Source organism: Pseudomonas sp. LBUM1678, assembly GCF_059695575.1.
The window spans coordinates 2,688,159-2,743,744 of sequence record NZ_CP166775.1 but is presented as its reverse complement, the minus strand read 5'-3'; the positions used below and the strand labels follow the sequence as shown (position 1 = coordinate 2,743,744).

The window sequence follows — 55,586 nt, the reverse complement described above, 5'->3', positions numbered from 1 at the left end:
TCGACATCGGTTTCGGGCGGATTCTCATCGACGACCCGGCGATCATCCAGACGGTATTGACCGAAGACCGGCTGGTCGCCGCCCTGCCCGCCGGCCATCCGTTGCTGGCCGGGCCGATCAGCCTTCGCCAACTGGCCAAGGAACCTTTTGTGCTGTACCCCGGAAATCCGCGCCCCAGCTACGCCGATCATGTGATTGCACTGTTCGAATCCTACGGTGTGAGCATCCACGTGGCGCAATGGACCAACGAACTGCAAACAGCAATCGGACTGGTGGGGGCCGGGATCGGGGTCACGCTGGTGCCCGCTTCGGTGCAGTTGCTGCACCGCGACGACATTGGATTCACCCCGCTGCTGGAAGACAACGCGACTTCACCGATCATTCTCAGCCGACGCGTGGGCGACGTGACGCCGGGGTTGAATCATTGTTTGAAGATGATTGATGAACTGTTGCCTCCGGGCTAAAACCGTGATGCTTTATGTAGGAGCTGTCGAGTGAAACGAGGCTGCGATCTTTTGACTTTGATTCTTAAAAAACAAGATCAAAAGATCGCAGCCTCGTTTCACTCGACAGCTCCTACAGTGTCTGGCGGTTGTTCAATGCGAATCCCCATCCCACAGCCAGTTCCAGATCCCCGGTAACTTCTCTGCCTCTGAACCGCTGCTGACGGTGCGCGCCAGAGCCGCCCGTTGCAGCGCTGCGGTGTCGTCATAAAACGGTTTCTGCGCCAAGGACATGCCGGTGGCACGGGCGCTGTCGAGGAGTATTTGCAGGTATTCGCGGGCATGCCGGGCGGTGTAGCGGTTCAGGTCGTGGAAGGTCACCACCACCGGAACCACACCGTCCACCGTCGGCAACTCGCCCAGCGCAATGCGTTCACGCACTTCGGACAATTGCCGCAGCATGTTGGCCCGCCGACGCGGGCTGGCATTGAAGCCCCAGATCTTGCCGTCGTTGGCGCTCAGGTCGGTCAGCAACAGGTGCAACCCGTGCCGCTGGTAGGCAGCAAACACACGCTTGTCGTAATTCCAGAACGGCGGGCGCACCAGGGAGGGTGGCGCGCCGGTGATCGCGGCGATGTCGGCACTGCCTTTGCTCAGCGACTGCTCCAGCTCTTGCGGGCTCAGCGAGCGGTGATTGGTGTGTGTATGAGTCGCCGTGTGGAAACCCAGCACATGCCCTTCAGCCTGTTCCCGGTGCATGACCCCGCGCCCGATGTCGCTGTCGCCGGCCCGTGGTGCGCCGGTCTGAACGAAGAACACCGCTTTGATCCCAGGTTGCACCGGGTTCTGCGCGAGGCTGTCGAGCACCGTCATGCTCGGGTTCCAGAAACTCGACGCGCTGGGACCGTCGTCGAAGGTCAGCAGGAAGCGGATCGGTGGCTGCTCGCGCAGGCGCTGCTCGGTCTGTGGGGTCAGTTCGATCGGTGAGGCGATGCAGCCAACCAGCCCGGCAGCGAGGACGAGCGCAGAGAGAACCTTGAGCAGCTGTTTCATGGTTTGCCTTGGGCCAGACCGTTACGGTCATCACGTTAACGGCAAAAACCCTTCGCCCATTCATCCATTGTCGGCCCGCAGGTGGCTGCAGGCCGAAGTTGGATCAGGGTACACAGTGTTTGGTTCCAGCGCTCATCCTCATGGATTACTGCGCCAGCGACTGCTGGAACGAGCTGTCGATAATCGGTGCGGTCGCCAATGCCGCCGGCAGCGCCTTGACCTTGAACAGGAAGTCCGCAGTGCTTTGCAGATCCTCTGCCGCCTGCGCATCCACCGGGCCGACGGTCATGTGAGCCTGACGCAGCCAATGGCGCGACACGTTCTGGTCGAGGTTGGCCTTCTTCGCCCAAAGGTCGGCGTACTCGTCAGTGTGGTTGTCGACCCAGGCCCGGGCTTTTTTCAGGCGCACCAGGAAGTCGGCAATGGCTTCGCGCTTGCTCTCGATCGACGGTGTCGACGCGGCAATGGCGCTCAGGCCGGGCATGAGGTTTTTCGCCGTGAGAATCGGCCGGGCGCCGGAGAACAGAATCTGTTGGGAAATGTACGGTTCCCACACTGGGAACGCGTCAATGCTGCCTTGCGGCAACGCGGCGGCCGCGTCGATCGGCATCAGTTTGATGAAGTCGACGTAGTCTTCCGGCAGATCGGCTTTTTCCAAGGCGCGCAGGGTCAGTTGCTGGCTCCAGGCACCGGGCCAGTAAGCGACTTTCTTGCCCTTCAGATCGGCAATGGTTTTGACCGGTGAATCCTTGGGTACCAACAGGGCAATGGTGTCGGGGTTCTGCCGCGACACACCGATCAACTTCACCGGCGCCTGTTTGGCCGCCAGGAACAGGAAGCCGGAATCACCGAGAAAGCCCACGTCCAGCGCGCCGGTGTTCAGCGCTTCGGCCAGCGGAGCGGCAGCCTGGAAATGCTTCCAGTCGACGGTATAGGGCGCCCCTTCCAGCACTCCCGACGCCTCCACCGAGGCGCGAACGTTGTAGTAGTTCTGATCCCCGACGTGCAACACGACGGGTTCTGCGGCATGGCTCAATGGTGCGGCAAACATTGCACTGATCAATAGACCGCGCACAAATCGGGACAGGTTCATCGAAGGCTCCAGGAACGAGATTCGTATAGACCCTAACGCTCTTACTGCCACGTTTATAAATTCGATTTATGCATAAGCTCATGACCAGGAAAAGTTACTGTTCGCCCAGCAACAGCGACTCAACAGACTGTCTTCACCGGTGCAGCCCATTCCCTCCTCCTCGCCGCAAAAGCCCCGAAAACCTGCCACTGCGAGACATGGCACAGAGCCTGCACTATTCCTTTTATGCAGGAAGCATTCGTAAAAAATAATTATTTGGACATAAGAATCTCGCCGCCTTGCCCGGAGCCGTTCCATGAAACCAACCTTCCGCTTTCCTAACCTCAGGTTCCTGCTGAGCGCCTGCACCCTGGCTTTGACCCTGCAACCCGTGGCGCAGGCAGCCGACACCGAACCGGCCGAAGTGCATCTGGATTACGCCTATTACTCGCCGGTGAGCCTGGTGCTCAAGCACTTCGGTTTCCTCGAAAAAGCATTGCCACAGACCAAGGTCAGTTGGGTGTTGAGCCAGGGCAGCAACCGTTCGCTGGAATACCTCAACAGTGGCGGCGTCGACTTCGCTTCGTCTGCCAGCCTGGCCGCCGTGCTCAGTCGCGCCAACGGCAGCCCGATCAAATCGGTTTACGTGTACAGCCGCGCCGAATGGACCGCGCTGGTGGTGCGCAAGGATTCACCGTACAAAACCGTGGCTGATCTGAAGGGCAAGAAAATCGCCGCCACCAAAGGCACCGACCCGTACCTGTTCACCTTGCGCAGCCTGCAACAGGCCGGCCTGAGCAAGGAAGATGTCGAGCTGGTGCACTTGCAGCATCCGGACGGTCGCACCGCGCTGGAAAAAGGTGACGTCGACGCCTGGGCCGGCCTTGATCCGCACATGGCGGCCAGCGAAGTTCAGGCCGGTTCGCGCCTGCTGTATCGCAACACCCACTTCAACAGCTACGGCGTTGTCAGCGTCACCGACACCTACGCCAAGGAACATCCGCAGACCATCGAAACCGTCCTGAGCGCCTATGAAAAGGCCCGTGACTGGGCAGTGAAAAACCCTGACGAACTGGCGAAGTTGCTCGCGACCGAATCCGGCCTGCCGCTAGAAGTGGCCAAGCTGCAGCTGTCGCGCACCGACCTGAGCAGCCCGCAATTGACCGCCAAGGATGTGATCGCCTCCAAGGCCGCCGCCCCGATCCTGGTCTCTGAAGAACTGGTTCGCCGTGGGGTAAACGTCGACCAGGTGATCGATCAGTTGATCGATACCGGTTTCAAGGAAACCGTGGCCCGTCAGTAACAATAAAAGCTCGCAGCCTCGCTTCACTCGACAACTGCTACACGGAAATAGGCGTTCCTTGTAGCAGCTGTCGAGTGAAACGAGGCTGCGATCTCTTGATTTTGCCCGCGCCTGGCGCGGATTCGTCGTGACTGGAGAAACCCATGACAAGCAAAAGCAAAGAACTGCCCGCCTGCCTGACACTGCCTGCACCCCGTCGCCTGAGCAATGCCTGGCAGTTGCGCCTCAAGGGCCTGGCGCTGCCCGTGCTGATCATTCTGGTGCTGGAATTCGTCGTGCGCATCGGCTGGCTGCCGTCCTATCAAATGCCGGCCCCGAGCGAGGTCGCGTTGACCCTCAGTGACCTGGCCGAGGGTGCGCTGTGGAAACACATCAGCGCCAGTCTGCTGCGGGTGCTGCTGGGTTTCGCCATTGGCGCCAGCCTGGCCCTGGTGTTCGCCGCGTGGGTCGGTTTGAGCCGCGAAGCCGAAGCGTATCTGGAACCGACGTTCGCCGGTTTGCGCTCGATTCCGAGCCTGGCCTGGGTGCCGCTGTTGCTGCTGTGGCTGGGCATCGACGAGACCTCGAAAATCGTCCTGATCGCCATCGGCGCATTCTTTCCGGTGTACCTCAACGGCGTCGCGGCCATCCGCGACATCGATCGCAAACTGGTGGAAGTCGGGCAAATGTACGGCTTCAGTCGGCGGCGCCTGGTGCGGCGGATTCTGTTGCCCGCCGCCCTGCCCGGCCTGTTCACCGGATTGCGCAGCGGCATGAGCCTGGCCTGGATGTTTCTGGTGGCCGCCGAACTGATCGCTGCCACCAAAGGACTGGGTTATCTGCTTAGTGACGGGCGCGAAACCTCACGCCCGGACATCGTCCTGGCCGCCATCATCGTATTGGCGCTGCTGGGCAAACTCAGCGACGGCATTCTCGCCGGCCTGGAGAAACGCTTCCTGGCCTGGCGCGACACCTTCAACGGCCAAAGCGCCGAGGATTGAGCCATGACCGAACACCTGCTGGACATTCGCGTCGAGCGCAAAACCTTCGCCGCCGTTACGGTCCTCAAGAACATTCATTTGCAACTGCAACCGAGGGAAACCGTCAGCCTTCTGGGCCCCAGCGGCTGCGGCAAAAGCACCTTGCTGCGGATCGTCGCCGGCCTGGAAAAGGACTTCCAGGGGGAGCTGCGCAACAACGCCGGGGAGGTCGCGTTCGTTTTTCAGGAACCCCGGCTGATGCCCTGGCTGACGGTTGAGCAAAACATTGGTTTCAGCGCCGACAGCCATTACGACAAGGCCTGGGTCGCACAATTGATCGAAGAAGTCGGCCTCGGCGGCTTCGCTCAGGCGCTGCCAAAAGCCTTGTCCGGCGGCATGGCGCAACGGGTGGCGATCGCCCGCGGCCTCTACTCGCGACCGCAGGTTTTACTGCTCGACGAACCATTCAGCGCAGTCGACGCTTTCACGCGGATGAAACTCCAGGACTTGCTGCTGCAACTGGCCGAGCGTCACGCCATCGCCCTGCTGCTGGTGACGCACGATGTCGATGAAGCGCTGTACCTCAGCGATCGCGTGTTGGTGATGGACAATCGCCCGAGCAGTATTCGTCAGGAATTGGCCGTGGAGCTGCCCCATCCTCGCGACCGGCGGGACCCGTTGCTCGCGCAATTGAAGGCGTTGTCGTTGACCGAGTTGCAGCGTGCGCATGTGATTTGATGGGTGTCCGTGAAATCCCCTTCGCCGGCAAGCCGTGCTCCTACACTGAAAGCTCCAGCCGGAGGATTAGCCGATGTGCGGACGACTGTCGCAGTACCGTGGCATTCACGACTTTGTCGCGGTGCTGAGCATTCCCGACGCGCTGATCAACCATGTCGGTGATGAACCGCTGGCCCGCTACAACGCCGCGCCCACCACCCAGCTCGCGCTGCTGCACCTTGAGCCCGATGGGTTGCACGCCGATTCGGTGCGCTGGGGATGGCGCCCGCATTGGGCAAAGGATCGCGCGGCACCAATCAACGCCCGCGTCGAGAAAGTCGCTCACGGCCCGTTCTTCCGGGCGATCTGGCCACACCGTGCGATTGTGCCGATCGACAATTGGTTCGAATGGGTCGATGCCGGCGATTCGACGAGGCAGCCGTGGCTCATTCGTCGACGGGATCGGGCGCCGATCTGCTGCGCGGCCATCGGTCAGTTTCCCCATGTTGGCAGCGAGCCGCGTAGCGACGACGGTTTTGTCATCATCACGGCGGACAGCGTGGGTGGCATGCTCGACATTCATGACCGGCGACCGGTTGTGTTGTCGGCGGAACTGGCGCGCGAATGGCTGGACCCGGCCACGCCCAAGGAACGCGCCGAGCAGATGGTGCTTGCACAAGGTGAAGTCAGCGAAATGTTCGAGTGGTACAGGGTCGATAAAGCCGTGGGAAATGTCAGGAACCAGGGTGCGATGTTGATTGATAAGCTTATTTAAAGTGGATCCATTCCTTGGCCTGAATAACCACACGACATAAACGTTACACAGACTGTCTCATATCAGAAACACTTGTCGATGTGCGACCAAACGACGCATTAACCGCTTGTCCGACAATCGAATCATCGTACATACATTTAGTAACGCTACAGCTAGCATGCGCGCCGCATTTCCGTCGGCAGTATCCAGTTGACCAAAGAGTCAATAACTAAGGAAATCCCTAAATCTAACAAGCCTTGCAGAGAACTAAGTTGCGCGACGATCTTGTAATTAATCAAGTCAGCGGTCTGGAGTGCGTGTACCTGTCGCTGACAGAACGCTATCAACTTGACTGTTTTATCGGGCAATACATAAAGACCCGAAACCTGCATTCCATACCCAATATCAACGACATCCTGCGCTCAACCCTCGCAGCCTACTCCGGCAAACCGCCGGTCATGGTCAACGAGCTGAATGCCTGGATCGACAAGACGTTGGGCTATCGAGCCTCCCACCCTGATTTTCCGCCACTGGAAGATCTTTGAGGTGATGCGAAGAGGCCCATCAAGGCCTCTTTTTTCAGCTCTGATTATTTGCACAAGGATTGCACCGCAGACTTTCCGAATGCCCTGTTCGACGACTTATACAAAGCCCTTGCGGACTTTCTATTCACTTTAACCGCGGTGCTTCAGGCACACCCTGACTTTGTGGCGAGGGAGCTTGCTCCCGCTGGGCTGCGTAGCGGCCCCAAAAAATGTGACAACAATGCCAATTTTTGTGAGCGCTTCGCACTCAAGCGGGAGCAAGCTCCCTCGCCACAGTTTTGTCACTGATTGAAAATAAGTGAACAGCATTTCGCATGACTGCGAGGATGCAAATCGATCAAGGCTTCAGCGGACGCTCTTGATCTCGGTCTGACAGCTCCCGACCGTCGTCATGCTTCCAGGTCTGCGTTGAACGCCTCTGCCGCTCAAGCTCTTCCTTGGTGGGTTCATCCTCTTCTTCATCCAGGTCCGTACGTTTAGGATCGTTGGCCATACTTACCTCGCTTCCTGATGGAATCCTCTTTAAGCGTAGAACAAGTTCCCGAGCGCGACTCAAAGCCACCAACGCAGCAAAAAGAAAAACCCCATGCTCAACAACATGCTGAGCAAGGTATTACGGGTGTACAGCACCAATCCCACCGCCACCAGCGAACTGATCAGGTACGGATTGTCCCACTGCAAATTCAGCTGTTTTTCCGGCATGAACACGATAGGCCCGCAGATCGCAGTCAACATCCCCGGCACGGCAAAACCGAGGAACTGCCGGGCGTTGCTGCTCAAGCGTAGCGGCAGCCTGGGTTCGAGGAATACGTAGCGGTTGAGGAAGACGAGCACGCCCATCCCGATAATCACAGCCCAGACCATCATGTGCGGCCCCCATAGAATTTGTTGCAGATAAAGCCTGCGGTCATGCCCAGCAACCCCGACAACACCAGCGCCGAACCCCATTGCCAGTAGCTGAACAACACCGAACAAAACAGCGACACCGCGACGCAGACCACCGTCGGAACGTTGCGCACCACCGGGGTGATCAGGGCAATAAAGGTCGCCGCGATGGAGAAGTCCAGTCCCAGGTGTTCGAGGCCGGGAATGCTGCTGCCCAGGACGATGCCGGCCAGTGTGAACAGGTTCCAGGCGATGTAAAACGTCAGGCCGACGCCCAAGGCGTACCAGCGATTGAACTGCTGTTTGTCATGCTGGCTGGTCAGGGCGAACAACTCGTCAGTGAGCAGAAACCCCAGCCCCACACGCCAGCGGCCCGGCAGCGGTGAAATCACCGAACGCAGGCTCATCCCGTACAGCAAATGCTGGGAGGTCAGCAGCAGCGTGGTCAGCAGAATCGAAAAAATCCCGGCGCCACCCTTGAGCATGCCGATGGCAACCAGTTGCGCGGCACCGGCAAACACAATGCTCGACAACCCCTGCCCCTGCAGCGGCGTGAGGTTGGCCTCGATGGCCATGGACCCGGCCAACAGCCCCCAGGGCGCAGTTGCCAGGGACAACGGCATGATCGCCACGGCGCCGCGAAGAAAGGCACTGCGCGGCATAAGTGAGTTCGACATAACGCTCTACAGCCAAGGAAAGTCACCAGACTGTGCCAGCAGTTGCGTTCGCTGGCTTGAACAATCTTGCGCACTTGCGCGCAACGTTCGCCGAATGGCTCTGAAGCGCTGTAAATGAAGAGAACCGAGTACCATGGAGCCATTCGCATAACGCGTCAGGGAGTCGACATGCTTTACCGAATTGCCGCCGATGGGCTGGTGCTGTTTCACCTGATGTTCATTCTGTTCGTGCTGTTCGGCGGGCTGCTGGTGCTCAAATGGCGCCCCCTGATCTGGTGGCACCTGCCCGCTGCTGGCTGGGGCGTTACCGTGGAGGTCTTCCACCTGACGTGCCCGCTGACGCAATGGGAAAACCTCATGCGCGAGGCCGCCGGGCAAACCGGCTACGGCGGTGGTTTCATCGAACATTATATTTGGCCGGTCATCTACCCGGCCGGGCTGACACCGGCGATTCAACTGGCGCTGGGCAGCGTGGTGCTGGCAATCAACGTTGTGGTCTATCTTCGACTGATCAGGCTGTGGAAGTTACGCCGGGCAGCCTGAAACACCCGCCGAGGATAGAAAATGCTGTCGATTGAAGACCTGATGTTGCTCGAAGCCATCCGCGAAACTGGCAGCCTGTCCCGGGCCGCCGCTCACTTGGGCAAAGCGCCGTCAACGGTGTCCTACGCGGCGCGGCAACTGGAAGAACGCTTCGACGCCTTGTTGTTCGACCGACGTCGCTATCGCTTGCAGCTGACCCCGGCGGGTGAGTTGCTGGTGAACGAGGCGGCGCGACTGATGCAAGACGTCTCGCGCCTGACCCAACGGGTGCAACAGGTAGCCAATGGCTGGGAGAGCCGGTTGTGGATCGTCACCGACGAACTGCTCGAGTTCGAAGCCTTGATCCCGGTGATTCACGAGTTCGATGCGTTGGAGTCCGGCGTACCGCTGCGCATCACTCACGAAGTGCTCAAAGGCGTGTGGGAAGCCCTGCGCGAAGGCCGCGCGGACTTGATCATCGGCGCCACCAATGAGCCGCCGGCGATCCCCAGCCTGCGCTGGATGCAGTTGGGGGAAATGGAGTGGGTATTCGCGGTCTCGCCCAAACACCCGCTGGCCAAGGCCAGGGAACCGATTTCACGGGCGATGGTTGCGCAGCACCGGGCGATTGTCGTGGCCGATTCGTCCAGGGTTTCCGAGGGCAGCACGTATGGCGTCTCCGGCGGCCAACCGGTACTCGCCGTGCCGACCATGCGCGCAAAGATTCTCGCCCAGTGCGATGGCCTCGGTGTGGGCTGGTTGCCCAGGCATCGGGTCGGCGCGTTACTGAGAAATGGAACGCTGGTGGAAAAACAGATGGCTGATCCGCGCGAGCCGAACATTCTGTACGCCGGCTGGCGCGGCGATCATGACGGTCGTGCACTGGGCTGGTGGCTGGAAAAACTCAAGCAATCTTACCTGTCCACAAAACTGGTCCAGGGCAGCGACCGCTTCGTTTGAACTCAGTTTGCAATGACACTCATATTCCGCCCACTGGCCTTGGCCACATACAAGGCCTTGTCCGCCGCGCTGACCAAATCGTTGGGCTGATCCTGTGAAGCCGGGTCATAGGCGCAACCCCCCACACTGACGGTCACCGTACCCTCCGGGCACTCGCTGTGTTCAATCCCCGCCTGCTGTACCGCGCGGCGGATTTTTTCCGCGACCAGAAACGCCCCCACATAGTCAGTGCCGGGCAACACCACCGTAAACTCCTCGCCGCCATAGCGGGCGGCCAGGTCGCCGGGGCGTTTGATGTTGTCCTTGATGATTGCGCTGATTTTGCGCAAACACTCATCGCCTGCCACATGCCCGTAACGATCGTTGAAGCTCTTGAAGTGATCGACATCGATCATCAGCATGGCGAGGTGGGTCAGGGTACGCCGGGCGCGGCCCATTTCCGCGAGGATGAACAGATCGAACTGACGCCGGTTGGAAAGCCCGGTCAGTGCGTCTTCGAGCGCCAGCAATTCCAGGCTGCGGTTGACCTCGATGAGCTTTTCCTGAGCATCGAGCAGCACACTCTGAATGTGATTCTGCTGTTTCATGAAGCGAATGAGGCGATAACCGAGCCCTCCCAGAAACACCAGCAGCAACAGCACGATGACAGCGCTGAGGATTGACTCCTCGCGCCAGCCGGCCAGCACGTCATCCTTGTCGAGAGCGGCGAAGACGATCAGCGGATAACCATCGACCCGTCGAAACCCCACCACTCGCTCGACACCGTCCACATATGACTTGACGGTGGCCGTGCCGGAATTGCCCTTGGGCAACAATTGCGTAAACAGCGGTCCCTTGGCGACGCTGGTGCCGACTTCGGCTTCGTTGAATGGCCGGCGAACGACGATCGAGGCGTCGTCGGCGATCAGGTTGATCACGCCGTTTTTGCCCATGTCGATGCTGTCGTAGAGCCCGAGAAAATGGCTGAGATAGATCGTTGCCAGCGCCACACCGGCGAAACTGCCATCCGGGTGATTGATCCGGCGTGACACGGTCATGATCCATTCGCTGGTCGAACGGCTCTTGATCGAGGGACCGATATGCGGGCCACGGTCTGGATGATCACGATGGTAGATAAAATACTCGCGGTCGGAATTGTTCGCACCGGGCATATCCGCACCGTTGGAATTGGCGATCCAGCCCCCTCGTTCATCGAATACGAACAAGCCATGGAGCTGACTCAGCTCACTGCGTTGGGTGCTAAGCAAACGTCGCAACCTGGGTAGCTGCGCCGCCGACACACCCTCGTTTTCGAGGCGGTCCACCAGGGTAAACAGCAGCGTATCGGCCTGCTTGATCGAGGATTGCGCTTGCGATGCCAACGTCTGAGCAAGGTTGGACATTGCCACTTCTTTGTCATGCAAATGGTACTGGCGCGAGTTCCAGGCTTCCCAGATCACAATGGCCGTCATGGAAAGGCACACCGCCACGAGCAGGACAACCGCGTAGCGGACCCTGAGCCTGGACTCGATCGGCTCGGGCTCCCAAGGCGCGGTGGGCCGGGTGTGTTCAATTCGGTCGTTGATGGACGGATGCCCCATGACGCTCCCTGAATCGTTATGACATGGCGACTTTTCCCGTTCGCCCTTTTTGCACCATCCAGTCGTGGATTGCGGTACCCCATCAGAAACAAGATAGGCGATCTGCTAGCGTTGTGACGGGTTTGTGTGGGTTGACGATGCCACACCACGGTTTTTAATTCGGCGTCTGCTTCACCGCTTCAAGCCAGGCGGGATTCAATTGCGTCTGCTCGGTGTCGAGGCCCAGCGCTTCCATTCGCGCCCTGTGTTGCTCCATTTCGCGGCTCAATTGGCTATGGTCGCTGGAGTTGCCGTCCAGTTCGTGCATCTGGCTCAAACCCAAATGGTAAAACCGCAGCAACTTCATGGCCGTCGGGTCACCCGCCTCCACCGCCGCCGTTACCTGATGCATCACATTGGTGATGCTCATCAGGCTGCGTTTGAGCTGCCAGCCGTACACCGCTGGCGCCATCCAGGCCTGAGACCAGAACGTGCCGCGCATCAGCGCCGCCATCAGCAGCAACGCGACAAACACGCCGCCGACATTAAACCGCAGATTGTCGCCCCCGGGCTCACCAAACAACGCCACCGCTGCGGTGGACAGCACCATTGCCAGGGCGAGGAATATCAGCGCAATAATTACCGTGCTACGCCGTGTCTGCTGTCGAAAGAGTTCGGCGTTCATCGGCTGGATTTCGAACATCGTGACGGGGTTCCTTGCTTCGATGGTAAAAGGCTCGGTGAGCGAAAAGACTGCGGGGCATTATCGCCCCTGCGCAGGATTTAGCTATGCTGGGCGTCTCTTCATCTTTTCATCATCAATCGGGGAACATGGCGATACAGCGCAGTTCGTGCCATCTTCTTTCATGGATACACACTATTCGGATGCCATTTGCCTGTATGAATGACATCGTTTTAAGGATCATTGAATGACCCAACGACATGTAATCAACGCCTCCGTCAGCCCTAAAGGCAGCCTGGAAACCCTTTCTCAACGTGAAGTACAGCAACTGAGCGAAGCCGGATCCGGCAGCACCTACACCTTATTCCGCCAGTGCGCCCTGGCCATCCTCAATACCGGCGCCCATGTTGATAACGCCAAGACCATTCTCGAAGCCTACAAAGACTTCGAAATCCGCATTCACCAGCAGGACCGCGGCGTACGCCTGGAACTGCTGAACGCCCCGGCCGACGCCTTCGTCGACGGCGAAATGATCGCCAGCACCCGGGAAATGCTGTTCAGCGCCCTGCGTGACATCGTCTACACCGAAAACGAACTCGACGCCCAGCGCATCGACCTGAGCACGTCCCAGGGCATCAGCGACTACGTGTTCCACCTGCTGCGCAACGCCCGCACCCTGCGCCCCGGCGTCGAGCCGAAGATCGTGGTGTGCTGGGGCGGCCACTCGATCAACACCGAAGAATACAAATACACCAAGAAAGTCGGCCACGAACTGGGCCTGCGCAGCCTCGACATCTGCACCGGTTGCGGCCCCGGCGTGATGAAAGGCCCGATGAAAGGCGCGACCATCGCCCACGCCAAACAGCGCATCCACGGCGGCCGTTACCTGGGCCTGACCGAGCCCGGCATCATCGCCGCCGAAGCGCCGAACCCGATCGTCAACGAACTGGTGATCCTGCCGGACATCGAGAAACGCCTGGAAGCTTTCGTGCGCGTAGGCCACGGCATCATCATCTTCCCGGGCGGCGCCGGCACGGCTGAAGAGTTCCTGTACCTGCTCGGCATCCTGATGCACCCGGACAACGCCGGCCTGCCCTTCCCGGTCATCCTCACCGGGCCGAAACATGCCGCACCGTATCTGGAGCAACTGGACGCCTTCGTCGGCGCGACGCTGGGTGACGCCGCGAAACAGCACTACGAAATCATCATCGACGACCCGGCTGAAGTCGCGCGCCAGATGACTCAAGGCCTCAAAGCGGTCAAACAGTTCCGCCGCGAGCGCAACGACGCGTTCCATTTCAACTGGCTGCTGAAAATCGACGAAGGCTTCCAGCGCCCGTTCGACCCGACCCACGAAAACATGGCCAACCTGAAACTCAGCCGCGACTTGCCCGCCCACGAACTGGCGGCCAACCTGCGCCGCGCGTTCTCCGGCATCGTCGCCGGCAACGTCAAGGACAAGGGCATCCGCCTGATCGAAGAACACGGGCCTTACCAGATCCGTGGCGATGCTGCGGTCATGCATCCACTGGATCAACTGCTCAAGGCCTTCGTTGCCCAGCACCGGATGAAACTGCCGGGTGGCGCGGCTTATGTTCCTTGTTATCAGGTGGTTTCGTAAGAAAGGGTGCCTGACAAATAGCCAACCCACTATAGGAGCGAGCCTGCTCGCGATGACGGAGTGACAGCCAACATCAATGCTGAATGGCACACCGCATTCGCGAGCAGGCTCGCTCCCACAGTAAAGCGGTGTCGAACGCCGGTTTTGTGCCCGACTCTTTCCCCTGTGGGAGCGTGGCTTGCCCGCGATGGCGGTGTGTCAGCCAACATTGATGTTGATTGACAGGACCTAATCGCGAGCAGGCTCGCTCCCACAGGGGAATGGGTGCATCCGCCAACACCAGGTCGGCTGTCAGGCCGCCATCGCGAGCAGGCTCACTCCCACAATTAGATCGGCGTACACCTTCCGCCCCTCACCACTCAACAGGCCGAGCGTTAGCTCGCCTGCAGCTCTTGATTTTGATCTACCCGCCCCGTCGGGAGGCCGAGTGGAGGCGTTCATCTGGGGGGTAGGCGCGAAGCGCCGTGCGGCGAAGCCGCACACATCGAGAGGAGGTCGAAGCGAAGCCGACCGGAGGCGATGCCCCCAGATGAATGCTGGAGCGAGGGTACGCCGAGCCTAGGCGAGGGGCTGGACGTTGGGGCGAAGCCTTTTGGTTACTTTTTGGCGTTTGAAAAAGTGACACGCCGTAAGGGCGGAACCATAAGCCGCCGTTACCGCAGGAATGGATATGTACACCTGAAAGAAATCGGTCGGCTGTCAGGCCGCCTTCGCGGGCAAGCCTCGCTCCTACAGGGACTGAGTGCATCCGGGGGGAACCTGGTCGGCCCGAAGGCCGCCAAGGTCAACCGCCCTGATTCCCACACGCCGCAAACTTGCTGTAATCAAGCACCTTCTGCACACCGCTGGAATCCAGATACGTCATCCTCGCATTCACAATCCCGCAATTCGCCCCGCCGTCTTCTACAGTAGAAATCACCTTCTTGATATCCAGGTGGGTACCGTGCGCCTGAACATCCGCATGGGCCGAAAACGCCGCAACGTTCAAGACAGCAAAGAAGCCAGCGGCAACCAGTTTGTTCCAGTTCATGATCATGTCCTCTAAGTCGATGGGCAGTGGAGCAAGGCAAGTCGCCCTGTCTCGATGGAACCCATTTAACCGGCCGGAGGTATCTGCCATGTGTCGTAAAACCGGGACTATTAAGGCGTAAGGTGTCACACAGAGCACCCGATACAGTTCGATACACACGCACCTGAAAAAACCCGTCTTGTATGCCCATGTATCAAAGTCACCACCAGATACAGTGAGATACAAAGGCCAGCAGGCAGGTGCGGTACGGCTCCCTAGAATGCGCGACGTGCGAATAACAAGAGGGTTGAGCAATGGAACACGTGAACCACATTTTGATCGTCGACGACGATCGCGAGATCCGCGAACTGGTCGGTAATTACCTGAAGAAGAACGGCCTGCGCACCACCGTGGTTGCCGATGGCCGGCAGATGCGCAGCTTTCTCGACGCCAACACCGTGGACCTGATCGTGCTCGACATCATGATGCCCGGCGATGACGGCCTGCTGCTGTGCCGCGAATTGCGCTCGGGCAAGCACAAAGCCACGCCGATCCTGATGCTCACCGCCCGCAACGACGAAACCGACCGCATCCTCGGCCTGGAAATGGGCGCCGACGACTACCTGACCAAGCCGTTCGCCGCCCGCGAATTGCTGGCGCGGATCAACGCCGTGCTGCGCCGCACCCGAATGCTGCCGCCCAACCTGCTCATCACCGAAAGCGGCCGGTTGCTGGGTTTCGGCCGCTGGCGCCTGGACACCACCGCCCGCCACTTGCTGGACGAAGACAACACGATGGTTGCACTCAGTGGCGCCGAATATCGCTTGCTCAGGGTTTTCCTCGATCACCCGCAGCGCGTGCTCAGTCGTGACCAATTGCTCAACCTCACCCAAGGCCGCGACGCCGACCTGTTCGACCGTTCCATCGACTTGCTGGTGAGCCGCCTGCGCCAACGGCTGATGGATGACTCCCGGGAGTCGACCTACATCAAAACCGTGCGTAGCGAAGGCTACGTGTTCTCCTACCCCGTGGAATTGCTCGGCGCAGAATCATGAAACTCTCCCTGCACTGGCCACGTACGCTGGCGTCCCGGCTGTCGCTGATTTTTCTGGCAGGCCTGATCGTCGCTCACGGCCTGTCCTTCGGCGTGCAGTTCTACGAACGTTATCGCAGTGCGGAAGCCATGCTGCTGGGCAACCTGGAAAACGATGTGTCGATTGCGGTCTCGATCCTCGACCGCTTGCCGGCCGCCGAACGCGCCGACTGGGTGCCACGCTTCGAGCGCCGAACCTATCGCTACTCGCTGGGCGAAGGCCTGCCAGGCACGCCAATCAACCTCAAGGATGCCCACGACGCGGTGCAGTCCATCCAGGACGCTGTCGGTGAGCAATATGCCCTGGCCTTCACTCGCATTGAAGACGCAAAGCAGCATTTCCAGGCGCACCTGAAACTCGCCGATGGCAGCCCGCTCACCATCGATGTCCGGCCGTCGGTGATGCCGCTGTCCTCATGGTTACCGATGGTATTGCTGGTGCAGCTGACCCTTTTATTGATCTGCACCTGGCTGGCGGTCAGAGTCGCCATCCGCCCCCTCACCCGCCTCGCTCAGGCAGTGGACACCCTGGACCCGAACACCCATGCGGTGCATCTGGACGAAAAAGGCCCGACCGAAGTCGCCCATGCCGCCCGGGCGTTCAATGCCATGCAGGCGCGCATTGCCGCCTACCTGAAAGAGCGCATGCAACTGCTGGCGGCGATTTCCCATGACCTGCAAACCCCGATCACCCGCATGAAGCTCCGGGCCGAGTTCATGGACGATTCCAGCGAGAAAGAAAAACTCTCGAACGACCTCAGCGAAATCGAGCACCTGGTGCGCGAAGGCGTGGCCTATGCCCGAAGCGTTCACGGTTCCACCGAAGCCAGTTGCCGAATCAATCTGGATTCGTTCCTCAACAGCCTGGTCTACGACTATCAGGACATGGGCAAGGCCGTGGAGCTGAACGGCGACAACGCCGGGGTTATTGATACTCGCCCCCATGCCCTGCGCCGGGTGCTGGTTAACCTGACGGATAACGCGCTGAAATTCGCCGGTGCCGCCGAGTTGCAGGTGGTATCGAAGGCCGACGGCAGTCATTCCATCAAGGTGCTGGACCGCGGGCCGGGGATCGCCGAAGAGGAACTGGCGCAGGTCTTGATGCCGTTCTATCGCGTCGAGAATTCACGCAACCGCAATACCGGCGGCACGGGCCTGGGCCTGGCCATCGCGCAGCAACTGGCTCTGGCCATAGGCGGTTCGCTGACCCTGAGCAACCGCGAAGGCGGCGGCTTGTGCGCTGAACTTACCCTCGCTGCCCACCACGTGTAGCAGCTGCCGAGCTGCGCGAGGCTGCGTTCGGCTGCGAAGCAGTCGTAGCTCAGCGAATGCGGTTTGTCGGATGCAACGCGGTTACAGGTTTTACGACTGCTTCGCAGCCGAACGCAGCCTCGCGCTGCTCGGCAGCTGCTACAGAACGTAGAAAGTCGAAGGGTTTTGTATCCGTCTGTATATGAACCCCGAACGGATACGTAGAAGCCGATTTCAGCGCGTTCGAGCACACATCGCCGATACACCCGGGCGTTTAACTGAGTCCACCAGATAGCAGCAGCTACTGACCCACTCAAACTTAAGCGCACGGAGAATCACACCATGTTCAACTTCTCGAAAGTCTCGTCCCTGGCACTCGGTCTGGCACTGGTTGGGGGTCTCGGCCTGTCGAACCTGGCATCGGCCAGCACCACCAGCACTGTGTCCCACAGCCAAATCCAGCAACTGCTGGTGGAAGGTGGTTCGGACCGACTGCAACAAAATCGCGTCGCTGAATATGGCTCTGAAAACCTGCAAAAGAATCGTGTGGCTGAAGGCGGCGCGGATCGCCTGCAAGAACTGCGTGAGCGCGTCGCGCTGATCAGCCCGAAGAATGCCGTACAAGGCGGTGTGGTTGTCGCGGAAAACCGCCCTGAATTCGGTTCTAAATATCAGCGCTACTGATCAAGCTCTACAAACCGGCTGAGTTCAAATGTGGGAGCGAGCCTGCTCGCGATGGCGGTGTGTCATTCAACAATGATATTGACTGGCAGGGCCTCATCGCGAGCAGGCTCACTCCCACAGTTGTTTAGTGTTTTGCCTGCCACCTTTTGTACACGCTCATAAATCCTGAAATCTGACGCAATAGTCCGACAATTTCTCGAGACAGTTGCATAAGCGCGTACTAAGATTTGCACCTCATTCAATCAAGGACGATTCATGAAGCGCATTGCCGGTTGCCTGCTGTCTTTCCTGACATTCACTGCGGTAGCGGCCGATCTGAACCTGCTCACCGACAACCATCCGCCCCTGCATTTCCAGCAAGGCAACCAACTGGTGGGATTTGGCGTGGATGTGGTGCAAGCCCTGGCCGACAGTGCCGGCGACAAGGTGCATTTTCTACAAGTCCCTTTGCTGCGCGCCTTGCGTATCGCCACCACCGAGCCAGCCACCGGGGTGTTTACCGTGATGCGCACCGCTGAGCGCGATGCCCAGTACCAGTGGGTCGGTCCCTTGATGGAAGTGGAAACGGCGCTCTACTCCGCCAATGCCACCCAGCAACCGGTGCGCAGTTTGCAGGAAGCCGGCAGCCTGGACCGCATCGTTGTCCCGCGAAAATGGCTGGTCTACAGCTACTTGCAGAAGCAGGGTTTGAACAATCTATACGGCGTGGAAACACCCGAAAAAATGATGCGCCTGGCGCGCCTGGGCCGAACCCGTTTCGTGGTGGCGGACACCCTCTCCGCTCCCACCCTGGCGCGGGAAGAAGGCCTGGCGCCCAGTCAATTGCATTACCAAATGCCGCTGATGAAGCAAGGCACCTACATCGCGTTTTCTCCGCTCACTGATGCTCGTCAGGTGGCGCGTTGGCAGCAGGCGCTGGAGGAGATGAGCCGCGACGGACGTCTCGAACAGCTCAAGCAGCGTTGGCTCAACGACAACCCACCCCGCTGACGGTGGATCAACGCGCTCGATAACAACTATGCGCAAGGGTGTTTTTTCATCACAACGCTCCAGCACTACAGTGGGCACATCTTCTCCCCACCCTACTGGAGCAACATCATGAAAAGCATCATCGGTCTTGGTTTCGCCCTCTCGGTTCTTGGCGCTACATCCGCCATCGCCGCCCCACACGCCACTTCGCAAGTTGTTGCCGCGGCTACAGTCAGCCAACCGGCTACGTTGAACGTGAACACTGTCGGCGTTGATCACAAAGACAGCCAGGCAAGCAAACTCTACGTCGCTGAAAACCGCCCTGAGTTTGGTTCGAAGTATCAGCGTTATTGATCAACGGCTTTGCGCTGCTTGAAACAAGAAACCCCGGGTAGATCCGATCTACCCGGGGTTTCTTCGTATCAGGTGATCACCGATCCCATGTAGCAGCTGTCGAGCAGCGTGAGGCAGCGTTCGGCTGCGAAGCAGTCGTAAAACCTGTGACCGTGTTGGATCTGAAACACCGCATCGTCTGATTTCACGACGGCTTCGCCGCCGAACGCAGCCTCGCAAGCTCGACAGCTGCTACAAAGCTCGGGCGAGTCGTTCGGCGAGGGCTTTGGCCTGGCTGGCCACGTCGGTGACGGCCGTGCTTTCCCACCACATACCCCGCAACGGCGGGCCCATGGCGAACAGTCGTTGGGCAACCTGCCCATCGGCGTCCAGCACTGCGCCATCAACCGCTGCCGCAATCCCCAACGCCAACGGCCCCGGGCGAATCAGACCGCGCGCCAGCAGTTGTTGTGGTAACGGTCGGGCCACCCGGCGCCAGTCGTATTCGATACCACTGGAATTGATCAACGCCGCGCCGCTGACCACCGTGGTTTCAACCTCACCCCGACGGCGGATGCGAATGCACACCCGCCCCTTGACCGTCGATTCCAGCCCCTTGAACGACGCCGCCTGAATCCGCAACCGCCCTTCCTCGTGCAGCCGTGCCACCAGTTCGGCACTCAAGGGAGGCGAGCGATGGTGATGACTTTCCCACCAGGGCCGCACATGCCGCACGAACTGCCGACGCTGCACGTCCGTCGCCTGATTCCACAACCGGCCAATATGCGCCCGCACGGTGTCGAGCGGCGACTGCCAGTCGATCCCTTGAGCGATGGCATCCCGGCAATGCCGACGCAGTTCGCGCACCAACTGTCGAGGCGTGCAAATGCTCTGATCCTCGGCGAGAAAATCCACCCAGGCCGGCGGTTGCCGGCGCACGTGCGGCAGCAAGCCGTGACGGGAAAACACTTCGATCGGCCCGCGATGCCCGGCCTGCTCCAGCGACACCACGGCATCGACCATGGTGAGGCCCGAACCGATGATCAACACCGTTGACTGAGGGTCTAACCGGCGCATGGCCGCGATATCCCACGGATCAAGCGCTGCAGCGTTCAAGCCGCTGGACTCGGTCTGCGGCGTGCGCGCGGCAGGAAACATCCCCGTGGCCAGCACCGCATAAGCACCTTGCAACCGTTGCCCGTCATTCAGGGTCAGCAGCACGGAATCGTCGCGGGTTTGTAGATCAACCACTTCGGCCTGCACATGCTCGACCGTTGAACCATTCACCGCGCCCACCGCTTGCGCTTCCGCCAGGCGCTGCTGCACGTACACACCGAAAAGCCCCCGGGGCGGGAACAATTCGCTGATCGGCACATGCTGCTCATCCGACTCCGGCCAGCCACCCGCCGCGATGTGCTCGGTCAACCATTGGGTCAGATCGTCGGCGTTGTCCGGGTCGACGCTCATGCGTGCGGCATTGCCGTTGAGCGTGTGGCCCAACTCGACCGCGCTGTACGCCTCGCCCCGGCCGAGTTCGGCGCGCGGTTCGACCACCAGCAACGAACGCTTGCCAGGCAATCGCAACAACTGCGCCGCCAGCGTCGCCCCGCTGAGCCCGCCGCCGACGATCAGGATGTCCGCGTGGCGGATGGCGTCGGGCGCCTGTCCGCGTTGGGTTTGAGTCATGGCGTTCTCACTGGTCAATGGTTTATCTCGAAATCTCCTGAACGATAATAGGAACAGCAAAATGTCTGTCCAGTGTTGATTGGCGAACAATTAGATCACTACGTTACGCACAAACTGCACTGCCACCGCCCCATCATTGCGATAGGAATGCGGCTGGTCACTGGCAAACATGAAAAACTCACCCGCGCCAATCTGATGCGGCGTATCTCCCAGCATCAACGTCAAGCAGCCTGCGAACACATAGATCTGCTCACTCCAACCCTCCGCATCCGGTTGCGACGGATAAATCTCCCCCGGTTGCAGGCACCATTCCCACTGTTCCACTTCTCGGGTAGCGGTGGCTTTGGACAGTAAAACGGCTTTGCTGCCGGGAATCGTTCCGGCCCAGGCGACTTCATTGATGCGGCTCGGGTCGCGGGCGTCCGGGGCCTGGATCAAATCGCTGAACGCCACGTCCAGCGCTTCGGCCACGCGGTCGAGGGTGGTCAGGCTGACGTTTTTCTCGCCGGCCTCGATGGCCACCAGCATGCGGCGGCTGACCCCGGACTTTTCGGCCAGCGCGGTCTGGCTCATGTCGGCAGCATGGCGCAGGCGTCGAACGTTCTGGCTGACGTGCTGAAGGACCGAAGCCCGCGGGGTAGAATCTTTGTGCACTATATTGCTCACTTGGTGGGGTTGGGCAGTATACTGCGCAACATTCGGCGCATTGTGCGTCCCCCTCAGGTAGCGCGCAAGGTCATGACGTCGGTGAACGCCTCTCACACTTCTTCCCGTTTCTCGCGGTTCAGCAAGGCCGAATGCGTGCTGGTGCTGATCACCATGGTCTGGGGCGGGACATTCTTGCTGGTCCAGCACGCAATGACCGTCAGCGGGCCGATGTTTTTCGTCGGCCTGCGCTTTGCCGCGGCGGCGATCATTGTGGCGCTGTTCTCCTGGCGTCACCTGCGGGAACTGACCCTGTTCGAACTCAAGGCTGGCGCGTTTATCGGCGTGGCGATCATGCTGGGTTACGGCTTGCAGACTGTCGGCTTGCAGAGCATTCCCAGCAGTCAGTCGGCGTTTATTACTGCGCTGTACGTGCCCTTCGTGCCGTTGCTGCAATGGCTGGTGCTGGGGCGGCGCCCGGGGCTGATGCCGAGCATCGGGATCATGCTGGCGTTCACCGGGTTGATGTTGCTGTCCGGGCCGGCCGGTGCTTCCTTTAATTTCAGTCCGGGTGAAGTCGCTACGTTGATCAGCGCTGTCGCGATTGCGGCGGAGATCATTCTGATCAGCACTTATGCCGGTCAAGTCGATGTGCGCCGGGTGACGGTGGTGCAACTGGCGACCACCTCGGTGTTGTCGTTCCTGATGGTGGTGCCGACTCAGGAAGTGATTCCGGATTTCTCATGGCTGTTGTTGTGCAGTGCGCTTGGCTTGGGCGCAGCGAGCGCGGCGATTCAGGTGGCGATGAACTGGGCGCAGCAGAGTGTCTCACCGACCCGGGCGACGTTGATTTATGCAGGAGAGCCGGTGTGGGCCGGGATTGTTGGAAGGATTGCCGGGGAGCGGTTGCCGGCGATTGCGTTGGTGGGTGCGGGGTTGATTGTGGCGGCGGTGATTGTGAGTGAGTTGAAGACCAAGGGTAAGGCTGCTGCGACCGAGGAAGAGTTGGAGCAGGAGACACAGGGTTAGAACGCAACATTTGTAGCGCCAAGTCGATTGCCTTCGCGGGCAAGCCACGCTCCCACAGGTTTTGTGTCGTTCGCATGCATTGATATCGACACAAAACCTGTGGGAGCGTGGCTTGCCCGCGAAGGGGCCAGACCTGCTGAATACACCCCTTTGAAACAATGTGAATCAGGCTTTTCCCATCTATCTTGTAGGATTCTGCGACAGCTTGGCGTTTGGTGATCCGGGAGCTGGCACGTATGATGCTTCACAAACTTCCGCAGATTAGAAGCCTATGTCCCTGATAGTTCTACTGCTTCTGCCTTTTATCGGCAGCTGTCTGGCGGCTTTGCTGCCACACAACGCGCGTAACACCGAATCGTTGCTGGCTGGTCTGGTTGCCTTGATTGGCACCGTTCAGGTCGCCCTCTTGTACCCGCAAATCGCCCATGGCGGCGTCATTCGTGAAGAGTTTTTCTGGCTGCCCAGCCTGGGCCTGAACTTCGTCCTGCGCATGGACGGTTTCGCCTGGCTGTTCTCGATGCTGGTGCTGGGCATCGGCACCCTGGTTTCTTTATACGCCCGCTATTACATGTCGCCGGACGATCCGGTGCCGCGGTTCTTTGCGTTTTTCCTGGCGTTCATGGGCGCGATGCTCGGGTTGGTGATCTCCGGCAACCTGATCCAGATCGTGTTTTTCTGGGAGCTGACCAGTCTCTTTTCATTCCTGTTGATCGGCTACTGGCACCACCGCGCCGATGCGCGACGCGGCGCCTATATGGCGCTGATGGTCACCGGCGCAGGCGGATTGTGCTTGCTGGCGGGGGTCATGCTGCTCGGCCATGTGGTCGGCAGCTATGACCTAGACAAGGTCCTGGCCGCCGGCGATCTGATTCGCGCCCACTACCTCTACCCTATCCTGCTGCCCCTGATCCTGATCGGCGCCCTGAGCAAAAGTGCGCAATTCCCCTTCCACTTCTGGCTGCCCCACGCGATGGCGGCGCCGACACCGGTTTCGGCCTATCTGCACTCGGCGACCATGGTCAAGGCCGGGGTGTTTCTGCTCGCGCGGCTGTGGCCCTCGCTATCCGGCAGTGAAGAATGGTTCTACATCGTCAGCGGTGCCGGTGCTTGCACCCTGTTGCTCGGCGCGTACTGCGCGATGTTCCAGAACGACCTCAAGGGCCTGCTGGCCTACTCGACCATCAGCCACCTGGGCCTGATCACTTTGCTGCTGGGCCTGAACAGTCCGCTGGCCGCCGTGGCCGCGGTGTTTCACATCCTCAACCACGCCACTTTCAAGGCCTCGCTGTTCATGGCCGCCGGGATCATCGACCACGAAAGCGGCACCCGCGACATTCGCAAGCTCAGCGGCCTGATCAAGCTGATCCCGTTCACCGCCACCCTGGCCATGGTCGCCAGCGCCTCGATGGCCGGCGTGCCGCTGCTCAACGGCTTCCTGTCGAAAGAGATGTTCTTCGCCGAAACCGTGTTCATCAACGCCACGGCCTGGATCGAGATGACCTTGCCGATTGTCGCGACCATCGCCGGCACCTTCAGCGTCGCCTACTCGCTGCGTTTTACCGTCGACGTGTTCTTCGGCCCGACCGCCACCGACCTGCCGCACACCCCGCACGAACCGCCACGCTGGATGCGCGCGCCGGTGGAACTGCTCGTGTTCGCCTGCCTGGTCGTGGGGATTTTCCCGGCGCAAGTGGTCGGCCCGTTGCTGGCCGCGGCGGCCCTGCCGGTGGTGGGCGGAGTCCTGCCTGAATACAGCCTGGCAATCTGGCACGGCTGGAACGCGCCGATGATCATGAGCCTGATCGCCATGTCCTGCGGCATCGTGCTGTATCTGCTGTTGCGCAATCAGCTCAAACTCGGGCGTTTCAAATATCCGCCGATCATTGGACGGTTCAACGGCAAGCGCCAGTTCGAGCGCAGCCTGGTGATCATGATGCGCCTGGCCCGTCGGCTGGAGCGGCGGATCAGCACCAAACGCCTGCAAACCCAATTGTTCCTGGTGGTCCTCGCGGCGGTGTTCGCCGGGTTGATCCCGATGCTGCACAGCAGCCTGAGCTGGGGTGACCGGCCGAAGATTCCGGGGTCGATCGTGTTCGTGACCCTCTGGCTGCTGGCGATTGCCTGCGCCCTCGGCGCGGCGTGGCAGGCCAAGTATCACCGGCTCGCGGCCCTGACCATGGTCAGCGTCTGCGGCCTGATGACCTGCGTCACGTTTGTGTGGTTCTCGGCGCCGGACCTGGCGCTGACGCAACTGGCGGTCGAAGTGGTGACCACGGTGCTGATCCTCCTCGGCCTTCGCTGGTTGCCTCGGCGGATCGAAGAGGTGTCGCCGCTACCGAGCACCCTGCGCAAGGCACGCGTGCGTCGTATCCGAGACTTGCTGCTGTCGACCGTGGTCGGTGGCGGCATGGCGTTGCTGTCCTACGCGATGCTGACGCGCCAGACGCCGAACGACATTTCCTCGTTCTACCTCAGTCGCGCCCTGCCCGAAGGCGGCGGCAGCAACGTGGTCAACGTGATGCTGGTGGACTTCCGTGGCTTCGACACCCTCGGTGAAATCACCGTATTGGCGGCCGTGGCCCTGACCGTGTTCGCCCTGCTGCGACGCTTCCGTCCGCCGAAAGAAAGCCTGCAGTTGCCAGCCCAGCAACGCCTGCTGGCGCCCGACGTCGTCACCGACCTGGTCAACCCGCGTCAGGCCAGCGACACCGCGCTCGGCTTCATGATGGTCCCGGCGGTGCTGGTGCGCCTGCTGTTGCCGATTGCAGTGGTGGTGTCCTTCTACCTGTTCATGCGCGGGCACAATCAACCGGGTGGCGGTTTTGTCGCCGGGTTGGTGATGTCGGTCGCGTTCATCCTGCAATACATGGTGGCCGGCACTCAGTGGGTCGAGGCGCAAATGAGCCTGCGACCGCTGCGCTGGATGGGCACCGGCTTGCTGTTCGCCACGGTCACCGGGCTCGGCGCGATGGCCGCCGGATACCCGTTCCTGACCACCCACACCTGGCATTTCGGACTGCCGGTGCTGGGCGACATCCACATCGCCAGTGCGCTGTTCTTCGACATCGGCGTCTACGCCGTAGTAGTCGGTTCGACGCTGTTGATCCTCACCGCCCTCGCGCACCAATCGGTTCGGGGTCACAAAACCGCGGCCCTGCCTAGATCCGTCGCCACCAAAGGAGCCGTCTGATGGAAGAAGTCATCGCAATCGCCATCGGCGTACTGGCCGCGTCGGGCGTCTGGCTGATCCTGCGACCACGGACGTTTCAGGTGGTGATGGGCCTGTGCCTGCTTTCCTACGGCGTCAATCTGTTCATCTTCAGCATGGGCAGCCTGTTCATCGGCAAGGAACCGATCATCAAGGACGGCGTGCCGCAGGACTTGTTGCATTACACCGACCCGTTGCCGCAAGCGCTGGTGCTGACCGCCATCGTGATCAGCTTTGCCATGACCGCGCTGTTTCTGGTGGTGCTGCTGGCCTCCCGCGGCTTGACCGGGACCGACCATGTGGATGGCCGGGAGCCTAAAGAATGAATGCGATGACGCACCTGATCGCCGCACCGATTCTGCTGCCGCTGCTGACCGCCGCCATTATGCTGATGCTCGGCGAGAAACATCGCCCGTTGAAGGCCAAGATCAACCTGTTCTCCAGCCTGCTGGGCCTGGGGATCTCCGTGCTGTTGCTGCAATGGACGCAGACCACCGGCGTGCCCGGCTCGATCGGCGTGTACCTGCCGGGCAACTGGCAGGTGCCGTTCGGTATTGTGCTGGTGGTCGATCGCCTGTCGGCGTTGATGCTGGTGCTGACCGGGATCATCGGCGTCAGCACCTTGCTGTTCGCCATGGCCCGTTGGGACGGCGCCGGTTCGAGTTTCCATGCGCTGTTCCAGATCCAGATGATGGGCCTTTACGGCGCATTCCTGACCGCGGACCTGTTCAACCTGTTTGTGTTTTTCGAGGTGCTGCTGGCAGCCTCCTACGGCCTGATGCTCCACGGCTCGGGCCGGGCTCGGGTGTCATCGGGCTTGCATTACATCTCGATCAACCTGCTGGCGTCGTCGCTGTTCCTCATCGGCGCGGCGCTGATCTATGGCGTCACCGGCACGCTGAACATGGCTGATCTGGCGCTGAAAATCCCGCTGGTCCCGGAAGCCGATCGCGGCCTGCTGCATGCCGGCGCGGGGATTCTCGCGGTAGCGTTCCTGGCCAAGGCCGGGATGTGGCCGCTGAACTTCTGGCTAGTGCCGGCCTACTCGGCGGCCAGCGCGCCGGTGGCGGCGATGTTCGCGATCATGACCAAGGTCGGCGTGTACACCTTGCTACGCCTGTGGACCCTGCTGTTCTCCGGTCAGGCCGGGGCGTCGGCATACTTCGGCGGCGACTGGCTGATCTATGGCGGCATGGCGACCATCGTCTGCGCCGGCGTGGCGATCCTCGCCGCACAACGGCTGGAACGCCTGGCCAGCCTGAGCATTCTGGTGTCGGCGGGGATCCTGTTGTCGGCCATCGGTTTTGCCCAGCCCAACCTGATCGGCGCGGCGCTGTTCTATCTGGTCAGCTCGACCCTGGCGTTGAGCGCGTTGTTCCTGCTCGCGGAATTAATCGAGCGCTCCCGTTCGGCCAATGAAATGCCGCTGTTCGACGACGGCGACCTGCTGCCACGGCCGATGGAATCCCTGCAACCGCCCAAAGGCATCAACCTCGATGACGAACAGAAAGCCGTGGTCGGCCAGGTGATTCCCTGGACCATGGCGTTCCTCGGTTTGAGCTTCATTGCTTGCGCGCTGCTGATCATCGGCATGCCGCCGCTGTCCGGGTTCATCGGCAAACTCAGCCTGCTGAGCGCCCTGCTTAACCCGTTGGGGTTGGGCAATGGAACCGATGAACCGGTATCGAATGCGGCGTGGGGGTTGCTGGCGTTGTTGATCCTGTCCGGGCTAGCGTCGTTGATCGCCTTCTCGCGGTTGGGTATCCAGCGTTTCTGGACACCCGAAGAACGGCCATCGCCCTTGTTGCGCCGCTTCGAGTGCGTGCCGATCATCGTCCTGCTGGGGCTGAGCGTTGCGCTGACATTCAAGGCCGAGCCGCTGATGCGTTATACCCAGGCCGCCGCCGATGCCTTGAACAACCCGCAGCAATACGTCATGGCGGTGCTGGGCACCCGTGTGGTTCCGAGCCCGGAAGCCAGGGCGGCGATGCTGGAGGTGCAGCCATGAAGCATTTGTTTCCGGCACCGTGGTTGTCGCTGGCCTTGTGGCTGCTGTGGTTGGTGCTGAACTTGTCGATGAGCCCCGGCAACCTGTTGCTCGGCGCGGTGCTGGGGTTCTGCGCGCCATTGATGATGCGCAAGTTGCGGCCGCTGCCGATCCGCATTCGTCGGCCCGGGGTGATCCTGCGTCTGTTCTTCCTGGTCGGTCGCGATGTGCTGGTGTCGAACCTGGCCGTGGCCTGGGGCGTGCTCAACGCCGGTCGCCGTCCACCGCGCTCGCGTTTCATCAAAGTGCCGCTGGACTTGCGCGATGCCAATGGCCTCGCGGCGCTGTCGATGATCTGCACGGTGGTCCCCGGGACGGTCTGGTCGGAACTGGCGCTGGACCGCAGCATCCTGTTGCTGCACGTGTTCGATCTGGATGATGAAGCGCTGTTTATCGAGCACTTCAAGGCGACCTATGAGCGCCCCTTGATGGAGATCTTCGAATGAGCGAATTGCTGTCGAACGCGATCCTGCTGAGCCTGTTCATTTTTTCCCTGGCGATGATCCTGACCCTGATTCGCCTGTTCAAAGGCCCGTCGGCCCAGGACCGGGTTCTGGCACTGGACTACCTGTACATCATTGCGATGCTGATGATGTTGGCGCTGGGCATTCGTTATGCCAGTGACACTTATTTCGAGGCGGCGCTGCTGATCGCCCTGTTCGGTTTCGTCGGCTCGTTTGCCCTGGCCAAATTCCTGCTGCGTGGCGAGGTGATCGAATGAACGCGGAACTGTCTTTGTGGGTTGAAATTCCGGTGGCGATCCTGCTGGTGCTCGGCAGCGTGTTTGCGCTGATCGGCGCCATTGGCCTGGTGCGGATGAAGGATTACTTTCAGCGCATGCACCCACCGGCGCTGGCCTCGACACTGGGCGCGTGGTGCGTGGCGCTGGCCTCGATCATCTACTTTTCGGCGCTCAAGTCGGGGCCGGTGCTGCATGCCTGGCTGATTCCGATCCTGCTGTCGATCACGGTGCCGGTGACCACGTTGCTGCTGGCCCGGGCGGCGCTGTTTCGCAAGCGCATGGCGGGGGATGATGTGCCGGCCGAGGTGAGTAGTCGGCGCACTGAGAATCAGGGTTAGGTTTAGAGGTTTGCGGTGATTCGACTGGCCTCATCGCGAGCAGGCTCACTCCCACAGTTGATCTCTGTCAGACACACAATCTGTGTTCACTGAAAATCCACTGTGGGAGTGAGCCTGCTCGCGAAGGCGTCAGTCAGGGCAACTCAGATCCAGGCCACTGCCAACAACCCGGCCCCCAACACCACACACAACGGTGAATAAGCCCAGGTGTCGAACCGGGCGAACTTCGAGTCCTTGACCTGCTTGAAGAACCCCACCAGGTTCGAATCGCCGATCGCCCGGGCAAACATCAGCATCGCAATGGCGCTGATCACCCATTGCAGCGCCCAGTGCTGCACCGCCGGCAAGTACAGGCCGACCCGCAGGCATACCAGCATCGCGATCAACAGCAATCCCACCGCGACCAGCAACGTGGCAAACCCCGACGGCTTGAACGCCGGCCTGGGTTCCCCGCCACCCTCAGGCGATATTCGCGGGACCGCCGCCTCGCTACCCAACTTGCCACCTGCCGCCCAGTACAGGTGGATCAGGCTGATCAACAGAAAGATGGCAGCCATCCCTTGCGCGATCATCAGGCTCATATTAGACATCCAGCGTGAAATGTCGCAGCAGGATGAACCTCCTTGAACGTTTTTGTAAGGGTATTTGGTGGCGGTGCAGACTCTTTTTAACCCTGCACATGTCTTGTGGCGAGGGAGCTCGTCGGAACGCCGCACCGTCCCATTCGGCTGCGTAGCAGTCGTCATCAGAAATAATGCGTAAACCTGAAGATATGAGTTGATAGGATTTAGGGCTGCTTCGCAGCCCAGCGGGAGCAAGCTCCCTCGCCACAGGATTCACTGAAGACTGGCGGAAACCTTATCCGCCACATCCTTCGGCACCCACGCCTGCCAAACATCCGGGTGCGCCTTCATGAACGCCTCCGCCGCCTGACGTGGCGGGGTGTGTTTTTCGCTCATTTCAGCCAGCGCCTTGTTCAATGGATCGATCGGAAAATCGACCTTGCTAAAGAAATCGGCAATCTGCGGATACTGCTTCTGAAAAGGCGTGGACACGCCGATCGACAGCTTCGAGGCCAGCGAGCGAGTCGGTTTCGGATTGGGGTTGTCAGCGTCCGTCAGGGTTTTCCAGGCTTCGGCATCAAAGGGTGGCTCCTCCAGCTGGATCAGCTTGAAGCGCCCGAGCAGCGGCGTCGGTGACCAGTAATAAAACAGTACCGGCTTGCCGCGACGGATCGACGAACTAATCTCTGCATCCAGCGCCGCCCCGGAACCGCTGCGGAAATTCACATAGCTGTCGTTCAGGCCATAGGCCGTGAGTTTCTGCTTGTTCACCACTTCCGACGTCCAGCCGATCGGGCTGTTGAGGAAGCGTCCCTTGCCCGGGCTTTCCGGATCGCTGAACACATCCTTGTACTTTGGCAGATCACTGACACTGCGCAAACCGGGCGCCAGCGGCTTGATGCCCTTGGCCGGGTCGCCCTTGATCACATATTCGGGCACCCACCAGCCTTCAGTCGCCCCCTTGACCGTATCGCCCAGACTCACGACTTTGCCCTCGGCTTCAGCCTTGACCCAGACCGGACTGCGACCGGCCCACTCTTCGCCAATGACCTGAATGTCATTGTTGGCCAGTGCGGTTTCCAGGGTGATGGTGGTGCCGGGCAAGGTGTCGGTCGGCAAGCCGTAGCCCTTCTCGACGATGATCCGCAGGATGTCGGTGATCAGGCTGCCACTTTCCCAGTTCAGGTCGGCGAAGTGGATCGGCGCCTGGGCAGCGGATACCGGAAGGGATGAACTCAACACGCCAAACGTGGCCAGGGCAACGGCCAGCAACCGTCGAAATCCTTTCATGCTTTTGCACCTCGTGCTGTTCACAGCAATAGCAGGATGGCCTGGCAGAAGACCGCAAGCCTCTGAATACTCAGTCAACTGACTGTAGTAGAGGTTCCTGCTTTCGAGGGGCATGAATTACTTTTCGGAAATTTCCTGCAAGCGAGCCAGCTCTCTTCTTACCATGCTGGCGTACGCCGCCGGGCGCAGCGTATAGATCTGTGACGCCACCCAACTCAGCCAGCCTCCCTGCAGAACAGCCTTCTGCTCGAACAGCCGCCGGGCTTCGACTTGCGCACTGGCCTGGTTCTGTTCGTGGAAATCAGCGCGGGTCAGGGTCACTACTCGCCGGCCTTGAACGTGACCAGTTCGCCCTTGCGCCACTTGGCGGCTTTGGCGGTCACGGCTTTCAGGGTTTTGGTCAGGCCTTCCTGCAACTGCTGGTGGGCGGCGAAAACCATCACCACGCTATGACCTTCCTTGAACACAATCGCGTGACCGTCTGCGGTGGTGACAAAGGCGTAATCGCCCAGCCCGTATACCGTCAGTTTGATTTCACGGAACTTGATGTCGAGCTTGCCGCCTTCACGACTGGGCAATACCGAAGCAGTGAAATGATCGCCGACCTTGAGCTTGAGCCCAGGCTTGTCATCGACCACCAGTGCCTCTTCGGTGTCGATCTCGGCAATGTAAATGCCTTCAGCGTTCTGTTCGGTGATGTAAACGAAACGTGACTGGAACTGTTTAACCAGCTTTGCGCGCAAATCACCCAGCACGAACAAAGCATGCATATCGAGATTACTTACTGCCAAGGAAACATCCCCACATCTGAAAATGATGCCGCACGCAGAAAAAGCGAACAGCAGAAAAAAGCGGCCATGCCGAAGGTTTACCGTAAAACCCGGATTGAAATCCTGAGCTGAGCAGAGCGCTCGTGCCTCGCGAGGTCAGTGAGATTACTGGAATACCCCTCGCGCCGTCCTCTGTGAAAGTCGTCAGATGTTGAAGGAAAACGCCCTTCTTACAGCCAGAGGAAACCGGATTACCAACTTTAGGGAAAAATCTCTTTAAAAAAAGCACTTTTCCGACATATCGCCAGTAAAAAATTGCTTTAGATGAACACCATTCGCCCACCAGTGAGGGTGATTCTAGAGCAGCCATGCTCGCCGAGACTACCCAAAACGACGTACACACGTCGGCAAAACAATGAAAAGGACTTCACATGTGCACAATGACTCACTTCGCTTCCTCCCAAACAGAACGCGCAAACAGCTCCGTCCCCTTGCTCCCGATGCTGTTCCAGCCGCATGAGTTGCAGCCGGAAAGCTTTCTGCTGGCACGCTTTCAAGTGGTACTGGCCGGTAACGCCTTCTTCCATATCAAGGAAATTTCCACCGGCCGTGTAAGAGGTTTCCGTGGCTGCCATAACGAAGCCTGCGCCCTCGCCCGCTCACTCGAGTCACGCGTCTGACGCGTTCGTCTGCATTCATGCCAATAGACGTTTCGTCATGCCGGCGACTTAACTCAGCCGCCGGCAGGCAACTGCTGCCATACTGCCCGACCAATGAAATCCGTCCTCAGGACGGACGGCGTTCAATACAACAACATATTTTCAAGGGAAGGCAGCTACGTGACGGAATTTGATATCGGTGAGTTTTTTATCCGGGGCGAAGCCAGAGAGGTCGAAGGCGAATTCCAGGCAGTCATTGTCATGCGTCCTAAACCACCGTTGACCAAGGAGACGTATCATCAGGTCGAGAAGGATCGCTGGTTCAAGACCTCGGATGTCGCCGCCATCGCCGCCAAGGAAGCCGCCCAGGCATTGAAAACTGCCGTCGATGAAGGTGCATTGAAAGCCTGATCGTCGGATTTGCCGTCTATGCTCTCTCCTGCTTTCCAACATCGCTTTCGAACTCCTGAAGCGCGGCCCCCTCAGATGCAATGAAGCCGCACCTCAGATCGCGACCGCAAGGAGATAAAGATGGATTCACCTACCCACGACTTGAAAGGTTTGTTCGACCAGCTCGGCCTGGACTCCAGCCAGCAAGCCATCGACGATTTCATCGCCAGCCATTCCCCTTTGGCCGACGACAAGAAACTCATCGATGCCGAGTTCTGGACGCCGCAACAAGCCGGTTTCCTCAAAGAACAATTGCGAGAAGACGCCGATTGGGCGCGGGTGGTCGATGACCTGAACCTGCGTATGCACCAGGTTCACTGACCCGCCAACCTTGAGTCAACGATAAACTTGTGGCGAGGGAGCTTGCTCCCGCTGGGCTGCGAAGCGGCCCCAAGATGGGACTGCTGCGCAGTCCAGCGGGAGCAAGCTCCCTCGCCACAAAAGCCAGCATCACGCCTCTAGCGAGGACTCTCGGGCTTGTAGCCCAACCGCAATCCACCCCAATGCCGCCCCTTGAGCATGATCGGCACCGATAGGTCGTGCATCAGTTCGCCGGTGTCGCGGGTGTAGGTCTGCAACAACACGGGTTGTTGATGGCTGCCACAGCGGATGCCGGTGCGGTCGGCGAATTTGCGCTTGGTGCGGTTTTGTACCGTATCGACCTGCGCATCGCCGGTCAGCGGCTGGCTGAAAATGGTGTTGTGGGTGGGCACATAACCCTGCTGGGTGCAGGCGATGGCAAACACCAGGCCTTCATGGCGCGGCAGCAACGGTTCCTGGATCGCCGGCAAGACCTGATCGGTGTAGCGATCGAAGCGGGTCTGAAACTTGGCAGGGCTGGTGTTGGGAATTGCCTGGTAACTGCGATCGAACAGATCATCAAGGCTGACACGGCCCTGATCGATGTCCGCTTCAAAACGCGCGGCAATCTGGCTCGCGCCTTCGCGGGCCAAGTCATAAATCCGTTGGTGGTAGTCATCCAGCCCGACTTCGGCAAGACGCTCGCTGATGGTTTCGGCCTGACCTTCCATTTGCACTGCAGCCTGAGCCAGGCGCTGGGTCTGTTGGTCGCTGACCGCCAGGTCGCTGCGCATCTGTTCGATGGCGTGGAACAGGCTGTCGAGTTGTTCGCGATTGGTGTCCGCGCCCCTGGCGATTTCCCCGACCTGGCTTTCGACGCCGGCGGCCAGACGCGCAATGTTTTCCAGGTGCTGGCCGGTGTGCTCGACCTGCTCGACACCGGTGTCGAGGTCGCTGGAAAGTTGGCGGATCTGCTCCACCACTTGCGCCGTGCGCTGCTGGATATCGGCGACCATCTCCCCGACTTCGCCGGTTGCCGTCGCCGTGCGCGCTGCCAGACCGCGAACCTCATCCGCCACCACAGCGAACCCGCGACCGTGTTCCCCGGCCCGGGCCGCTTCGATTGCGGCGTTCAAGGCCAGCAGGTTGGTCTGACTGGCGATGGACTGAATCACCAGGGTGACCCGTTGAATATCGTCACTGCGCAGGCTCAGGGCCTCGATCAGTTCACGGCTGCTGCTGGCGCGCTGACTGAGCTGATGCATGCGGCTGATGGATTCAATCAATTCCGTACGCCCTGCTGCGCTGCTCTGATGAGCTTCGCTGGCCGCACTGAGGGCTTCGCGACTGAGTTTCGAGGTGGCTTGTTCGGTCGCGATCATCACTTCGGCGTTGCTGACGATTTGCGCCGCCGCGTCGAGTTGCGATTGCAGTTTGTCCGCCAGTTGCTTGACCGAAAAGGCTACGCCTGCGGCCGACAAGGCGTTATGACTGGTGGTGTAGGAAAGATCGCGAGTCAACTCGGCGATGGCACTGGCGCCGTCGGAAGGGGTTGCCTGGGGAGTGGCGCGTGAGCGCAGGCGTGGCAGCCAGATAACCAGAATGGCCAGTGGCAGGCAAAGGTAAAGCGACCAGCCACCCAGCGCCATGCCGGATAGCAGGAGCATCAGGGCGATGCTTTGCAGGGTTGGCGTCAGCCAAAGGTTTTTCGGCAAAAACACTGGTGCGGGCACTGCCGCAACCAGAGATCCGTCTCTCGTCATCTTCGTCACCCCATGGTCCTTCTAATTGTTGTGCAGGCATTAAACGCCACTATCGGGCCATTATCTATGGTCCATTAGTAGTGGGGCGTTGCAGCAGATCAATAGAAGTGCTTGGGGTTTTCGCAGGCGGCAAAAAGCATCGCGGGCAAGCCCGCTCCCACATGGTTCTCGATGAACGTGTGGGAGCAGGATTGCCCGCGATGCGGGGCGTTACGGAATCAGGCCTGACGCTGGTGCTTGTCGATCTGTTCGTGACGCTCTTGAGCTTCGATGCAGTACTTGGTGGTCGGGCTGATCAGCAGGCGTTTCAGGCCGATGGCCTCGCCGCTGTCGTCGCACCAGCCGAAGCTGTCTTCTTTGATGCGTTCCAGAGCCTGTTCCAACTGAGGCAGCATGCGCTGGTCGCGATCGATCGCGTTCACCAGCCAGGTGCGCTCTTCTTCGACAGAAGCAGCGTCGGCCGGATCGGCTGGGGTGTCCAGGCTCTCGATGGCGATGCGGTTCTGCTCAATGCGCTCATGGGTTTCGACTTTCATGTTCTGCAACAGCTCGGAGAAGAAAGCATGTTGCTCGGCATTCATGTAGTCATCCGCCGGCATGGCCAGCAACTTGTCCTTTGTCATTGATATCTCTATAAAAAAACGTGCATTAAGGCGAATTAGGGAGCATTCCGGCAGACCAGGTCTGGCCATCGGAAAGGCGCCGTTTATTCCAAGCGCCACCCGGCACTCAATTTACGAGGGCCGGCAGTCTAAGGCCGACTTGAGGCCTCAGCAACTGAAAAGACAGCGAATTTGTCCGACAAAGCCCGGAAAGTGCTCTATGGCAGCCTCTGCGGTGGTTATCGGAGTGCGTTTATAGCAAGAAATTCAATCGAGCGGCTGTATAGAGAAGACAAACGGCTGCGCCACGCGGGTCAGGCGTGGCGCATTGGCTGTCTGTTCTAAGACTCAGCGCTTGAGTTTACGCTTGTTGCGGTACTGGTCGATCACCACCGCCACCACAATAATCAGTCCCTTGATGATGTCCTGAATATACGCATCCACCCCGACAAAGGTAAACCCGCTGGCCATCACCCCGAGAATCAAGGCACCGATCACCGTACCGGTAATGCGCCCGACACCGCCGGCCAGGCTGGTGCCGCCGATCACGGCTGCGGCAATCGCGTCCAGCTCATACGACATGCCCATCCCCGCCTGCCCGGTCGCGGCACGTGCCGAGGCGACCACTCCTGCCAGGCCGGCAAGCAACCCGGCGATGCTGTAGACGATCACCAGGTGACGCTTGACGTTGATCCCCGAGGTCCGCGCCGCCTGCATGTTGCCGCCGATGGCGTAGGTGTACTTGCCGTACTTGGTGTAGCGCAGCGCGATGTGAAAGATCACCGCGACGACCAGGAAAATGATCACCGGCATGGCGCCATGTCCGATGGCCGTGTAGGAATCCGATAGCATGCTCACCGGCTGGCCTTCGGTGTAGAACCTCGCCAAGCCACGCGCCGACACCATCATGCCGAGGGTGGCAATGAACGGCGGAATCCCGGTGATAGCAATGATGCTGCCGTTGATCGCACCCGCCAGCAGTCCCACGCCGAGCCCGGCGATCACCGGAATCCATACCGGCAAGTCAGTCAGCGACGGAAACACCGCCCGGGCGAAATCCGAAGTCTGGGCCAGACTGGCAGCGATCATCGCCGACAGCGCCAGCACCGAACCGGATGACAGGTCGATACCGGTGGTGATGATCACCTGGGTCACGCCAATCGCCAGCAGGCCGATGATCGACACTTGCAAAATCATCAACACCAGGCGCTGGGAGTTCATCAGGAAGCTCTGGTCGCGCACGATCCAGCCGAACACTTCGAAGATCAGGCCGATACCAATCAGCACCAGGAAAATACTCAACTCGGTCGGAAAGCGCCGGCGACTCTTGACCGGTGCCGTTGCTGGCTTGTTTTCCAGTATCGCGTTCATAACCACTCACCCTTCTAATGAATTCCGGCACCGAATACATACCTTGTGACCTGTGATTCCCTGTGGCGAGGGAGCTTGCTCCCGTCGGACTGCGCAGCAGTCCCATTCTTTTGGGGCCGCTTCGCGACCCAGCGGGAGCAAGCTCCCTCGCCACAAGCAAGCTCCCTCGCCACAGAATCCCTGTTCACCCTTGGACTCTGCTCACCCTTGACTCAATGGCGTACGGACATACCCGAGGCCAGTTGCATGACTCGTTCCTGGGTCGCTTCGCTGCGGTCGAGGGTGCCCATCAGGTCGCCCTCGTGCATGACCATCACCCGGTCGCTCATGCCGAGCACTTCCGGCAGTTCCGAGGAAATCATGATCACCGCCATGCCTTCGCTGGCGAGGTAGGAAATGAGCCGGTAGATCTCGGCCTTGGCGCCGACATCGATGCCGCGGGTCGGCTCGTCGAGGATCAGGATTCGTGGATTGGTCATCAGCCAACGCGCCAGCAGGGCTTTCTGCTGGTTGCCGCCGGACAAGGTGTCGATGCATTGCTCAAGCGACGGGGTTTTCACCCGCAGTTTCTTGCACATGTCTTCACACAAGACCCGCAGGGCTTTCTGCTGGATGAAACCGTGGCCGGCGTAATGCGGCAGCACTGCCATCTCCATGTTTTCCAGCACCGACAGGCACGGGAACAGGCCGCTGAGCTTGCGGTCCTCGGTCAACAACGCGAAGCCCTTCTCGATCGCCATGTGCGGATCGCTGATGCGCACCACTTCGCCGTCGAGGCGAATCTCGCCACCGTCGCTCGGAGTGATGCCGAAAATCGCTTCGGCAACGTTGGTGCGGCCCGAGCCCATCAACCCGGCGATGCCGAGGATCTCGCCCGCATGCAGGTCGAAGGACACGCCTTTGAAAATACCGTCCAGCTTGAGGTCGCGCACCGACAGCAGCAGATCGCCGATGGGCTTCTCGCGAACCGGGAACAACTGGCTCAGCTCGCGGCCGACCATCATCGAAATCAGGCTGTCGCCGTCCATGCTGTCGGCCCGTTGCAGGCCGATGTAGGTGCCGTCACGGAACACCGCCACTTCATCGGCGATGGCGAACACTTCGTTCATTTTGTGGGTGATGTAGATGATGCCTTTGCCCTGGCCCTTGAGGTCGGCAATGATCGAGAACAGGTGCGCGACTTCCTTGTCGGTAATGGCGGAGGTCGGTTCGTCCATGATCAGGATGTCCGAGTCGTAGGACACTGCCTTGGCGATCTCGACCATCTGCCGTTCGGCGATGCTCAGGTTGCCGACCTGCTCCTCCGGGTCAAGGTTGATCCGCAGGCGTTCGAGCAGTTTCGCGGTGCAGCGGTGCATCTCGCGGTGGTCGATCATGTGCAGGCTGTTGAGCTGCTCGCGGCCGATCCAGATGTTCTCGGCGATGCTCATGTGCGGCATCAGGTTGAGTTCCTGGTGGATCATGGCGATCCCGGCCTGCAGCGCGGCCAGTGGCGTGTCGAACACCACCGGTTTGCCGCGAAGGCGCAGTTCGCCGGCGTCCGGCTGGTAGATGCCGGCGATGATTTTCATCAGGGTCGATTTACCCGCGCCGTTCTCGCCCATCAGCGCAAGCACGGAGCCGGGACGAACCCGCAGCTGCACGTCGGACAACGCCACCACACCGGGAAAACCCTTGCTGACGTTGATGATCTCCAGCAGGTACGGCTCATCGACAGGTGTTGCGGTTGGCTGGATACCCACCAACGGGGTGCTCGAAGCAGTCGCTGAAGCGAACATGATCAGGTACTCCATCAGCAAGGTCGCGGTGGCAACCTTGCGTGCTTATTGTTGTTATTTGGCGGACAGCCTATTTGAACGTGTCTACGTTTTGCGGGGTGATCAAGCGGTATGGCACCCACACGGCCTGTTCAACCGGCTCGTTTTTGGCCATTTTCACTGCCGTATCGATGGAGCCGTCGGCCTGACCTTTCGCGTCCTGGAACACCGAGACCGCCAGGCTGCCTTTCTTGATTGCGTTCAAGCCGTCGGGCGTACCGTCGACACCGGCGATCAGCACGCTGCCCTTGTCGACGCCGGCCTGTTGCAGGGCCATCGCGGCACCAATGGCCATTTCGTCGTTGTTGGCCACGACCGCATCGAACTTGCGACCCTGGGTCAGCCAGTCGTTGACCAGGGTCATGCCTTTATCCCGCAGCCAGGTGCCGGTCTGTTCTTGCTCGATCTTGATGTTCGGGTATTTGGCCAGCACCTCTTTGACGCCTTTGGTGCGGTTGGTGGTGGAGTTGTTCGCGAGGTCGCCCAACAGAATCACGATGTCGCCCTTGCCACCCATCTTGTCGGCCAGGTATTGCATCTGCATTTCACCGGCTTCGAGGTCGTTGGAGGCGACCGTGACCACGCCTTTTGGCAGCTTCAGGTCATCCGGGCGACGGTTGACGTAGACCAGCGGGATGCCCGCCTTGACGGCGGCTTCGGTGATTTTCCTGGTGGCGGCGGTATCCACCGGGTTGACCACGATGGCATCGACTTTCTGGCTGATGAAGCTTTCTACCTGGCTCAACTGCTTGACCACGTCGCTGCGGGCATCTTCGAACTGCAACTGGACGCCATCGGGATAGGACTTGGCTTTCTTGTCCATGGATTCGCGCAGGTAGGTCAGCCAGGTGTCATCGAACTGGGACATGCTGACGCCGATTTTCATATCGGCGAGTGCAGCGCCGCTGGCGAACATCAGGGACAAGGCCAGTGAGGCAAAACGGATCTTGGTCTTCATGAAAAGTCTTTCTCCACATTCTTGTTGGTTTTATGGATGAGGCGTGACGATTTCAGTAAGCAGGCAAGCGGTAAAAGCGTTGATGACGAGCGAGAGGCAGTTCGCTGGAAATGACTTTATTGGAATATTATTTCTATATCAACTCATTTTAGAATTTTATTCTGATTTTGTTCCATGGCTCTCAAACGGGCTTAATTCCACCACCCGATGCTGCTCGAAGCTCAGTCGCGCAGCGTCTAGAACGCGGGTGGTCGCCAGTGCATCACGGGCTTCCACAGGCAGTGGGCCACCGCTCTGTAACGCGGTTTGTAGCTGCAAATAGAACTGGTTCCAGCACCCGCGCTCCGAGGGAACGCGCTCGCGCACTTCACCCTGTTCGAACCAACCCCAGCGGCGATGCTCTTCCACGCCCCAGCGTTCACCCTCGGATTTCGGCGAAAGTCCGGCGAGCGCCGAGGCTTCTTGCCCGTCCAGGCCATCGACGCTGTAACAACCTTGGGTGCCGGTCACGCGGAATCGCGGGCCCGGTGTGTTTTGCAGGCAACTGCCGCCCAGGTGCGAGATCACCCCGCTGGCGTGGGTCAGGGACACAAAGAAGCCGTTGTCGAAGGTTTGGCCTTTTTCCAGGTAATCCAGTTCGGCGTAGACCTGTGTCACCGGGCCGAACAGCAATAACGCCTGATCCACCAGGTGACTGCCCAGATCACGCAGGAAGCCACCGCCACTGCCGTTGTTCACCGATTGCGGCGAGTAACGCTCGATACGCGATTCGAAACGGGTGACGTGGCCCAGCGCACCGGACTCGATGAGTTTGCGCACGGTGAGGAAGTCCGAGTCCCAGCGGCGGTTCTGGTAGACGCTGAGCTGCACGCCCTGGCGCTCGGCCATGGTGATCAGGGTTTGGGCTTGCTGCGCATCGGCGGCGAACGGCTTGTCGCTGACCACCGCCACTCCGTGTTCAATACCGTCGAGCACCAGCGCCGGGCGACCCTTGAGCGGTGTGGAGATCACCAGCACATCGACACGGGCTTCCACCAGTTGGCCGATGCTGTCGAAGGCCGGCACGCCGGGGTGCTCAACCGCCAGCAACCGTCGGCGCTCCGGGGAACGGGTGACCACACCAACGAACTTCGCCGCCGGCAGACTGCTGATCAGCGGAGCATGGAAAAACCGGCCGCCATGGCCGTAACCGACAAGTCCGATGCGCATGTGTGCATTCCTTCTTATTGTTCTGTAAACCGCTTATCGGGTGTACATCGTCCCTGTAGGAGCGAAGCTTGCTCGCGAAAGCGTTGTATCAGGCGACATCAATATTGACTGTGCCGCCGCTTTCGCGAGCAAGCTACGCTCCTACAGGTTTTGTGCAGGCCTTTAGCGGCAGAGTTCGCTTTTGACTCGTTCGAGCATCATCCGGTTGGACGCGTCCGGCCGGTCTTCCCAGGCGAACACCGAGACCGTGGCGATGCCGTCGAACTTGATCTCGCGCAAGGTGCCAAAAAACGCCTCCCAGTCGACTTCGCCCTGCCCGATGTCCAGATGCTGGTGCACGGTGGCCGTAACGCCCGGCGGGTTGACGATGTAGCGCAAACCCGATGAAGCCTTGTGGTTGTAGGTGTCGGCGATGATCAAGTGGCTCAGCTTGGAGCCCGCATATTTGAGCATCGAGGCAATATCGCCTCTGCCATCGTCATAGAAGAAGGTGTGCGGCGCGGCATAGAGGTAGTTGATCCACTCGCGATCCAGACCGCGAATGATGTCCACCGACTCGTTGTTGCGCTCGCAGAAGTCGTACGGATGGGCCTGGATGTCGAGCTTGATGCCTTCGCGTTCAAACTCCGGGATCAGCTCATCCATGGAGCGCATGAACTGGTTCTCGCAGACCAGCGGATTGTCTGACTGGCCGGTGAACTCGGTGTTGACCAACTCGCAGTCCATTTCCACGGCAATCTGGATTGCGCGTTTCCAGTTGCGCACCGCAGCCACACGCAGGCCTTCGTCGGCGGAGGCCCAGTGGTACATCGGTAATAAAGAAGACAGTTTGACCCCGGTGTCGCTCAGGGCTTTGCGAAATTCCTTGATCCGCGCCTTGTCGACCCGCGGGGCCTTGTAGAACGGCAGGAAATCTTCCCGGGGCGAGAGTTCGATGTGTTCGTAGCCAAGTTCGGCGACTTTATCGACCATCTTGCCCAGGGACAGGGTGCGGTACATGTAAGGGTCTAGTGCGATGCGCATTTTATTGTTCTCCTTCACCATTGCCTCAGCCTTGCCACTTTCCCCTGTGGGAGTGAGCCTGCTCGCGATTGCGGACGATCAGCCGACATTAATGTTGAATGCGCTGACGCTATCGCGAGCAGGCTCGCTCCTACAGGGGAACGGGGTTAGCCGTAGAAGTGTGGGCGGTCTGGCAGGGTGACTTTTACGATCTGGCCGCTGTTTTGGGCTTCGATGCAGCCATCCGCTGCCACCGCCGCTGCGAAGCCATCCCATGCCGAGGGACCGCCCACCTGCCCCGCTCGCACACCATCAATGAACGCCTGCAACTCGACGTCGTACGCGGCGATGAAGCGATCCTTCCAGTCCATCAAGATCGCGTTGGACAGCTTTGCCCCGCTGCGCAGTTGAACCTGCGAAGGCTCCGGCAGTTTGGCGATGCCGGTCTCCCCCACCACTTCGCACTGAATGTCGTAGCCGTACTGGCAATTGACGAACACTTCCACGTCGATGCGCGTGCCCTTGGCAGTTTCCAGCAGCACAATTTGCGGGTCTTTCAAATGCGCGAGGGCCTTGCTGCTCTTGCGCGGGAACACCACTTGCACCGAGACGTAATCGTCGTCGAGCAACCAGCGCAGCACGTCGAGTTCATGGATCAGCGTGTCGGTGATGGCCATGTCGGTCTTGTAGTTCTCGCCCACGGTCGGGTTGCGATGCGCGCAGTGGAGCATCAGCGGTTCACCGATCTGGCCGCTGTCGATCACCGCTTTGAGGGCGCGATAACCTTCATCGTACGGACGCATGAAACCGACCTGCACCAAGCGCTTGCCGTGGGCCACTTCTGCCTCGACGATTTTGCGGCAGCCTTCAGCAGTGACGGCCAGGGGTTTTTCGCAGAACACCGGTTTGCCCGCCGCAATCGCCGCCAGCACAAACTCTTCGTGGCTCGGCCCCCAAGAGGTGACGAGGATCGCTTCGACTTCCGGCGCCTTGATCAGCGCGTGGCCGTCGGGGTAGACCTCGGCGGTCAGTTTCAGGTCGGCAACCACCTTGGCCGCTTGCTGCAAATTGATGTCGGTGACGGCGACAACCTGGCTGTTGAGCAAGGTCTGGCTGCAACGACGAATGTGATCCTGGCCGATGGCCCCTGTACCGATAACACCCAGTTTCAAAGACATTTCTGATCTCCTGTTGGAATTTTTGTCGAGCAGTCAGTACTGACGGGCCTTGGCCAGTCGTTCGTTCAGGGTCTTGGCCACCGCATCGGTGCGGGCGCTGGTGGAGACTTGCGCCACGCCGACCCGCCACCACGACAGGTATTTGTGGATCATGGTTTTGGGCAACACCTTGATGTCGATCAGCGTCGATACGGTCTGCTGGCGTGCATCCGCCAGCGCGGCTTTCAGCTCTTCAACGGTGTTCACTTTGTAAGTCTTGCAACCATAGGCCGCCGCACTCATGGCGAAATCCACCGGCACGAACCCGCCATCGAGCTTGCCGGTTTCCAGGTTGCGGAAGCGGAACTCGGTGCCGAAGCTGTCCATGCCGTGTTCCATCTGCAGGTTGTTGATGCAGCCGAAGGTCATGTTGTCGAGCAGCACCACGTTGATCTTGCGGCGCTCCTGGATTGAGGTTGCCAGCTCCGAGTGCAGCATCATGTAAGAGCCGTCGCCTACCAGCGCATAGACCTCGCGCTCGGGCTCGGCGAGTTTCACGCCCAATGCGGCGTTGACCTCGTACCCCATGCAGGAATAACCGTACTCGACGTGATAGGTGTTCACGCCCCTGCTGCGCCAGCTGCGCTGTAAGTCACCGGGCAGGCTGCCGGCGGCGGCGACGATCACGGCGTCATCGGCGAGGGTTTCGTTGAGCACGCCGAGCACACGGCTCTGGGTCAGGCAGGAACCGGTCAGCTCGATGAATTCGCGCAGGACCGCCGGGTCCATGTGGTCGTTGATTTCCGGGATGAAGTCCTGGGTCTGGTAGTCGACCTGATAGAGGCGGTCGACTTCCTCGTCCAGTTGCGCCTTGGCCTGACGCGGTTGATCGCCCCACGCGGAACGGTAATCGCCCAAGGCCTCAGTCAAGGCTTGCAAGCCGGTTTTGGCATCCGCCAGCAGTTGCACGCCATCCAGTTTCAAGGCATCGCACGGGCTGATGTTGAGGTTGAGAAACTGCACGTCGGCATGCTGGAACAGGGACTTCGACGCGGTGGTGAAATCGCTGTAGCGGGTGCCGATACCGATGATCAGATCCGCCTCCCTGGCCAACAGATTCGCCGCCAGACAACCGGTTTCGCCGATCCCGCCAACGTTCAGCGGATGGCTGGACACCACCGCGCTCTTGCCAGCCTGGGTTTCGGCGAAGGGAATATCGAAGCGCTCGGCAAACGCCTGCAACACCGCATTGGCACCGGAGTATTTGACCCCGCCACCGCAAATGATCAGCGGTTTGCGCTTGCCTTTGAACAGCGCCAAGGCATCGCCGAGCATCGCTTCGGTGGCCGGACGGCGCTCGATGCGGTGCACGCGTTTTTGCAGGAAGTAATCGGGATAGTCGTAGGCCTCGGCTTGCACGTCTTGCGGCAAGGCCAGGGTCACCGCGCCGGTTTCGGCAGGGTCGGTGAGCACGCGCATGGCGTGGATTGCCGCGGTCATCAACTGCTCGGGGCGGTTGATGCGGTCCCAGTATTTGCTCACAGCCTTGAACGCATCGTTGGTGCTGATGCTCAGGTCGTGGAACTGCTCGATCTGTTGCAGCACCGGGTCCGGCTGGCGGCAGGCGTAGACATCGCCGGGCAACAGCAGCAAGGGAATGCGGTTGGCGGTGGCCGTCGCGGCGGCGGTCAGCATGTTGGCCGCGCCCGGGCCGACGGATGAGGAACAGGCGTAGATTTTGCGGCGAAGGTGTTGCTTGGCAAAACCGATGGCGGCGTGGGCCATGCCTTGCTCGTTGCGGCCCTGATGGACGATCAGGTCGCCGCTGTCCTGCTCCAGGGCTTGCCCCAGGCCCAGCACGTTGCCGTGACCGAAAATGGTAAAGATCCCGGCGACGAATTTGCTCTGGACGCCATCGACCTCGATGTACTGGTTATCGAGGAATTTCACCAGGGCCTGGGCCATGGTCAGTCTTGTTGTGGTCATAACCGATCCTTCAATACACCAAAAAACATTGTGGGAGTGAGCCTGCTCGCGATGAGGGAGTGTCAGTTGACATTGATGTGCCTGACACTCCGCAATCGCGAGCAGGCTCACTCCTACAGGGGATCTTCATTAGCCTTGGGATTTTTGTAGGTGATCCATACTTGCACCGATGGCCTGTTGGATATCTGCCAACCCATGGACGCTGTCGGCAAACGGCTCGAACGACAGGTAGCCGCTGTAACCGCTGCTGAGCAAGGTGTCGATCTGCGCGGCGTTGCCGAGGATGTCGCCCTCGCCCACCAGCACCCGGTGACCGTCGCGAATGGTCGCCAGCGGTGCCTCGGCATCCTCGACACCGGAGATGTGCACCAGCCCGGTCAGCTCGGGGAAGAACTCATGCTCGCTGGCCAAGTGATGGTGAAAGGTGTCGTGAACCAGCCGGAACACATCCAGCCCGCCAATCCCCTTGATCGCATCCACCGCCGTCCGCTTGAGACGCAGCGAGCATTCTTCGAAACCCAGCGGCTCGATGAAACCGAGGATGCCGTGATCGCGCAGGATCGGCGCCAGTTCAGCCAACGCGGTGCGCAAGCCTGAAGCGCGCTCGGCTTCACTTCGCGGGTCGGCGCGATCATTCAGCGGGCACATGACCAAACCCTGTGCACCGCAATCCCGGGCATAGGCGGCAAGTTTCAAGGCCTGCGCCCGGCGCTCGTCATTCCACACATCAAACGGATACAGCGCGTTGATCGACAGCACGGTGATGCCTTTGGCCGCGCACAACTCACGGACACGTTCGGGCGCGGTGCCGTCTTCGATTTCGACGCCCTTGAGGTCGTTGCGGATCTCGATGGCGTCGGCCTTGAGGGCCACCGCCAGGTCGATGAACGCGGACAGCGACAAACGTGGGGCGACCATACGGTTCAGGGCGAAACGCAGGGGTTTGCTCATTATTTTTGTTCTCCGCATAGATGAATTATTTGGCCGTCGGCATGCTGAATTCAGGGCCCTTGGCGATGCTGTCGGGCCAGCGCTGCATCACGCTTTTATAGCGGCTGTAGAAGCGAATGCCTTCTTCGCCATAGGCGTGGTGATCGCCAAACAGCGAACGCTTCCAACCGCCGAACGAGTGCCAGGCCATGGGCACCGGAATCGGTACATTGATGCCGACCATGCCGACCTTAATGGTGCGGGCAAAGGCTCGGGCAATGCCGCCGTCGCTGGTGAAACACGACACACCGTTGCCGAATTCGTGAGCGTTGATCAACGCCACGGCGCTGGCGAAATCCGGGACGCGGACGATGCCCAGCACCGGGCCGAAGATTTCCTGCTGGTAAATGCTCATCTCGGTCGTGACGTTATCGAACAGCGTCGCCCCGACGAAGAAGCCATTTTCGGCACCAGGCACCTTAAATCCACGACCATCGACAATCAGCTGCGCGCCTTGCGCCACGCCCTGGTCAATAAAACCTTCGACCTTGGCCTTGTGCTCAGCCGTCACCAACGGCCCCATGTCGCTGTCGCCCTGCATACCGTTACCAACTTTGAGCTGATCGATGCGCGGCAGGAGTTTGGCAATCAGCTGGTCACCCACATCGCCCACCGCAACGGCAATCGAGATCGCCATGCAGCGCTCGCCGGCCGAGCCGTAAGCCGCACCGATCAGGGCGTCAGCGGCTTGATCCAGATCCGCATCGGGCATGACGATCATGTGATTCTTCGCCCCGCCCAGCGCCTGAACCCGCTTGCCGCGCGAGGTGGCTTGCTGGTGGATGTACTCGGCAATCGGCGTCGAGCCGACAAAGGAAATCGCCTCGATGTCCGGGTGTTGCAGCAGCGCGTCGACCGCAGTCTTGTCGCCCTGAACCACGTTGAACACCCCGTCCGGCAACCCCGCTTCGGTCAACAGGCGCGCCATCAGCAAACTGGCGGACGGGTCGCGCTCGGAGGGTTTGAGAATGAAGCAGTTACCGGTGACCAACGCCAGCGGGATCATCCATAACGGCACCATCACCGGGAAGTTGAACGGCGTGACGCCGGCGCAAACGCCCAGCGGCTGACGCAGGTTCCAGTTATCAATGCCGCCGCCGATGTTGTCGCTGAACTCGGTTTTCAGCAGGTTCGGCGCGCCGCAGGCGTATTCGACGATTTCGATGCCGCGGGTCACTTCACCCTTGGCGTCGGAGAACACCTTGCCATGTTCGCGGCTGATGATTTCGGCCAGTTCATCGTGATGACGATCGAGCAGTTCCTTGAACTTGAACATCACCCGCGAACGGCGCAGGGACGATTGCTCGGACCAGGCCGGGAACGCTTTCAGGGCCGAGTCAACGGCGTCGTCGACGGTCTTCTGGCTGGCCAGCCCGACGCGCGCTTGAACGTTGCCGGTGGCCGGGTTAAAGACGTTGCTGAACCGCTCGCTGCCGCTGTCTTGCACTTGACCGTCGATGTAATGGCCGATGACCGGGGCGTCGCTCATTGTTCTTGTTCTCCGTGCAGAAAGTGAAATCAGGCTTTTTAGTTCAGAGATCGAGCAGCCAACTGTGCTGCGGATCGTTATGGAACTGCCAGACGCGCTTCGGCCCGGCCATCACGTTCAGGTAATACGACTCGTAGCCGTAGGGCACGCTGACCGGGTGATAGCCCTTGGGCACGACCACGAGGTCGCTGTTTTCCACGGCCATGGCTTGATCGATGCTGCGGTCGTCGGTGTAGACGCGCTGGAACACGAAGCCCTGGGGCGGGTTGATCTGGTGGTAATAGGTTTCTTCGAGAAAGCTCTGGTGCGGCAAATCGTCGGTGTCGTGTTTGTGCGGCGGGTAGCTCGACGAGTGTCCCGACGGCGTGCGCACTTCCACCACCAGCAGTGAATGAGCGGGTTCGGTGTCCGGCAGGATGTCGCACACGTAGCGGGTGTTGGCACCCTTGCCGCGCACGCTGCGCTTCATGCTGTCGGGTTTGATCAACCGTGGGCCGAGGCCCTTTTCGGCTGAGCCCGGTGCGGCGCAGACGGCGATCTGCACATCGCTCAGCGCCACGACTTGAGCCTGACTGCCCGGAGGCAAGTACGCAGCGAACGGCGATTTGTCTTCGAACACCGACTGGCGATCGCCGAGGTTGTCCCAGTCGAACGCGCCCTGCCCCGGTGCTTCGCCCTTGATGCTGACTCGACCGCTGAGCAGCACCAGGCACAGTTCTTTATCGCCCGCCGCCACCGGCAAGGTTTCGCCCAGGCTCAAGCGGTAAGCGGCGAAGCCGACGTATTCCAGTTCACCTTTGCCCAACTCGACCATCGTCCGGCCACGGGCGTTGCTCTTGACCAGCAGGCTCATCGCGCAATCCTCTCATCGAGCAACGCACGCAAGGTGTCGTAGCCTTTTTTCGCGTAGACGTAGCTCGGCGCCACGGCCGGGTCCTGCTCGGCCTCGACCACCAGCCAGCCGCGGTAATCGTTGGCCAGCAACACATCGAGCAGCGCAGCAAAGTCGATGTCGCCATCGCCGGGCACGGTGAAGGTGCCGTTGATGATGCAGTCCGGAAAGCTCCACAGGTTGTTGCGCGCCAGTTGCACCACCGGTTTGCGCACGTCCTTGAAATGCACGTGGCAGATGCGTTCGATGTGTTTGCGCAGCACCTGCAACGGCTCGCCGCCACCCATGTAGCAATGGCCCGAATCGAACAGCAGACCGACTTCGCTGCCGGTCAACGCCATCAGTTTGTCGATGTCGGCCGGGGATTCGACATAAGCGCCCATGTGGTGGTGATACGCCAGGCGCACGCCTTGGGACAGGGTGAAACGCGCCAGTTCGGTGAGCTTGTCGGCGTATTCCTGCCAGGCCTGTTCGGTGTGAAAACGCGGGCGTTCCACCAGTGGAATGCGCTGGCCCTGGATCGAGTCAGCCACCTCACCGTAAACCAGCACCTTGGCGCCGTTCTTCGCCAGCATCTCGACGTGACTGCCGATGGCGTCGATTTCTTCGGCCACGGAACGGCGAGCCAGTCGGCTGGAATACCAGCCGGACACCAGCGCCAGATCGTAGGGCCGCAGCACGTCACCGACGCCTTTGGCATCCTTGGGGAATTTGCCGTTGAGTTCGAAACCTTCGTAACCGATTTCCTTGCCTTCGCTCAAAGCGGTGCTCAGCGGCGTCTCGCCACCGAGGGACGGCAAGTCGTCGTTGCTCCAGGAGATCGGGTTGATGCCAATTCGGATAGCGGGCATGGCTGCACCTTTTATTGTTTTTTCTAAAATGTTCAACAGATCACCTGTGGCGAGGGAGCTTGCTCCCGCTCGGCTGCGAAGCAGTCGTAAAACCTGTGGATGCGGTTTATCTGATACACCGAGCCGGTTGATTTGGGACTGCTTCGCAGTCCAGCGGGAGCAAGCTCCCTCGCCACAAATAGCTCCATTAATCAGGTGCGTTGTTCATGCGCGGGCTGTGCGCCAGGCATCGATCAGTTCGACGAAGGTGTCCTGCACCTGGCGGATCAATCCTTCATCGTCGATTTCACCGGCCATCCACGCACGGCTCGGCTCCTGGAAAATCGTCCGGCCCACCGCAAAACCACGGCACGTCTGGCTCTGCCGGGCCTGTTGAAACCCTTCGGCCAACGCCGCCGCCGGTGCATTCAGCCCCAGCAACACCACGCCACGGCAGTACGGATCACGCTCCTGAATCAGTTCATCGAGCTTCTTCCACTCCTCAGCACTCTGCGCTTCGATCTTCCACCACGCCGGGTAAATCCCCAGGTTGTAGAGGCGTTTCAGCGCGCGATACAGCACATCCGGATGGGTCGACGGATGATCCTTCGGCGGAATGATTTCCAGCAGCAGTTCATGACCGCTGACTTGAGACGCCTGATACAACCCCTTGATCTGCGCTTCCTGCTCCAGACGCAGCATCGGCTCGTCGTCGGGATGGAATTGCACCAGGCACTTGATGATTTGCTCTTGCGGCCAGGCAATCAGGTTGCTGCCGATCGAGCGACCATGTTCGAACGCCAACGGCCGCGAGCCCTGCACTTCCACCGGCCGCGCCACCCACCAGCCACGACCGGTGGCGGCATTCAGCGAGTCCTGGCCGAAACGCTGATCAGCCAGCAAGCCAACATCGGCATCGATCCCTTGCTCACGCAAATCGGTTTCAACCCGCTCCACGGCTTTGATAAAGAGTTGCTTGAGTTCGCAGATGGCGTTGAGGTCACGACCGCCCTTGTGTGCCAGTTCCACCAGTTGCCCACGATGATCAAAGGCAAAGATGAACAGTTGCTGCCACTGTTTGCGCGGCACGCTGACCTGATGCAAACGCTGCAGCACCGCATCCTGATCCGGCCGGGTAATCGGTACCGGGCTGTTGAACAGGTAGTCGAGTTCGGCGCGGGTCGGCATCGCCGGTGCGCACGCATGGCGCGACACCACCAGACCGCCGCAGGCATTGGCCAACTGGCAGCAGCGCTCGTCGCTGGCATCTTCCAGCCAACCGCTGAGGAAGCCCGACATAAAGGCATCGCCGGCCCCCAACACATTGAGCACTTCGACCCGCACGCCGGGGTAAATCGCCCCGTCTTCAAGACGCACCGGAATCACCCCGTGAATCACCGTGCAACCCTGCGGGCCGAGCTTGACCACCAGCGTCGCGTCGCTCAGGCGCCGGACATTACGCAACGCGGTGAGCAGATCCTCCGCTCCACCAGCGATCAAAAACTCCTCTTCCGTGCCAACGATCAAGTCAAAACGCGGAAGGATTTTCTGCACATGCTGACTGACCTTCTGATCGGCGACGAAGCGGGTTTCCCCATCAGCCTTACCGGCAAGCCCCCACAGCACCGGGCGATAATCGATATCCAGCACGCGTTTGACGTTGTGCTTCTCGGCATAATCCAGCGCCTGAATGCTCGCCTTGTACACGCCGTCGGTAGAGAAATGGGTGCCGGTGATCAGCAAGGCTTTGCTGGAGGCGATGAAGGCTTCGTTGATGTCCTCGGCCCGCAACGCCATGTCGGCGCAGTTTTCGCGGTAGAACACCAAAGGAAAGGTTTCGCGGTCCTTGAGACCGAGCAGGACCATGGCGGTCAGGCGTTCCGGATCGACTTTGACGCCGCTGACATCACAGCCTTCGCGGGCCAGGGATTCCAGCAGGAACCGACCCATGTGGTCGTCCCCTACCCGGCTCAACATCGCCGATTTCAGGCCCAACCGCGCGGTGCCGAAGGCGATGTTGGCGGACGATCCACCGAGGTATTTGGCGAAGCTGGAAACATCTTCCAGCCGCGCCCCGACTTGCTGCGCATAGAGGTCGACGCCAAGGCGCCCCAGGCAAATCAGATCCAATTGACGCCCACTGGCAAAACGAGTCTGGCCCATGCTGGCTCCTGTTATTTTTATCAGCCTGCGTTCGGGGCGATGGAGGCGCCGAACACTCTTGGTGGGATGCAGACTAAAACGACCGGGACCGAACAATCAATATTTATTCCAAATAATTTTTACATGGAATATATTTTCCAATAAACTTTTACAAAAGCATTCCAGACACAGTGCATCGTTTCAGCAAACCTCACGCGCACTGCAAGCTCAAGATTTTATTTCGGCCTACCCTGTAGACTGCGCACAGCCAACCTATTGTCAGGGGACGACACAAAAGTCAGCCCTATAAGAACAAGCCAGAAGGATTCCCTATGTCCCGCACCGATCAGCCGGCTACGACCGAGAGCACGCCCGACAGCGATCTCGTCAGCCCCCCGATCAATGCCGAGCGTCTGCTGCAGCTGATCACCAACGAATACGAAAGCCTGCCGCGCCAGCTCAAACGCATCGCCAGCTACATGAGCCAGCAAAGCGACCGGATCATGGTCGACCGCATCAGCGACATCGCCCGCGAGTGCGAAGTGCACCCGTCGGCCATCGTGCGGTTCTCCCAGCGATTCGGCTTCAGCGGTTTCAGCGAAATGCAGGCCCTGTTCCGCGAGGCGTACACGCACAAAACCACGCCGGTGCAGAACTACCAGCAGCGCATCCGCAGCATGATCGCCAACAAATCGCAGAAAGCCAGCGGCGGCGACCTCGCCCGCGAGTGCATCGATGCGACCCTGTCCGGCATCGAGCGACTGGGGCAGGAACTCGATGACGAGGCTTTCGACAAAGCCGTGGATCTGGTGGTGAATGCCGACAACATCTACGTGGTCGGCGTGCGCCGCTCGTTCGCCGTGGCCGATTACCTGGTCTACAACCTGCAACACACCAACAAACGCATCCACTTGGTCTCCGGCCTCGGCGGCAGCTACCGCGAGCAGATGCGCAGCGTGCGCGCCAACGACCTGGTGATCGCGATCAGCTTCACGCCCTACGGCAAGGAAACCCAGCACTGCCTGCGCATCGCCCAGCACAACCAGGCGAAAACCCTGATCATCACCGACAGCAGCCTGTCGCCCCTGGCCAAACGCGCCAACACCGTGCTGCTGGTCAATGAAGGCAGCTCGTTCGCCTTCCGCTCGTTGAGCGCGACCTTGTGCCTGTGCCAGGCGCTGTTTATCGCCGTGGCCTATCGACTGGAATTGAAGGTCGACGAGATTCACGAACAGGTCGGTTTCGAGGATTAGCCCAGCGCCGTTTGCAGGTCGCTGAACCTCAGCTAAGGTAGTCCATCCCGACATGGACACCTGAAGGAGCGGCGCAATGAAACTGATCGGCATGCTGGATTCGCCCTACGTGCGGCGCGTGGCCATTTCCGCCCGGCACCTGGGCATCGACCTGGAGCACGAATCGGTTTCCGTGTTCCGCCACTTCGAACACTTCCAGCAGATCAACCCCGTGGTCAAGGCGCCGACCCTGGTGCTCGACGATGGCGAGGTGTTGATCGACTCAACGCTGATCATCGACTACCTGGAAGCCCTGGCCGGCCCCGGCAAAAGCCTGATGCCCAACGACCTCAAGCAGCGACTGCGCGCATGGCGCCTGATCGGGCTCGGGTTGGCGGCGTGCGAAAAGTCAGTGCAGCTTTACTACGAACGCAACCTGCGCCCTGCCGAGATTCAATACCAGCCTTGGGTCGAGCGGGTTGAAGGGCAACTCGCCGCAGCCTATTCGGCACTTGAACGCGAGCTGGAAAAACAGCCTCTGGCAAACGGCGCCTTGATCGGGCAAGACGGCATCACCCTCGCCGTCGCCTGGAGCTTCACCAACCTGGTGACACCGGACCAAGTCGACGCCGAACGGTTTCCTTTAATCGCCGAATTCACCGCGCAGGCGGAAAAGCTTGAGGCCTTCATCAGTACCCCGATAACCTGACCGGCCCCCTCGAACGGACCCGACCATGACCGCCGCCGAACAACCCGCCCCGGCGCTGAAGGAAATCTTCAACGCCGAGCGCCTCAAGCACATCGCCACCGAAATGACGGCGGTCTACCCGGCATTCAACGCCAAAGCCTTCCTGAAAATGGCCAACGACGGCCTCGCCGACCTGTCGATCATGCAACGCATGGCCCGCGTCAGCGAATGCCTGCACGCCGTGTTGCCGCTGGGTTATCACGAATCCCTCGAAGTGTTACGCGCCCTCGCCCCCCGCCTGAACAGCGGATTTGTCAGCATCTCGCTGCCGCATTACGTGGCGATGTATGGCGCGCATGATTTCGAGCGCTCGATGGACGCGCTCAAGTACTTCACCGCGTTTGGGTCGGCGGAATTTGCGATTCGGTATTTTCTGCGCAGCGATCTGGAGCGGTCGTTGGCGCTGATGCAGGCATGGTCTCGGGATGAGAATGAGCATGTGCGACGCCTGGCCAGTGAAGGCAGTCGGCCACGGTTGCCGTGGTCGTTTCGGTTGGAGCAGATTCAGAGTGATCCGACGTTGGCCGCCGGGATTCTGGACAACCTCAAGGCGGATGACAGCCTTTACGTGCGCAAGTCGGTGGCCAATCACCTTAATGACATTACCAAGGACCATCCGGAGTGGGTGTTGGACTTGATTGAGGGGTGGTCGCTGGAGAACAAGCACACCGCGTGGATTGCCAAGCATGCGTTGCGTAGTTTGATCAAGCAGGGGAATCAGCGGGCGCTCGCGATTATTGGGGCTAGTGGTAAGGCGGAGGTTGAGATTGTTGGGGTGAAGGTTGAGCCGGCGGTGATTCGGTTGGGGGAGAAGATTACTTTGTCGTTTGCGGTGAAATCCACGGTGGCGGAGAGTCAGCGGTTGGTGATTGATTATGCGATTGATTACGTCAAAGCCAATGGCAGCACTTCGGCGAAGGTGTTCAAGCTTAAGGCGTTGACGTTGGCTGGTGAGGCGACTGAACGGGTCAGTCGTGGGCAGCAGATAAAGGAGCTGACCACTCGGAAGCACTATGTGGGCAGACACGCAGTGCACGTCCTGGTGAACGGCGAACGCCTTGCCAGTACGTCATTCGAAATTCTCGTCTGAGACATGCTGCTCTTCTGTAGGAGCGAAAATTGCTCGCGATGGCTTCAGGCCTGACCTAGCGCGTTATCGCAAAAAATGAACCTTTCCTTTTCGCCGTCCGATTCGAGTCGATTGCAGGGCTTCGCGATAGGCAACAATCGGCTAACGGCGGACGTTAACCCGGGAGTGGTTCCGGTTGGTCCGTCGATGCGCCTGCGAAATTTGGGGCGATTCATCTGATGGGTTTCACGGCCTGCTGAGTAATGGTATTTTGACATCCTTAAAAAACTCCGACGGAAGGGAGCAGGATGAATATCGCGCAGAGCCTAGGTCTAAAGGGAAATCCTTTTGAGCACTATAATGCCGAAAAAGAACCCGACATCGCTGCTTACGCGGTTCGGCCTCCTTACCTAGAAACGATTGCACAACGTGCGGTTGGCCTTAGTTCTTTTATATTATTTGGAGACCGTGGTGCCGGAAAGAGCGCCACGAGGCTAACTGTATATAAAGAAGCATGGGAGGCGGCCGCCAGAGAACCCGAGATTGCTCAGCCGTTTATCGTCAACCTTACCGACTTCGGTCAAATTCTTGATAAATTCAAACGCGGCCAACTGAAAGACAAAGATATCTGCACCCTTGCTGCATTTTTTGTTATTGAACAAATGTTCGCTTGGCTTTCTTCATTAGAAGATGAAGATCGCGAGAAGCATCTGAACGATCTAGACAAGCATGACAAAGCATTAGTTTTAGCTTTGCTCGAAGGTTTATACTTAACAACCCCAGAAATGGATAGAGACACGTCCACATCGGAGGCATTCAAATTACTCGGCAGTGCATGGACCACCAAGAGCAAAGTTTGGATTGCTAGAAGATGGGGATCTGTAAGCAACATCTTTGCAGGACTGCTCCACGTGTTTGTCAAAAACAAGGTTGATGAGAGCCTCGACATTAAAGATTCTGCTGAGCGCATATTGACCAGCTTGGTTAGCGATTCCGCCAACACACCCAGAGCAATTCTTTCTAAATTAGTTGAACTTAGTCGTATGTTTGGCTTTACAGGAGTGTGCATTCTTGTTGATAAGCTCGATGAAACCAGCGAAACCGACAATTCCGTAGAGGCTACTGCGCGCCTTATCCATCCTTTACTTGCAAACATCCAGCTCCTTGAAGTAGACGGATTCTCGTGGATGTTTTTTGTCTGGGGCAATGTCGAAGATCATTTCAACAACAAGTTAAAAATTCGACTAGATAAAATTGCCAATGCCAAAATTGTTTGGACAGCCGAACAACTTCAACAGATGCTAGACCGAAGAATTGAGTTCTACTCTGAAGGCATGACTAAATTTTCTGATATATTCGCCGAGGATATAAGCCCCGAGCTTATATTCAAGCAATTCTGCGCATTATCCTAACGATCCCCCCGAGAAATAATCAGATTAATGGACACCCTGTTTAGGGAGCACGATGCTCGCGGAAGTGAAGCTCCTCCCAAAATCGACATAATCTCGATC

58 protein-coding genes (2 of these 58 cut by a window edge) are annotated in these 55,586 nt (G+C 59.6%); 30 read left to right on the top strand and 28 right to left on the bottom strand.

Annotation, left to right across the window (positions count from 1 at the left end; genetic code table 11):
* A protein-coding gene (locus ACA070_RS12675; protein ID WP_497451407.1) for a LysR family transcriptional regulator crosses the window boundary here: on the top strand, positions 1-464 show its 3' portion. Its footprint begins 421 nt before the window's first position; the window shows 464 of its 885 coding nt (coding positions 422-885); its start codon lies beyond the left edge, outside the window; its stop codon occupies positions 462-464.
* A gap of 132 nt (positions 465-596) precedes the next feature.
* Here ACA070_RS12675 and ACA070_RS12670 read toward each other — a convergent pair whose 3' ends face one another.
* Positions 597-1,496: a polysaccharide deacetylase family protein gene (locus ACA070_RS12670; protein WP_497451406.1), complete on the bottom strand. Its 900-nt coding sequence runs from the start codon at positions 1,494-1,496 to the stop codon at positions 597-599.
* 145 nt (positions 1,497-1,641) lie between these two features.
* Entirely contained in the window at positions 1,642-2,547 is a 906-nt protein-coding gene (locus ACA070_RS12665; protein WP_497451944.1) for an ABC transporter substrate-binding protein, read from the bottom strand.
* Between the two features lie 337 nt (positions 2,548-2,884).
* Here ACA070_RS12665 and ACA070_RS12660 point away from each other — a divergent pair, with 337 nt between their 5' ends.
* The 5 genes from ACA070_RS12660 to ACA070_RS12640 all read left to right on the top strand — a co-directional run bounded on the left by ACA070_RS12660 (position 2,885) and on the right by ACA070_RS12640 (position 6,846).
* Entirely contained in the window at positions 2,885-3,871 is a 987-nt protein-coding gene (locus tag ACA070_RS12660; protein ID WP_497451405.1) for an aliphatic sulfonate ABC transporter substrate-binding protein, read from the top strand.
* Positions 3,872-4,014: 143 nt separating this feature from the next.
* Entirely contained in the window at positions 4,015-4,851 is an 837-nt protein-coding gene (locus ACA070_RS12655; RefSeq protein WP_497451404.1) for an ABC transporter permease, read from the top strand.
* Between the two features lie 3 nt (positions 4,852-4,854).
* Entirely contained in the window at positions 4,855-5,568 is a 714-nt protein-coding gene (locus tag ACA070_RS12650) for an ABC transporter ATP-binding protein (protein WP_497451403.1), read from the top strand.
* 73 nt (positions 5,569-5,641) lie between these two features.
* On the top strand, positions 5,642-6,322 hold the full coding sequence (locus ACA070_RS12645; protein WP_497451402.1) for an SOS response-associated peptidase: 681 nt from the start codon (positions 5,642-5,644) through the stop codon (positions 6,320-6,322).
* A gap of 251 nt (positions 6,323-6,573) precedes the next feature.
* Positions 6,574-6,846, top strand: coding sequence for a hypothetical protein (locus ACA070_RS12640; RefSeq protein ID WP_497451401.1), 273 nt, complete (start codon positions 6,574-6,576; stop codon positions 6,844-6,846).
* 337 nt (positions 6,847-7,183) lie between these two features.
* On the opposite strand, the gene ACA070_RS12635 is transcribed toward ACA070_RS12640, so the two are convergent.
* From ACA070_RS12635 to ACA070_RS12625, 3 genes are read right to left on the bottom strand one after another with little or no spacing between them, the layout of a single operon-like run.
* Positions 7,184-7,339: a hypothetical protein gene (locus ACA070_RS12635; RefSeq protein ID WP_497451400.1), complete on the bottom strand. Its 156-nt coding sequence runs from the start codon at positions 7,337-7,339 to the stop codon at positions 7,184-7,186.
* Between the two features lie 59 nt (positions 7,340-7,398).
* On the bottom strand, positions 7,399-7,710 hold the full coding sequence (locus ACA070_RS12630) for an AzlD domain-containing protein (RefSeq protein ID WP_165557448.1): 312 nt from the start codon (positions 7,708-7,710) through the stop codon (positions 7,399-7,401).
* Positions 7,710-8,408 (bottom strand): AzlC family ABC transporter permease, encoded by a 699-nt coding sequence (locus tag ACA070_RS12625; RefSeq protein WP_497451399.1) that lies wholly within the window; start codon positions 8,406-8,408, stop codon positions 7,710-7,712. Before ACA070_RS12625 ends, ACA070_RS12630 begins: the two co-directional genes overlap by 1 nt.
* A 168-nt stretch (positions 8,409-8,576) precedes the next feature.
* Between ACA070_RS12625 and ACA070_RS12620 the strand changes: the two genes are divergently transcribed.
* Both ACA070_RS12620 and ACA070_RS12615 read left to right on the top strand, forming a co-directional pair.
* Positions 8,577-8,951, top strand: a complete 375-nt coding sequence (locus ACA070_RS12620) for a DUF2784 domain-containing protein (protein ID WP_497451398.1) — start codon at positions 8,577-8,579, stop codon at positions 8,949-8,951.
* A 21-nt stretch (positions 8,952-8,972) separates the two neighbouring features.
* A complete protein-coding gene (locus ACA070_RS12615) occupies positions 8,973-9,890 on the top strand; it encodes a LysR family transcriptional regulator (protein WP_497451397.1) in 918 nt (305 codons plus the stop codon).
* A 2-nt stretch (positions 9,891-9,892) separates the two neighbouring features.
* On the opposite strand, the gene ACA070_RS12610 is transcribed toward ACA070_RS12615, so the two are convergent.
* Together ACA070_RS12610 and ACA070_RS12605 are read right to left on the bottom strand one after the other, a co-directional pair.
* A complete protein-coding gene (locus tag ACA070_RS12610) occupies positions 9,893-11,470 on the bottom strand; it encodes a sensor domain-containing diguanylate cyclase (RefSeq protein WP_497451396.1) in 1,578 nt (525 codons plus the stop codon).
* Between the two features lie 154 nt (positions 11,471-11,624).
* Complete coding sequence (locus ACA070_RS12605; RefSeq protein ID WP_497451395.1) at positions 11,625-12,152, bottom strand: DUF3087 domain-containing protein; 528 nt, start codon at positions 12,150-12,152, stop codon at positions 11,625-11,627.
* A 226-nt stretch (positions 12,153-12,378) separates the two neighbouring features.
* On the opposite strand from ACA070_RS12605, the gene ppnN reads away from it, so the two are divergent.
* A complete protein-coding gene (gene ppnN, locus ACA070_RS12600) occupies positions 12,379-13,752 on the top strand; it encodes a nucleotide 5'-monophosphate nucleosidase PpnN (protein ID WP_497451394.1) in 1,374 nt (457 codons plus the stop codon).
* 784 nt (positions 13,753-14,536) lie between these two features.
* Here ppnN and ACA070_RS12595 read toward each other — a convergent pair.
* A complete protein-coding gene (locus ACA070_RS12595) occupies positions 14,537-14,782 on the bottom strand; it encodes a DUF2790 domain-containing protein (protein ID WP_497451393.1) in 246 nt (81 codons plus the stop codon).
* 293 nt (positions 14,783-15,075) lie between these two features.
* Here ACA070_RS12595 and ACA070_RS12590 point away from each other — a divergent pair, with 293 nt between their 5' ends.
* From ACA070_RS12590 to ACA070_RS12570, 5 genes are all read left to right on the top strand, one after another.
* On the top strand, positions 15,076-15,816 hold the full coding sequence (locus tag ACA070_RS12590; RefSeq protein ID WP_497451392.1) for a response regulator: 741 nt from the start codon (positions 15,076-15,078) through the stop codon (positions 15,814-15,816).
* The gene (locus tag ACA070_RS12585) at positions 15,813-17,126 is read left to right on the top strand and encodes an ATP-binding protein (RefSeq protein ID WP_497451391.1); all 1,314 of its coding nucleotides are present in this window, start codon (positions 15,813-15,815) and stop codon (positions 17,124-17,126) included. Before ACA070_RS12590 ends, ACA070_RS12585 begins: the two co-directional genes overlap by 4 nt.
* 321 nt (positions 17,127-17,447) lie before the next feature.
* Positions 17,448-17,789 (top strand): hypothetical protein, encoded by a 342-nt coding sequence (locus ACA070_RS12580; protein ID WP_497451390.1) that lies wholly within the window; start codon positions 17,448-17,450, stop codon positions 17,787-17,789.
* Between the two features lie 255 nt (positions 17,790-18,044).
* Positions 18,045-18,779: a substrate-binding periplasmic protein gene (locus tag ACA070_RS12575; RefSeq protein WP_497451389.1), complete on the top strand. Its 735-nt coding sequence runs from the start codon at positions 18,045-18,047 to the stop codon at positions 18,777-18,779.
* 108 nt (positions 18,780-18,887) lie between these two features.
* Positions 18,888-19,112: a hypothetical protein gene (locus ACA070_RS12570; RefSeq protein WP_497451388.1), complete on the top strand. Its 225-nt coding sequence runs from the start codon at positions 18,888-18,890 to the stop codon at positions 19,110-19,112.
* A 231-nt stretch (positions 19,113-19,343) separates the two neighbouring features.
* On the opposite strand, the gene ACA070_RS12565 is transcribed toward ACA070_RS12570, so the two are convergent.
* A complete protein-coding gene (locus ACA070_RS12565; RefSeq protein WP_497451387.1) occupies positions 19,344-20,777 on the bottom strand; it encodes an FAD/NAD(P)-binding protein in 1,434 nt (477 codons plus the stop codon).
* A gap of 90 nt (positions 20,778-20,867) precedes the next feature.
* A complete protein-coding gene (locus ACA070_RS12560) occupies positions 20,868-21,431 on the bottom strand; it encodes a helix-turn-helix domain-containing protein (RefSeq protein ID WP_497451386.1) in 564 nt (187 codons plus the stop codon).
* Between ACA070_RS12560 and ACA070_RS12555 the strand changes: the two genes are divergently transcribed.
* The 7 genes from ACA070_RS12555 (at position 21,426) to ACA070_RS12525 (ending at position 28,786) form a co-directional block, all read left to right on the top strand.
* Entirely contained in the window at positions 21,426-22,451 is a 1,026-nt protein-coding gene (locus ACA070_RS12555; protein ID WP_497451385.1) for a DMT family transporter, read from the top strand. The two genes, ACA070_RS12560 and ACA070_RS12555, sit on opposite strands and share 6 nt — an antisense overlap.
* Before the next feature lie 271 nt (positions 22,452-22,722).
* On the top strand, positions 22,723-25,641 hold the full coding sequence (locus tag ACA070_RS12550) for a monovalent cation/H+ antiporter subunit A (RefSeq protein WP_497451384.1): 2,919 nt from the start codon (positions 22,723-22,725) through the stop codon (positions 25,639-25,641).
* On the top strand, positions 25,641-25,985 hold the full coding sequence (locus ACA070_RS12545) for a Na+/H+ antiporter subunit C (RefSeq protein WP_007986256.1): 345 nt from the start codon (positions 25,641-25,643) through the stop codon (positions 25,983-25,985). Before ACA070_RS12550 ends, ACA070_RS12545 begins: the two co-directional genes overlap by 1 nt.
* Positions 25,982-27,667 carry a monovalent cation/H+ antiporter subunit D gene (locus ACA070_RS12540; protein WP_497451383.1) on the top strand — a complete coding sequence of 562 codons (1,686 nt, stop codon included), beginning with the start codon at positions 25,982-25,984 and terminating at the stop codon, positions 27,665-27,667. The genes ACA070_RS12545 and ACA070_RS12540 overlap by 4 nt, the downstream gene beginning before the upstream one ends.
* The gene (locus ACA070_RS12535; protein WP_497451382.1) at positions 27,664-28,152 is read left to right on the top strand and encodes a Na+/H+ antiporter subunit E; all 489 of its coding nucleotides are present in this window, start codon (positions 27,664-27,666) and stop codon (positions 28,150-28,152) included. The genes ACA070_RS12540 and ACA070_RS12535 overlap by 4 nt, the downstream gene beginning before the upstream one ends.
* Positions 28,149-28,427, top strand: a complete 279-nt coding sequence (locus ACA070_RS12530; protein ID WP_007935991.1) for a K+/H+ antiporter subunit F — start codon at positions 28,149-28,151, stop codon at positions 28,425-28,427. The genes ACA070_RS12535 and ACA070_RS12530 overlap by 4 nt, the downstream gene beginning before the upstream one ends.
* Positions 28,424-28,786, top strand: coding sequence for a Na+/H+ antiporter subunit G (locus ACA070_RS12525; RefSeq protein ID WP_438661177.1), 363 nt, complete (start codon positions 28,424-28,426; stop codon positions 28,784-28,786). Before ACA070_RS12530 ends, ACA070_RS12525 begins: the two co-directional genes overlap by 4 nt.
* A 143-nt stretch (positions 28,787-28,929) precedes the next feature.
* On the opposite strand, the gene ACA070_RS12520 is transcribed toward ACA070_RS12525, so the two are convergent.
* From ACA070_RS12520 to ACA070_RS12505, 4 genes are all read right to left on the bottom strand, one after another.
* Entirely contained in the window at positions 28,930-29,367 is a 438-nt protein-coding gene (locus ACA070_RS12520) for a DUF3995 domain-containing protein (RefSeq protein WP_497451381.1), read from the bottom strand.
* Positions 29,368-29,622: 255 nt separating this feature from the next.
* Positions 29,623-30,639: an ABC transporter substrate-binding protein gene (locus ACA070_RS12515; protein WP_497451380.1), complete on the bottom strand. Its 1,017-nt coding sequence runs from the start codon at positions 30,637-30,639 to the stop codon at positions 29,623-29,625.
* Between the two features lie 117 nt (positions 30,640-30,756).
* A complete protein-coding gene (locus ACA070_RS12510; protein WP_497451379.1) occupies positions 30,757-30,960 on the bottom strand; it encodes a hypothetical protein in 204 nt (67 codons plus the stop codon).
* On the bottom strand, positions 30,960-31,430 hold the full coding sequence (locus tag ACA070_RS12505) for a hypothetical protein (protein ID WP_497451378.1): 471 nt from the start codon (positions 31,428-31,430) through the stop codon (positions 30,960-30,962). The genes ACA070_RS12510 and ACA070_RS12505 overlap by 1 nt, the downstream gene beginning before the upstream one ends.
* Here ACA070_RS12505 and ACA070_RS12500 point away from each other — a divergent pair.
* The 4 genes from ACA070_RS12500 (at position 31,404) to ACA070_RS12485 (ending at position 32,839) form a co-directional block, all read left to right on the top strand.
* Positions 31,404-31,541: a hypothetical protein gene (locus ACA070_RS12500; RefSeq protein WP_497452048.1), complete on the top strand. Its 138-nt coding sequence runs from the start codon at positions 31,404-31,406 to the stop codon at positions 31,539-31,541. The genes ACA070_RS12505 and ACA070_RS12500 overlap by 27 nt on opposite strands.
* Before the next feature lie 299 nt (positions 31,542-31,840).
* Positions 31,841-32,089 (top strand): hypothetical protein, encoded by a 249-nt coding sequence (locus ACA070_RS12495; RefSeq protein ID WP_497451377.1) that lies wholly within the window; start codon positions 31,841-31,843, stop codon positions 32,087-32,089.
* 159 nt (positions 32,090-32,248) lie between these two features.
* Positions 32,249-32,479: a hypothetical protein gene (locus ACA070_RS12490; protein ID WP_497451376.1), complete on the top strand. Its 231-nt coding sequence runs from the start codon at positions 32,249-32,251 to the stop codon at positions 32,477-32,479.
* A 120-nt stretch (positions 32,480-32,599) separates the two neighbouring features.
* A complete protein-coding gene (locus ACA070_RS12485) occupies positions 32,600-32,839 on the top strand; it encodes a DUF2789 domain-containing protein (protein ID WP_497451375.1) in 240 nt (79 codons plus the stop codon).
* A gap of 137 nt (positions 32,840-32,976) precedes the next feature.
* On the opposite strand, the gene ACA070_RS12480 is transcribed toward ACA070_RS12485, so the two are convergent.
* The 14 genes from ACA070_RS12480 to ACA070_RS12415 all read right to left on the bottom strand — a co-directional run bounded on the left by ACA070_RS12480 (position 32,977) and on the right by ACA070_RS12415 (position 51,047).
* Positions 32,977-34,200 carry a methyl-accepting chemotaxis protein gene (locus ACA070_RS12480; protein WP_497451943.1) on the bottom strand — a complete coding sequence of 408 codons (1,224 nt, stop codon included), beginning with the start codon at positions 34,198-34,200 and terminating at the stop codon, positions 32,977-32,979.
* Positions 34,201-34,799: 599 nt separating this feature from the next.
* Positions 34,800-35,204 carry a TraR/DksA family transcriptional regulator gene (locus ACA070_RS12475; protein WP_007907888.1) on the bottom strand — a complete coding sequence of 135 codons (405 nt, stop codon included), beginning with the start codon at positions 35,202-35,204 and terminating at the stop codon, positions 34,800-34,802.
* Positions 35,205-35,531: 327 nt separating this feature from the next.
* The gene (locus ACA070_RS12470) at positions 35,532-36,554 is read right to left on the bottom strand and encodes an ABC transporter permease (protein WP_497451374.1); all 1,023 of its coding nucleotides are present in this window, start codon (positions 36,552-36,554) and stop codon (positions 35,532-35,534) included.
* Between the two features lie 212 nt (positions 36,555-36,766).
* Entirely contained in the window at positions 36,767-38,332 is a 1,566-nt protein-coding gene (locus ACA070_RS12465) for a sugar ABC transporter ATP-binding protein (protein ID WP_497451373.1), read from the bottom strand.
* Positions 38,333-38,402: 70 nt separating this feature from the next.
* Positions 38,403-39,329, bottom strand: a complete 927-nt coding sequence (locus ACA070_RS12460) for a sugar ABC transporter substrate-binding protein (protein ID WP_497328694.1) — start codon at positions 39,327-39,329, stop codon at positions 38,403-38,405.
* Between the two features lie 156 nt (positions 39,330-39,485).
* Positions 39,486-40,538: a Gfo/Idh/MocA family protein gene (locus ACA070_RS12455; RefSeq protein ID WP_497451372.1), complete on the bottom strand. Its 1,053-nt coding sequence runs from the start codon at positions 40,536-40,538 to the stop codon at positions 39,486-39,488.
* Positions 40,539-40,700: 162 nt separating this feature from the next.
* A complete protein-coding gene (locus tag ACA070_RS12450; protein WP_497451371.1) occupies positions 40,701-41,561 on the bottom strand; it encodes a sugar phosphate isomerase/epimerase family protein in 861 nt (286 codons plus the stop codon).
* Between the two features lie 146 nt (positions 41,562-41,707).
* Positions 41,708-42,718 carry a bifunctional inositol 2-dehydrogenase/D-chiro-inositol 1-dehydrogenase gene (gene iolG / locus ACA070_RS12445; protein WP_497451370.1) on the bottom strand — a complete coding sequence of 337 codons (1,011 nt, stop codon included), beginning with the start codon at positions 42,716-42,718 and terminating at the stop codon, positions 41,708-41,710.
* A 33-nt stretch (positions 42,719-42,751) separates the two neighbouring features.
* Positions 42,752-44,683 carry a 3D-(3,5/4)-trihydroxycyclohexane-1,2-dione acylhydrolase (decyclizing) gene (iolD, locus tag ACA070_RS12440; RefSeq protein WP_497451369.1) on the bottom strand — a complete coding sequence of 644 codons (1,932 nt, stop codon included), beginning with the start codon at positions 44,681-44,683 and terminating at the stop codon, positions 42,752-42,754.
* Between the two features lie 129 nt (positions 44,684-44,812).
* Positions 44,813-45,634, bottom strand: coding sequence for a TIM barrel protein (locus tag ACA070_RS12435; protein WP_497451368.1), 822 nt, complete (start codon positions 45,632-45,634; stop codon positions 44,813-44,815).
* A gap of 25 nt (positions 45,635-45,659) precedes the next feature.
* On the bottom strand, positions 45,660-47,162 hold the full coding sequence (locus tag ACA070_RS12430) for a CoA-acylating methylmalonate-semialdehyde dehydrogenase (protein ID WP_497451367.1): 1,503 nt from the start codon (positions 47,160-47,162) through the stop codon (positions 45,660-45,662).
* Positions 47,163-47,205: 43 nt separating this feature from the next.
* The gene (gene iolB / locus ACA070_RS12425) at positions 47,206-48,015 is read right to left on the bottom strand and encodes a 5-deoxy-glucuronate isomerase (RefSeq protein ID WP_411960865.1); all 810 of its coding nucleotides are present in this window, start codon (positions 48,013-48,015) and stop codon (positions 47,206-47,208) included.
* Positions 48,012-48,905, bottom strand: a complete 894-nt coding sequence (gene iolE / locus ACA070_RS12420; protein ID WP_497451366.1) for a myo-inosose-2 dehydratase — start codon at positions 48,903-48,905, stop codon at positions 48,012-48,014. Before iolE ends, iolB begins: the two co-directional genes overlap by 4 nt.
* A gap of 204 nt (positions 48,906-49,109) precedes the next feature.
* Entirely contained in the window at positions 49,110-51,047 is a 1,938-nt protein-coding gene (locus ACA070_RS12415; RefSeq protein ID WP_497451365.1) for a bifunctional 5-dehydro-2-deoxygluconokinase/5-dehydro-2-deoxyphosphogluconate aldolase, read from the bottom strand.
* Between the two features lie 311 nt (positions 51,048-51,358).
* On the opposite strand from ACA070_RS12415, the gene ACA070_RS12410 reads away from it, so the two are divergent.
* From ACA070_RS12410 to ACA070_RS12390, 5 genes are all read left to right on the top strand, one after another.
* Entirely contained in the window at positions 51,359-52,279 is a 921-nt protein-coding gene (locus tag ACA070_RS12410; protein WP_497451364.1) for a MurR/RpiR family transcriptional regulator, read from the top strand.
* A 76-nt stretch (positions 52,280-52,355) separates the two neighbouring features.
* Positions 52,356-52,967: a glutathione S-transferase gene (locus ACA070_RS12405; RefSeq protein WP_497451363.1), complete on the top strand. Its 612-nt coding sequence runs from the start codon at positions 52,356-52,358 to the stop codon at positions 52,965-52,967.
* Between the two features lie 25 nt (positions 52,968-52,992).
* Positions 52,993-54,096 (top strand): DNA alkylation repair protein, encoded by a 1,104-nt coding sequence (locus ACA070_RS12400; RefSeq protein WP_497451362.1) that lies wholly within the window; start codon positions 52,993-52,995, stop codon positions 54,094-54,096.
* 287 nt (positions 54,097-54,383) lie between these two features.
* Positions 54,384-55,487 (top strand): P-loop ATPase, Sll1717 family, encoded by a 1,104-nt coding sequence (locus ACA070_RS12395; RefSeq protein WP_497451361.1) that lies wholly within the window; start codon positions 54,384-54,386, stop codon positions 55,485-55,487.
* A 27-nt stretch (positions 55,488-55,514) separates the two neighbouring features.
* Positions 55,515-55,586, top strand: partial view of a hypothetical protein gene (locus ACA070_RS12390; RefSeq protein WP_497451360.1) — the beginning only. Its footprint extends 360 nt past the window's final position; the window shows 72 of its 432 coding nt (coding positions 1-72); the start codon lies at positions 55,515-55,517; its stop codon lies off the right edge, out of view.

Excerpts from the sequence above, each read along its gene's own strand:
- ACA070_RS12525 (WP_438661177.1), top strand. The coding sequence starts at position 28,424 with ATGAACGCGGAACTGTCTTTGTGGGTTGAAATTCCGGTGGCGATCCTG.
- ACA070_RS12655 (WP_497451404.1), top strand. The coding sequence starts at position 4,015 with ATGACAAGCAAAAGCAAAGAACTGCCCGCCTGCCTGACACTGCCTGCA.
- ACA070_RS12530 (WP_007935991.1), top strand. The coding sequence starts at position 28,149 with ATGAGCGAATTGCTGTCGAACGCGATCCTGCTGAGCCTGTTCATTTTT.
- ACA070_RS12400 (WP_497451362.1), top strand. The coding sequence starts at position 52,993 with ATGACCGCCGCCGAACAACCCGCCCCGGCGCTGAAGGAAATCTTCAAC.
- ACA070_RS12615 (WP_497451397.1), top strand. The coding sequence starts at position 8,973 with ATGCTGTCGATTGAAGACCTGATGTTGCTCGAAGCCATCCGCGAAACT.
- ACA070_RS12475 (WP_007907888.1), bottom strand. The coding sequence starts at position 35,204 with ATGACAAAGGACAAGTTGCTGGCCATGCCGGCGGATGACTACATGAAT.
- iolD (WP_497451369.1), bottom strand. The coding sequence starts at position 44,683 with ATGACCACAACAAGACTGACCATGGCCCAGGCCCTGGTGAAATTCCTC.
- ACA070_RS12480 (WP_497451943.1), bottom strand. The coding sequence starts at position 34,200 with ATGATCGCGACCGAACAAGCCACCTCGAAACTCAGTCGCGAAGCCCTC.
- ACA070_RS12665 (WP_497451944.1), bottom strand. The coding sequence starts at position 2,547 with ATGTTTGCCGCACCATTGAGCCATGCCGCAGAACCCGTCGTGTTGCAC.
- ACA070_RS12405 (WP_497451363.1), top strand. The coding sequence starts at position 52,356 with ATGAAACTGATCGGCATGCTGGATTCGCCCTACGTGCGGCGCGTGGCC.
- ACA070_RS12605 (WP_497451395.1), bottom strand. The coding sequence starts at position 12,152 with ATGTTCGAAATCCAGCCGATGAACGCCGAACTCTTTCGACAGCAGACA.
- ACA070_RS12465 (WP_497451373.1), bottom strand. The coding sequence starts at position 38,332 with ATGTTCGCTTCAGCGACTGCTTCGAGCACCCCGTTGGTGGGTATCCAG.
- ACA070_RS12550 (WP_497451384.1), top strand. The coding sequence starts at position 22,723 with ATGTCCCTGATAGTTCTACTGCTTCTGCCTTTTATCGGCAGCTGTCTG.
- ACA070_RS12460 (WP_497328694.1), bottom strand. The coding sequence starts at position 39,329 with ATGAAGACCAAGATCCGTTTTGCCTCACTGGCCTTGTCCCTGATGTTC.
- ACA070_RS12430 (WP_497451367.1), bottom strand. The coding sequence starts at position 47,162 with ATGAGCGACGCCCCGGTCATCGGCCATTACATCGACGGTCAAGTGCAA.
- ACA070_RS12565 (WP_497451387.1), bottom strand. The coding sequence starts at position 20,777 with ATGACTCAAACCCAACGCGGACAGGCGCCCGACGCCATCCGCCACGCG.
- ppnN (WP_497451394.1), top strand. The coding sequence starts at position 12,379 with ATGACCCAACGACATGTAATCAACGCCTCCGTCAGCCCTAAAGGCAGC.
- ACA070_RS12515 (WP_497451380.1), bottom strand. The coding sequence starts at position 30,639 with ATGAAAGGATTTCGACGGTTGCTGGCCGTTGCCCTGGCCACGTTTGGC.
- ACA070_RS12500 (WP_497452048.1), top strand. The coding sequence starts at position 31,404 with ATGCATATCGAGATTACTTACTGCCAAGGAAACATCCCCACATCTGAA.
- iolE (WP_497451366.1), bottom strand. The coding sequence starts at position 48,905 with ATGCCCGCTATCCGAATTGGCATCAACCCGATCTCCTGGAGCAACGAC.
- ACA070_RS12635 (WP_497451400.1), bottom strand. The coding sequence starts at position 7,339 with ATGGCCAACGATCCTAAACGTACGGACCTGGATGAAGAAGAGGATGAA.
- ACA070_RS12645 (WP_497451402.1), top strand. The coding sequence starts at position 5,642 with ATGTGCGGACGACTGTCGCAGTACCGTGGCATTCACGACTTTGTCGCG.
- ACA070_RS12450 (WP_497451371.1), bottom strand. The coding sequence starts at position 41,561 with ATGCGCATCGCACTAGACCCTTACATGTACCGCACCCTGTCCCTGGGC.
- ACA070_RS12595 (WP_497451393.1), bottom strand. The coding sequence starts at position 14,782 with ATGAACTGGAACAAACTGGTTGCCGCTGGCTTCTTTGCTGTCTTGAAC.
- ACA070_RS12660 (WP_497451405.1), top strand. The coding sequence starts at position 2,885 with ATGAAACCAACCTTCCGCTTTCCTAACCTCAGGTTCCTGCTGAGCGCC.
- ACA070_RS12545 (WP_007986256.1), top strand. The coding sequence starts at position 25,641 with ATGGAAGAAGTCATCGCAATCGCCATCGGCGTACTGGCCGCGTCGGGC.
- ACA070_RS12570 (WP_497451388.1), top strand. The coding sequence starts at position 18,888 with ATGAAAAGCATCATCGGTCTTGGTTTCGCCCTCTCGGTTCTTGGCGCT.
- ACA070_RS12620 (WP_497451398.1), top strand. The coding sequence starts at position 8,577 with ATGCTTTACCGAATTGCCGCCGATGGGCTGGTGCTGTTTCACCTGATG.
- ACA070_RS12650 (WP_497451403.1), top strand. The coding sequence starts at position 4,855 with ATGACCGAACACCTGCTGGACATTCGCGTCGAGCGCAAAACCTTCGCC.
- ACA070_RS12415 (WP_497451365.1), bottom strand. The coding sequence starts at position 51,047 with ATGGGCCAGACTCGTTTTGCCAGTGGGCGTCAATTGGATCTGATTTGC.
- iolG (WP_497451370.1), bottom strand. The coding sequence starts at position 42,718 with ATGTCTTTGAAACTGGGTGTTATCGGTACAGGGGCCATCGGCCAGGAT.
- ACA070_RS12455 (WP_497451372.1), bottom strand. The coding sequence starts at position 40,538 with ATGCGCATCGGACTTGTCGGTTACGGCCATGGCGGCCGGTTTTTCCAT.
- ACA070_RS12520 (WP_497451381.1), bottom strand. The coding sequence starts at position 29,367 with ATGAGCCTGATGATCGCGCAAGGGATGGCTGCCATCTTTCTGTTGATC.
- ACA070_RS12610 (WP_497451396.1), bottom strand. The coding sequence starts at position 11,470 with ATGGGGCATCCGTCCATCAACGACCGAATTGAACACACCCGGCCCACC.
- ACA070_RS12495 (WP_497451377.1), top strand. The coding sequence starts at position 31,841 with ATGTGCACAATGACTCACTTCGCTTCCTCCCAAACAGAACGCGCAAAC.
- ACA070_RS12485 (WP_497451375.1), top strand. The coding sequence starts at position 32,600 with ATGGATTCACCTACCCACGACTTGAAAGGTTTGTTCGACCAGCTCGGC.
- ACA070_RS12540 (WP_497451383.1), top strand. The coding sequence starts at position 25,982 with ATGAATGCGATGACGCACCTGATCGCCGCACCGATTCTGCTGCCGCTG.
- ACA070_RS12410 (WP_497451364.1), top strand. The coding sequence starts at position 51,359 with ATGTCCCGCACCGATCAGCCGGCTACGACCGAGAGCACGCCCGACAGC.
- ACA070_RS12590 (WP_497451392.1), top strand. The coding sequence starts at position 15,076 with ATGGAACACGTGAACCACATTTTGATCGTCGACGACGATCGCGAGATC.
- ACA070_RS12585 (WP_497451391.1), top strand. The coding sequence starts at position 15,813 with ATGAAACTCTCCCTGCACTGGCCACGTACGCTGGCGTCCCGGCTGTCG.
- ACA070_RS12395 (WP_497451361.1), top strand. The coding sequence starts at position 54,384 with ATGAATATCGCGCAGAGCCTAGGTCTAAAGGGAAATCCTTTTGAGCAC.
- ACA070_RS12625 (WP_497451399.1), bottom strand. The coding sequence starts at position 8,408 with ATGTCGAACTCACTTATGCCGCGCAGTGCCTTTCTTCGCGGCGCCGTG.
- ACA070_RS12575 (WP_497451389.1), top strand. The coding sequence starts at position 18,045 with ATGAAGCGCATTGCCGGTTGCCTGCTGTCTTTCCTGACATTCACTGCG.
- ACA070_RS12435 (WP_497451368.1), bottom strand. The coding sequence starts at position 45,634 with ATGAGCAAACCCCTGCGTTTCGCCCTGAACCGTATGGTCGCCCCACGT.
- ACA070_RS12630 (WP_165557448.1), bottom strand. The coding sequence starts at position 7,710 with ATGGTCTGGGCTGTGATTATCGGGATGGGCGTGCTCGTCTTCCTCAAC.
- ACA070_RS12580 (WP_497451390.1), top strand. The coding sequence starts at position 17,448 with ATGTTCAACTTCTCGAAAGTCTCGTCCCTGGCACTCGGTCTGGCACTG.
- ACA070_RS12470 (WP_497451374.1), bottom strand. The coding sequence starts at position 36,554 with ATGAACGCGATACTGGAAAACAAGCCAGCAACGGCACCGGTCAAGAGT.
- iolB (WP_411960865.1), bottom strand. The coding sequence starts at position 48,015 with ATGAGCCTGCTGGTCAAGAGCAACGCCCGTGGCCGGACGATGGTCGAG.
- ACA070_RS12670 (WP_497451406.1), bottom strand. The coding sequence starts at position 1,496 with ATGAAACAGCTGCTCAAGGTTCTCTCTGCGCTCGTCCTCGCTGCCGGG.
- ACA070_RS12535 (WP_497451382.1), top strand. The coding sequence starts at position 27,664 with ATGAAGCATTTGTTTCCGGCACCGTGGTTGTCGCTGGCCTTGTGGCTG.